Source organism: Verrucosispora sp. ts21, assembly GCF_002879555.1.
GTDB lineage: Bacteria > Actinomycetota > Actinomycetes > Mycobacteriales > Micromonosporaceae > Micromonospora > Micromonospora gifhornensis.
Genome location: NZ_PNOZ01000008.1, coordinates 57,274 through 114,944, shown reverse-complemented (window position 1 = coordinate 114,944; position 57,671 = coordinate 57,274). Strand labels below are relative to the sequence as shown.

The window sequence follows — 57,671 nt, the reverse complement described above, 5'->3', positions numbered from 1 at the left end:
GCCCGGTCGGGGGCTGGCAAGTCGTACTTCGTCAAACTCGAAGTGCTCCGCTCCCTGGCCGACAGTGTGCAGGTGGCGGTTGTCGACCCGGACAACGAATACGTCCGCCTGGCCGATGCGGTCGGCGGCGTCACCATCGCCCTCGGCGCCGGCGGGGTGCGGCTCAACCCCCTCGACATTCCGCCGGGGGACCGTCGCCCGCAGGCGCGCACCTACCGGGCGTTGTTCCTGCACACCCTGATCGCGGTGTTGTTGGGTGAACAGCCGCCGCCGTCGGAGCGGGCCGCGTTGGACAAGGCCATCAACGACGCCTACGACCGGGCCGGTATCTCCAACGACCCCGCCACGTGGCGGCGGCAGGCGCCACTGCTGCGTGACGTGGCGGCCGCCCTCACCGCGCAGAACACCGACGCCGCCGGCACCTTGGCGGCCCGGTTGACGCCGTGGACCAGCGGGTCGTTTCGGGAGTTGTTCGACGGGCCCACCACCACCGTCCCGTCAGGGCAGCTGGTGTGCTGGTCGACGCGGCACCTCGCCGACGAGCTGCGCGCCCCCGGCATGCTGCTGGCGTTGGACGCGATCTGGCGCGACGTCGACACGCCTGCGATCCGGTCCGCGCACACCCCGCGCCGTCTCGTGGTCGTGGATGAGGCGTGGACGTTGCTGCGAGACGGTGAGGGTGCCAAGTTCCTGTCCCGCCTGGCGAAAGCGGCCCGTAAGCGGCGGGCCGGGTTGACGGTCATCACCCAGGACGTCGGGGATCTGCTCGGCTCCGACCTCGGGCAGGTGGTCATCGCCAACGCCGCCACCCAGATCCTGCTGCGGCAGGCGCCGCAGGCGATCGATGTGGTCGCCGACGTGTTCGCCCTGACCGGCGGGGAGGCGCGGCTGCTGCTCGCCGCCCGCCGCGGTGAGGGCCTGCTCATGTCCGGCACCCACCGCGTCGGCTTCCACGCCGTGGCCTCCCGGCAGGAGCACCGGCTGTGTATCGGCGACCTGGAGTTACCCGACGACGAGTAGCTCCCTTCGCACCGTCTGCGGCCGCAACGGGCGCTCACCGTGTCGCGCCATCCGCAGGATCGTGGGCCGCCTAACGATCGCGGCCCACGACCCCCCTTTTTCGTACTCCGGAAGGGCTTGACCCATGAACACCAGTCCCGCCTTCGCCCCCACCGTGACGGCCGCTCCTCCTTCCCCGCCTGCGCCGTCGCCCACTCCCCCACTGTTGCCGGGACCGTCGCAGTGGCTGCTCGACACCGCCACCACGACGGTCGGCTGGTGCCGGGACCGGCCGTGGCTCGCGCTCATCGCCGCGGTGGCCGTCGCCGGCGGGTACGCCGTCCACACCGCGGTGGCTCACCGCCGGCACACCCGAATGACCCGCCACGCGTGCCTGGTCACCATCAGCCCACCGCCGCAGGTCGACCCGCACGGCGCCGCCACCGCGTGGGCCACCCTCGCCGAGATCCTGCGCACCAGCTGGCGTCGCCGCCTCCGCAGCGGCCGCCCCCACATCGCCGTCGAGTACCGGTGGCGGGGCCGGGAACTGACCATCGCGCTCTGGGTGCCGGCCACCATCGCCCGCGGCCCGATCCAGGCCGCGATCCGCGGCGCCTGGCCCGGCGCGACATGCACCGTCACCGACGCCGACCCGCCGCTGCCCCGCGACGGCCTCACCGTCGGCGGCGCACTCACCCCCACCCTGCCCGCCTGGTATGCCCTGCACACTGATCACGCCAACGATCCGATGCGGACCCTGATCGCCGCCGCCTCCGGGCTCCGCGCCGACGAGTCGGCCTGCGTGCAGGTCCTGGCCCGACCCGCCACGCACCGGCAGGTACGCCGGCTGCGTCGCGGCGTCCAGGGGCTACGCACCGGCCGGACGCCACGCGATGTGCTCGACCCGGCCACCTGGCTACGCGCCGCCCTAGACCTCGTCACGGAACTGGCCGCCACCGGCCGACGCACCCACTCGACCGCCCGGTACACGCCGCTGGCGGGTGGGGATCCGCAGCGTGAGCGTGACGGCCGCGCCGGCGTCGACAAACTCACCGGCACCGGGTGGGAGGTGGCGCTGCGTTTCGGCGTCACCCGCACCGATGCCCGCGGCAGCACCCCCGACACCCTCCGGCCCCGGCTGGGCACCCTCGCCGCAGGTGTCGCCGCCGCGTACGGCGTGTGGACCGGACGCAACCGGCTGCGCCGGCTGCCCCTGCGGCATCCCGCCCAGGTGCTGGCCGCCCGCCGGCTACGCCGCGGGTTCCTGCTGTCCACCGCCGAACTGGCCACGATCGCGGCACTGCCCCAGGACATCGCCGTGCCCGGTCTGGACCGGGCCCGCGCCACACCGATGCCCGCCCCGGTCGCCGTCGCCTCCGGCGGACGCGGCACGAAAGTCCTCGGCCGCGCCGACGTCGGCGGCCACTCCGTCGCCCTGCACCTCACCGACGCCCGCCAGCACCTGCATGTGCTCGGCTCCACCGGCTCCGGCAAGTCCACCCTGCTGATGAACATGATCCTCGACGACATCCACGCCCGCCGCGGTGTCATCGTCATCGACCCCAAGGGCGACCTGGTCCTCGACCTGCTCGACCGCATCCCGACCCGCCACGCCAACCGGCTGACGATCATCGACCCGGACCAGCCGGCCGGCACCACCCTCAACCCGCTGCAGGGCGACGACCACGACCTGGTCGTGGACAACATCGTGTCCATCTTCGGGCGGATCTTCGCCAAACACTGGGGGCCGCGCATCGACGACACCCTGCGGGTGGCGTGCCTGACGCTGCTCCGCAAGGCCAACGCCACCCTGACGCTGATCCCGCCGCTGCTCAACGACAAGAAGTTCCGCTACACCTTCACCCAGGAACTCGACGACCCCGAAGGTTTGCGCGGCTACTGGGAATGGTTCGAATCCACCCCACCGCCGCTGCGCGCGCAGGTGATCGGCCCGGTGCTGTCACGACTGCGGGCCTTCCTGCTGCGCGACTTCGTCCGCCGCACCCTCGGCGCCCCACGATCGAGTTTCGACATGCGTCGCGTTCTCGACGGCGGCATCCTGCTGGCCCGACTACCCAAGGGCCAGATCGGTGAAGAGACCGCCCGGCTGATGGGCAGCTTCGTCCTCGCCTCCGCCTGGCAGACCGCCACCGGCCGCGCCCGGCTCCCCGAACCACAACGGCGCGACTCGTTCGCCTACATCGACGAAGCCCACAACTTCCTGAACCTGCCCGGCTCGGTCGGCGACATGCTCGCCGAGGCCCGCGGCTACCACTTCGGTCTCGTCCTGGCCCACCAGAACCTGACACAGATGCCCCGGGAAACCCAGCTGGCCATCTCCGCCAACGCCCGCAACAAGGTCTTCTTCTCCTGCGCCCCCGAAGACGCCCACCAACTGGCCCGGCACACCATGCCGGAGCTCACCGAACACGACCTGTCGCACCTGGACGCCTACCGGGCGGCATGCCGCCTCGTCGTCGGAAACCGGGAAACCGCGGCGTTCACGCTACGCACCAACCCACCACGACCCGTCGTCGGCGAAACCACCGCCCTGCGCCAGGCCACCGCCACCACGACGGCCGGCACCGGCGGGAACCGGTCGGCGATCGCCCAACTCGCCGGCGTAGCCGACCGCGACGGCGACATCCCCGACCCGGGCAACCCCACAGCCACCCCACCGCACACCGCCTGACCCAACAGACGCATCCCGACAACCCTCGCCGTCATTCCCGTCTCCGCACCGCCCTCGGCGCTGCGGACACGCCCAGCGGCAGGAACCGGGCGCACCTCGGCACTCACGGAGCAACCCGTGCAGAGACACCGACCGCCAGCGGCCGATCACCAGGCCGACATGCCGCGAAGGCACCGCGACGATCCCGCCGGCCTGCACCGGTCCAGCCCAGACCCGGCCACCGCACCAGACAGTGACCCGGCCGACGCCCGGCGCCGTACTGCCGAGGCCTGGCCGACCCCCTGCACCCAACACCCCAGCTAGGAGCCGTCATGACCGCCAACTCTCAATCCCGACACTTCCCCCACGGGGAACCCTCGTCGGGGGACACGCCACTGGTCGTGCTCCGCCCGATCACCCCCCGCCACGGCACCCACACCCTCATCGCCGTCTCCCACCGCCTACGCCCCCGCGACTACACCATCGCCTCGCTCCTCGACGAACACACCACCCTCACCACCGAACACCTCACCTCCCTGCTGTTCACCAACCCCACCACCTGCCGACACCGCCTCCACCTCCTGCGCCGCCTCCACTTCATCGACCGATTCATCCGCAACCGACCCGGCGCCCCCAACCCCGTGTGCTGGCTACCCGGCCTACTCTCCGCCCGCTACACCGCCCTCGCGCGCGGCGAGAACCCACCCACCGCCCGAGCCCTGCGCGAACGACAAGACCGCATCTACTCCAGCCCCACCCTCAACCACCTCCTCGCCGTCAACACCCTGTTCGTCTCCCTGCTCACCCACGCCCGCCACCACCCGGGCACCGCACTGACCCGCTGGTGGTCCGAACGCACCACCACCGCCGCGTTCGGCCACCGCATCAAACCCGACGGCCACGGCGTCTGGACCGACGGCAACCAGGAAACCGGGTTCTTCCTCGAACTCGACCGCGGCACCGAACCCATCCGACGCCTCGTCGACAAACTGGCTTCCCACCGCAAACTGCGCGCCGAAGGCGGCCCGCACTACCCCATCCTGTTCGTCCTGCCCAGCCGGCTACGCGAACAGAACCTGCACCGCAAACTCGCCGAACGACCCGAACCCACCCTCACCATCGCCACCACCTCACCCGTATCCGGACCCCACCCGGCCGGACCGGTATGGCGACTCGCCGGCAACGGACGCCACCGACTCACCCTCGCCGACCTCCCCAGCAACCACGGCCACCCCGGCCCCCTCACCCCCGGACCACCCCACCCAGACGACCACCCCCTCCGCCTGGCCCTCGACGCCATCGGCTGACACCCTGTCCGGCGATGCATGGCCACTGGCCCGAGGTGAAAGTCGAAGAGCCGAGGCAGCTCACACGGCCCGCGGCAAGACGGTGCAGGCGACCGACAACGGAAAGAGGTTGCCGAGCGGCAGGACGCCCGATCGGCGTGACTGACGGCGGCCGCGTCGAGGCGCACCGAGGCAGACCGGGCCATCGCGGTTTTCGACACTTCGAACAGACCTCGACCCGGCCAGCCTTGCAATGTGTTCCGGCAGCGGCGAAAACACGCACGACCGCTTGAACGCCACCGACGCCATAGGGATCTTCGAGTAGGCGTGTGAGGAGTGATCCGGCCGCCCTACTGGATCGGACGGGACGGACAACTACTCCTGATCCCCGCCGTCGGCCGCTGGCCGGAGTAGCAGCAGGTATCTCACCGCGCCGCCTGCCGAAGTGAAGCCGACCGACCTGCCGCTGCCGTCTCGGTCAGACGGGATCTACGCGGCAGGTGGACGATGGTGGCACTGGAAAGAGGTGGCCGCGTTCTGGCAGCCGCCCCTCGGTCCTGCCGTCCATTCCCCGATTGCCCTCCCGCCGACCGTCGTCGTGGCGGCGAATCTACCGCCGGCCCCAACAAGACAGGCACGGACGGCGACCATCTGGTCAGGCCTCTGACCGGCTACAAATCACATGCCGTCACGCGCGTATCGCGGCAGAAGAGTGCACGTGATCTCCGTGCGGCCCGGAGTTCCTGGGCCCGTTTGACAGCGGCGCTGGCCTTGTAGGTAGTGGTGGGCATGTTCTCCAACGTCCACCCGAGCGGCAATACCAGATCGCCGGTGTTGCCGCTGGCCCGTTTTCGCTCTTGGGTGAGGTTGTGCCACCGCCGGTGCCCGTGCACCGCGTTCACCCCGGCGGCCATCCCGAGCCGGTTGAGCCGAAGCTTGATCCCGTTAGTTGACAGCGGCTTCGCACCGCGTTCGGCCAGCCACAGGGTCAACATCGGCCGCGTCGCGTCGCCTTCCTGGGTTGTTTGTCTAGCAGGCGGCCGGTTTCCAGGGACTGGAACGGCTCGGGAGCGGGTGAGAGCGGTCAGCGTGGCACTACGACTTTCGTCAGGGGTGGGTCGCGACGATCGCCAGACGATTCTTCGGTCGTCGATTCATAGGTTCGACCCATGCGGAAACCTTTTCTGGCGGCACTAGCTCTGTCCCTGGTCGTCGCCTGTGCTGGACCCGCGTGGGGCGAGGGACCGGCTACGACACCCACGCCTGCGGCCATCGACGGGTACTTGCGGGAGGCCTTCGACTCGACCGGGCTGCCGGGGATGTCCGCGGTGGTGACCCACGGCGACCGGATCGTCCACGCTACCGGGCTTGGGCGCGAAGCGTCCGGCCGGTCCGTCACCGCCGACACCCCGATGCGGGTGGCGTCGGTGAGTAAGTCGTTCACCGCGGCCGCGATCATGACCCTCGTGGACGAGGGTCGGGTGGCGCTGGACCAACCAGTCGCTACGTACCTGCCGGAGTTCCGCATGGCCGATCCGCGCGCCGGCCGGGTCACGGTGCGGCAGTTGCTGAACCAGACCTCAGGCCTGTCGGACCGGACGGTCGATATCGGCGCGACACAGCGTGCGAGGACCCTCGCCGGCTACGTGGCCGCACTGCGGCACGGCACGTTGGCCGGTGAGCCGGGAGCCCACTGGGAGTATTGCAACGTCAACTACGACGTCGCCGCCCGGCTGGTCGAGGTCGTCGATGGCCGTGACTTCACCGACGCCATGCGAGACCGGGTCTTCGGGCGGCTCGGCATGGGCGCCAGCGCCGTCGGAGACCGGGTGGTGCGGCCGTTGGATGGGTTCGTCTCCGTCTACGGCGCCTGGGTGCCCCGAACTGAGCTTCCGGGGTTCCGCGGTGGTGGTGCCGGCGGGGTCGTCACCACGGCGTCCGACATGGGTCGCTGGCTGATCAGTCAGACCGGTTACGGTCCGCAGGTGTTGACGCCAGCAAGTCTGGCGGTACTCCACGAGCCGTCGCCGGGAACCGACTATGCCATGGGTTGGGGTGAGGAGGTGCTGGAGGGCCGCAAGCTGCTGGTGCACTCGGGCAACCTGTTCACGTACACGGCCGTCCAAGCGGTGGACCCGGCCACCGGCTTCGGCTTCGCGGTCATGACCAACAGCGCCTCGCTGCACGACGACACCTACGACATCCTGCTCGGGCTGGTCGCCCTTACCGACGGCCGCCGGCCGACCGCACCGGGAGGGGGGCGGCAGATGACGGAGTTGGCCCTCGCGCTCACCGCCCTGGTCGCCTTCGGACTCGGGATCCTCGGTGTGCTCCGATCCGGTCGCTGGGCGCGTCGGCGTGCCGGGCGGGCGTGGTGGTGGACCGCGCTGCGGCTGGTCGGGGTGCTGGTGCCAGCGGCGGTGCTGGCCACGTACACGCAGTGGGTGTCGTTCCTGATGAACGGCCGGGCCGTCACCTGGGCGCAGATGACCTACTTCCCCGCGCCGCTGACGATCACGCTCGCCGTCGCGGCAGCGGCCGGGCTGGCGACCGCCACAGCGCGGCTGGCCCGGCTGCGGTCGGTAGGGTCGACCAAGTGAGAAGCGGCGTGTTGCTGGTCCTCATCGCCGGATCGGCGGTGCTCAACGGGCTCTTCCTGGACCGGATTCCGGCGTGGCGGCAGGCGCTATTCGCGGTGCTGGCGGTGGCCGCCTACTTGCACGGGCGTCACCTGCCGGTACGGCGTGAATGGGTGCTGCTGGCCGCCGTCGCGCTGTCGGCCGCCGGGTACGCAATCGCCGACTTGTGGGCGGGCGTCGGTGCGTTGCTGACGCTCGGGGTCTTCGTGGCGCTGCCGTGGCTGGCCGGCCGGTTCCGTCGCCAGCAGGCCTATCTGGTCCAAGCGGGGGTAGAGCGAGTGGCGCACCTCGAACGGGAGCGGCAGTTCGTCGCCGACCGTGCTCGGTTGCTGGAGCGCGCCCGGATCGCCGCCGACATGCACGACGCGCTCGGCCACGAACTGGCCCTGATCGCGTTGCAGGCCGGTGCACTCGAACTCGCGTCAGACAATACCGAGGGCAACCGGGAGGCCGCCGCGAAACTCCGGGCGTCGGCGGTAGTCGCGACCGACCGGCTCCGCCACACCGTGAGCCGGTTGCGCACCGCGCCGGACCCGATGTTCGACCAGTCCCTCGATACCCTCGTCGATCGGGCCCGGGACGCCGGAATGAACGTCCGCCTCCACGGGCTGGTCGACCGCGTGACAGGTTCTGCGCCCACCGACCGGGCCGTGCACCGGGTGGTACAGGAGGCACTGACCAACGCCGCCCGCCACGCACCCGGCGCCGATGTGGACATTCGAGTCGAGCGGACCGACGACACCATCACCGTGACCGTGCGCAACCCGGTCGAGCAGCCGTCCCAGCGCTCCGAACCCGGTACTGGAATCGTCGCTTTGCATGAATACATAGGAACGATCGGCGGCACGCTGTGCGCGCAGGCCAGGGAGGGTGCGTTCACGGTGACGGCACACTTGCCGGCCGCCCCGGCAGCCGGAGCCGAGCGGCGATGATCAGAGTGGTACTCGCGGACGACGAGCCGCCGATCCGTGTCGGCGTGGCGACCATCCTGACGACCGACCCGGCCATCGAGGTGGTTGCGGAGGCCGTCGACGGAAGCCAGGCAGTCGAACTCGTCCGCCGGCACCGGCCCGACATCGCGCTCCTGGACATCCGGATGCCCCGCCTCGACGGTCTGTCCGCCGCCGCCGAACTGGCCGCTGTAGCGCCGGACGTCGCGGTAATCATGCTGACCACGTTCGACGAGGACGAGTATGTGGCCCAGGCGCTCGCCGTCGGCGCGAGTGGCTTCTTACTCAAGGCCGCCGATCCGCGTGAGCTCATTCTCGGCGTACGTTCGGTTGCCGACGGAGCCGCATTCCTGTCCCCGAGGATCGCGCAGCGGGTGATCACGAAGTTGGGCGACGGCCTGGTTCGATCGAGGATAGCCCGGACCCGGCTAGAGCAGTTGACCACCCGCGAGCGCGAGGTGCTGGCGTTCGTCGGCCGGGGCATGTCCAACCGCGAGATCGCCCGATCGTTGTCCCTCGCCGACGGAACCGTAAAGGCGCACGTCAGCGCCATCCTGCTGCGGCTGGGCCTGAACAACCGCGTCCAGGCGGCGATTCTGGCCTACGAGGCCGGACTGGTCAACGACGGAACATGATCGCACCTCGCAATTGTCGCCGGGGCTACGTGCGCTGTCATCGGCAGATCCGGAAGCTCGGACTGTTTTGGTCAGCCATGTTGCCGGCAGAGGTCACCAGCAGGCAGGCACAGCGCTCGCGTCCGGTCCGGTGGCACAGTCCGATAGTCAACAGCGAATTACCGATCAGTTGGTCTGGCCCGGCGATAGGGGCCAACGGCGCCGGGCCAGACCAACACGTCTCTGGCGGCAGCACCCAGTGCAGGTGCAGGTGTACCCCAACAGTGCAGGTCAGTAAGGCGGGCTCCGGCGGATCTGCGGGACCGGTGGCCTGTTGGGTGGTCGGGCTACGGTGAGGGCTCAATTTCATTGAACCCCTTTATGCACCACCTTCCGGGCCTTGCCGCCCACGACCGCGGTCGCTTCCACCCACCCGCCTTTTGGCCGGTCGGCCTGCGTCGCCCGTAGGCGCCTCGCTCATTCAGCACCACCACATCGCGCCCTTCCGGCGCTCGCCGCAGGCATGTCCTGTGTGCCGCTGACCGCCTCGCGGTCGCCTCGCCATCTCCATCTCCACTGTGCCGCTGTCGGCATGCCCGGATCTCGCTCCGGCTTCGTGAGGAGGAACTGTGCGCAACACGTCCCTGACCATCGTGTGCCTGCCGCAGGGCACCCCTACCGACCAAGTGGCCGCCAGGGCCGCAACCCGTGTCGCGGCCACGTCGCTGACCAGTCTCGGCGGCGCCGGGCATTTCCTCGCCGCCACCCGGCTGCGGCGCGGCCGTCTGCTGCAGCCGTGGAAGGGCACCGCTGCCGGAGGTCCTGTCCGGTTCCTGGACCTTGATGCGATGCGTGTGGCCGCGCACCGTGCTTTCTGGTACCGCTGGCGGGTCTGGAACTGGGTCGTCGCTGGCACCCGGCCTGCCCAACCGTACTGGACTTTCCTGGACCGGCATCGCGCCGATCCGCTCCGGTATCCGATCGTCAAGGCGCAGCAGCACTATCTCGCGCAGCCTCGTATCGCCGCGATGCTCACCTACAACGCGCTGCCGTCCAGGTCGACGTTCCTGCCCACCGGGCATGTGGAGGCATTGCAGGCCGGCGCGACCAGTTACGCCCACTACGGGTGGCTGTGCGCGGTGCCGGGGCAGCGCCTCATCGGTCTCAACGGCACCCACCTGGTGGCTGCCGGCGACCGCTACGCCACTCACCTGGCCTATCTGTCGCAGGCCAACGAGCGCATCGCGGCGCTGCATTCCCGCGACATTCTCGTCGCGCTCTGCACCCGCTGAACCCGCCGCACTTTCCCGCGCAGGCGAACCGGTCGCCCCCGGTTCGCCTGCCGTCGTTTGCGACCCCATCCGTTCAGGAAGGAGAACTCTTCATGCGCGTCACATTGTGGGCGGCTGTCCTGCGCTGGAACTCGATCGCGGTCACGGCGCTGTTTTCGTCCGTCCTGCTGTTTCTGTTTTTCACCGATCGGGCCGCGTCGCCGGGTGTCCTCGCCACGACGGGCGTCGTGGTCTACTCGCTTCTGCTGGCCTCGTACCACCGTTGTCTTGTCCATGCCGGGTACCGCATCTGCGCCCTGGAGACCGATCTTGCGGTGGCGCACACGGATCCGGTGACGGGGCTCGCGGTCCGGCGGATCGCCGAGCAGCACCTGATCGATGCCGCTGGGCGTGAGGTGACCGTGGCGGTGATCGACGTCGACGGCATGCATGACATCAACACCGCTCACACGCATGACGGCGGTGACCGGTATCTGGCCTCACTCGCCGAGCGGCTTGTTGCCGCCGGTGAGCCCGGTGATCTTGTGGCTCGTCTCGGCGGTGACGAGTTCGTTGTCGTCACCTCTCGTGATCCTGGTTCGCTGGCGGGGTCGTTGGTGGCGGTGTTGGCCGCGCCGGTCACGATCGGCTCGACGACGCGGTCGTTGGGTGTCAGCATCGGCATCTGCCGGACCCTGGGTGGGGATCCGCGCGTCGCGTTGGGTCGCGCTGACCGGGCCATGTACACGGCGAAGCGGACCGGCAGTGGTGTCGCGCACTACGACCCTGCCCGTGATGGGGCGCCGCCGCCGTCCGGGGTGCGTCCGGCTGTTCGGCACCGTGATCGCCGCCCTGCCCGGCCTGCCGAGATGCTCGTCGAGCACGTTCGTGACGGTGACTTTGTCGATGAGGCCGGGCCGCCGGTGCGGGGCGGGACGGGCCGGTGCGCGGGCGGCACGTCGCGTGGTGAGGGTGGCGATGGCTGAGCCTGTCAGTTTCGCCGAGCGCGAGTTCCGGCAGCGGGCGGCCGACAATCGTCGGCGGATCGCCCTGAGCGCCGACCTGGTGGGTCAGGCCAGTGCGGCGGTGCAGGACCGGCTGCCGGAGGGTTGGCGTGCGGTGGCCCGTCAGCCCGTCGCTGGCGCCTTGTACAGCCTCGAGGTCGAGCCGGCTGCGGTGGGTATCGACGTGATCGCCTACCTGATTCCACCGACGACCGTGGCCTGCTCCGGCTGGCTGGTCCGCGTGCACCACCGCACACTGCGGGTGTGTTTTCCGCTGTACTGCGACGGCGGCGCGCGGGCGGCTGAGTTCGCCGCCGTCTGCGATGCGTTCGACGCCGCGGTCGGGGCGCTGCGGGTCGAGATCGCCGCCGCCCCGCGCTGACCGGCCGGCTCGCCGGCCATCCACCTTTGCCCTGTAGGCCGTTGCCCGGCCTGTTCCCGCGCATGTCTGCGCCTTCTTCGGGCACGGCCGCGTCGCCGTGCCCGGATTCCATCCCTTTCGACGATTGGAGTCTGGCATGACGGAGTTGTTCAGATCCCGCGTCACCGTCGTCGCGCCCGCCGATGTGCATCCTGGGCAGGCGGTGCACGTCAACGCGGGCTGCGTGTGGGTGGCGGCGACTGTCACGTCGGTCACGCACACCCGTGTCGGCGTCGACTACGACACCCACCTTTCGGCCGCTGGTTGGCTGGCGCGCAGCGTGTCCCGGTGGCTGGTCCGGCCCGCCGACGGGGTGCGTCTACGACCCGTTCATGCGCTGTGTGCCGGCGACGACGTGCTGGCTTTCGACGGCACACCCCTGGCGGTCGCCGGGGCATGGCAGGGCCGCGACCGGTGGTGGGTCATCGACTATCACTGCGGTGAGCGCGCCAGGGTGCCGCCGGCTGCGGTGCTGCGGCTGCTCGATCCGACGCCGACGGTCACCGTCAACGGTCACCTCCTGTGAGTCCGTCGCGCCGGCCCGAGCGGGCCGGCCTTCTTTCTCTGGCCGGTGCGTCAGCGCCGGTCCGTGCCATACGGCGCACGCTTCCTCCTCCCCTGTCCCGGTCGTCAGCCGGGCTCTTGTGATGAAAGGCAGATGCCATGACCGGCACCTTGCACCAGCCTGTGTCGTCCGCCAGCGGTTCCGGGACGCTTCGTGCGCTCACCGCCTACCCGCACCCGCAGCCCCAGCCGCTGGCGCAGCTGTCCGCGGCACCCGGCCAGGCCGTCACCGTCTTGCACCCGGACTACCGGGAGAACGCCGTCGTGTTGAGCCAGGTCGACGGGTCGGGCCTGATTCGTGTCCTGGTCAACGGGCAGGTCCGCAGCCTGCACGCCGACGTCGACGCGGTGCCGGTCACCGATACGGCGGTTGCGCTGGACCTGGCGCGGCAGGCCGTGGCCTGGGCGCTGACCGCCCAGCAGGATGCTGTCGATGAGGCCCATGCGCTGGTAGTGCAGTGCGATGAGCTGCGGCAGCGGCACATCGGTGAGTTGGCGGAAATCCGCGCGTACGCCATCGACCGGCACCGCGACGGTGACATCTGCCGCGACGGGCTCAACGCGTTCCTCACACGCTTCGGCTTGGTGCCGTATCAGCCGCGCCACCGGGTGCGGTTCACGATCAGCGGCAGCTGCGACGTGATCCCGGATGTCGGCGTCAGTGTCGGCGACACCGGGTACGACGTCCGCGCGTATCTGCGTCTGGACACCGACCAGGTCGACGGCGTCGATGAGGCCACGGTGACGTTCGACGTCACCACCCAGGTCGAATCCCACAACGAATGACGGCCAGCGGCCACCGATCCGGATCCGACGACAGCCATCGACCTTCTCTCGTGTCGTCTACAGAGGATCCGGGCACGCGGGGCGTTGTCACCATCTTCGAACAGTCGGGGGCTGCCCGGGTGTTCCGGTCGGAGTGGGCCAGCCCTGAGTATCTGATCCCGGTCGTGGCGCAGTTGCTGGCCTGGGTTGACGAGGGTGGTCACCGGCTCTGCACGCAGGCGTGGCTGGCCTACGCCGACGCGTTCCCCGGCACTCTGCCGCGCGACGAGGTCACCGCTGCCGACACTGTCGATGTCGACTACCGCTATGAGCTGTATCTGTACGAAGACTCGGCGGGTCTGCTGCTGCGGGTGTACCGGGTGGGTGATCCGGGACGCCGGGCGGGGCTGCGGTTGGTGGTCGAGTTGACGCGGGCGAACCTGTTCGCGCAGGCGGCGGCGGTGTGTGACGACATGGCCGACCGCGTGCAGCGGCAGGCCGCCCGGCACGGCGGTGACGCGGGCGCCGACCTGCAGGTGTGGCGGCGCCACGCGTCCTGGTTTCGCCGCGCGCAGACGTCCACGCCGGTGACCGCGGTCGGGGCGAACCTGGCGGCCCGGCTGGTACCGGCGACGTGCGACGTGCCGTATCCGGCGATCCGGGTCGCCGGGGTGCGGGTTGTCGTCTACGTCGACCGGCACGGCACGGTGCGGATCTGCGCTGACCTCGACCAGTCCGAGCCGTGGCTGCGGCGACGTGACCGCACGGTGCCGGTGCAGGTCACCGTCGACGGCCGCGTCGTGTTCCAGGGCTGATCGGAAGCCCTTGTCCCTGCTGCCCGGCGCCGTGCGGCCCGGGCAGCCGGGTGTTCCTGGCCGATGCCCGGCCACTCACCTCGCCGGGCATGGCCACACGGTCATGCCCGGCGACTCCAGAAAGGAGTCTGCATGACCGACGCACCGTTCGTGTTCCTCGTGGTCGTCGAGGACGGCACGAGCCATGAGCACCATGTCCGGCTGCGCCGCGGCGACGTCACCGCGGTCCTGCGCCGCGCTGTCGGCGGCCGGCCGGCACTGATCCCGACCTGCCGGCGTGACCTCGCGCTGTGGTGCGACGAGGACGCCGCGGCGACGCCGGTGCGTCCGAATCCGGTCGCCGGGCTGCTCGCCGCGGGCCTCGGCGTCGACAGGACGTTGCTGGTCGGCCCCGTCGCCGTCACCGGTCGCCGCGGCGACCGGCCCCTCAGCCTCACCGCCGCTCAGATCGACGCGGTGCTGTCCGCGCTCGCCCCGCTCCGTTGACCCCACTCGGCGGCTCGGGCCGCCGACCCCGCTATGAAGGAGGACCATCCTGTGGATACCCCTGCCACGCTTCGCCTGACCAGCGGCGATGATCTTGTCGCCGCGGTGCCGTACCTGATCGGGTTCACTCCGACCGACAGCATGGTCGTCGTGGTCCTGGACGACACGCGGGTCCGCTTCGCCGCCCGCCTGGACCTGCCGCCGCCGGCCGAGGTTGCCCACCTGGCGGCGCCGGCGGCACAGCACGCCACGATGATCGCCCGGTACGGGTCGTCGGCGATCCTCGTCGGCTACGGCCCCGCCGAGCGCGTCGAGCCGGCCGCTGCCCTGCTCACTGCGGCGCTGGAGGCCGCGGCCGTGCAGGTGCGTGAGATCCTGCGGGTCGACGACGGCCGTTACTGGTGTCTGTGCGGTGACGTCGACTGCGCCGACGGTGTGCCGTACAACCCGGACCGCAGCACGATTCCGGCGGAGGCCGCCTATCTCGGCATCGCCCCGCTGCCGGACCGGGCCGCGTTGGAACGTCTCATCACGCCGGTGACGGGGCCGCCGCGTGAGCGGATGTTCGCGGCGACCGAGACCGCGCTGCGTCGGCTGGCGGGCATGCTGGCCACCACCACCGTGAGGGCCGCCGGCGAGGGCCGGTCGGCGCCACCGGAACAGGTGATGCGGGACGGCATCGCGGCGATCGAGCAGGCATATCAGTGTGCGGCCCGCGGCGAGACGCTGTCCGACGAGGACGTGGCGTGGCTGACCGCGGTGCTCGTGGTTCCCGAGGTACGGGACCACGCGTGGAGCACCTGTGACGGCAGCGACGCCCAGCGGCAGTTGTGGATCGATGTGACCCGGCGGGCCATGCCACCCACGGTTCCCGCTCCGGCGTGCCTGCTGGCGATCACCGTCTACCTCGCCGGTGACGGCGCGTTGGCGAACATCGCCGTCGACCGGGCGCTGCGCGCCGACCCGGACTACCGGCTGGCGCATCTGCTCGGCCAGGCCCTGCAGGCCGGTGTGCCGCCGCAGCTGTGGCGGGCCGCCACCACCGGCACCACCGGCACCACCACCGACGAGTAACGCCGCTGTTCCTCCGGTGCCCGCCCCGGGCGCCGCCGGCACCGCCTGCGCATCTTTCGCGTTCGCAGATGCGCACACCGTTCGAGGTGAGGGCAGCCGGTGGCATCCGGCTGCCCTCACCTCTTCCCCGATTCTGGGATTGGAGGTGTGGGCACCAGTGTCCACTTCTGTGCAGCTCACCGTGCTCCTGGCGGCTGTGGTGATCATCGCCGCCGGCACATGGCACCTGGCCTGGTGGCGTGCCGCTGCCCGTTGGCGGGCGGCGGTCACCGCGGCCCGGCACGCTGCGGGCCGCGACCATCTGACCGGTCTGGGTAACCGGGCCGCGTTTCACGCCGCGTTGGCGGTCGCCGGACGACCGGTCGCCGTGATGGTGATCAACGTCGACGGTATGCGGGCCTTCGTGGGGCGGTTCGGCGACCGCGCGTTCGACCAACTGCTCGTGTTGACCGCCGGGCGTCTTGCGCACGAGACGGCCGGCGGGCAGGTGTTCCGGCTGCGACGTGACGAGTTCGCCGTCATCGTCGATGCGCGGGCCGACCCGGCCGGCCAGGCCGCGCGGCTGGTCGCGGCCGTCGCCGCACCCACCGACATTGACCTCGGCGCGTATCCGGTCACCGTCACGGTCACCGCCTGCGCCGGTGTCGCCGCCGTCACGCCCCACACCGAGGCCGAACGGCGGCGGGCGCTCGTGCACGCCGACCGGGCGCTGCGCGCGGCGAAGCAGGCCGGCCGCGGATCGTGCGTGGTCTTCGACCCCGCCGCGATGCGCGGTGCCGCCGACGGTGGGCAGCTGTGATGAGGGCCCGCCGACTGCTGCGCTGCCGGGCGTCGGTGCGGGGCACGGCGGCACCGGGCGGCGACGTGTATGGGCTGATCGACTGGGACGATGCGCCGATCCTGATCGTCGGCGCCACGGCGGAGGCGGTCACCCGGGAAGCGATCCGGATCTTCGCGGCCACCCTGGCCACCACGGGCAGCCTCGCCGAGGACGATCCCGGCTTCACCGACCGGCATCCGCTGCCCGACGCCGACGGGCCGCTGCCGGCAATCGGCGGGTGGCTGGCGCAGCTGCGTCCGGTGACGGCCGTTCCGTGGTTCGCCATCCTCGACGACGACATGGTGATCGCCCGGTGACCGCATCACCCCACGCCTGCTTCCGCCTGACGCCGCTGCCGCCGTTGACGGGTCAGCCGATCCGGGTGGGGGATCTGCGGTGCGGCGCGCGGCGGGTCGCCGTGTGGGCGGACCGGCCGGCCCGCGGGCTGACCAGGGTCATGTTGGTCGATTCGGCAGGTGGTGCCTGCGGCGACGCCGTGGCGCGTGGCGACACCCTGACCGTCAGTCTGCCCGGCGAGTGGACGGCCGGACACCGTCACGCCGTGACGTGCCTGATCGCCGCACTGGTCCACCAGGGCCGCCCTGACGTGGGCGTCGACGACGCTCGCGGGATCGAGTTCGTCGCCGACACCGGCGCCGACTAGTTCGACGTGTGCTGACCCCCCCACCCGGGGGTGGCGGCCTCATCTCGTGCCTACGGGCAGGTTGGGGCCGTCGAGGTCCCAACCTGTCCGCCGCCACGAGGCGGGGATAGGAGGGCCACACTCTGATGGCCACGAACAGTCCACAGGCCACCCAGGCCACCGCGGCAACACCTGCGGGTGTGAGGAAACGTCGGGCCGGTGTGCCGGCCGGGGGCGGCGACGGCGAGCGCGCCGACCTGCTGGCGAAGATCAAAGCGGACTTCGACGCCCGGCTGGCCGCGATGGCGGCCGAGCCGGCCCGGTGGGTCGAGTTCATCGACCACGTCGCGGCATTCGGCGCCCGTTACAGCCTGGGCAACCAGATCCTGCTGCTGGTGCAGGCCGAGGAACGCGGCATCGCCCCGCGCTACTTCCTGCCCTACGGGCGCAAGGACGGCTCGACCGGCTGGAGGGCCCACCGGCGGTATGTGCGCGCCGGGGAGACCGCGTTCAAGATCTGGGCGCCGGTCAGGCGGCGGCCGACCGAGGAGCAGGCCGCCGAGTGGGAGGCCGCCGGCCGTGCCGTGCGGCGCGAGCCGTCCGGGCGCCCGGCCGTGCAGGTGGTCGGTTTCCGGTTGGGTAACACCTTCGAACTGAGTCAGACCGACGGGGAACCGTTCACGCCGCCGACGGTGGTGGTGCGGCGGCGGCTGCACCAGCGCGGCGACGGCCCCCAGTTGCTCGTCGGCGACGACCCGACCGGTGTCTTCGACGACCTGGTCAGGCTGATCACCGACCAGGGGTACCGCTTCAACCTGGTCGCCCCGTACACCGGTCGGCTCGGCGACGCCAACGGCGTCACGGTCCGCGACCGGGGTGTGCAGGTGGTGCAGGTGCGCGACGACGTCGACGCGGCGCAGCGCACCAAGACCACCCTGCACGAGTTGGCGCACATCCGCTGCGGGCACCTGGACGCCACCGGGGACGCCACCACGGTGCATCGGGGGCGGGCGGAGACCGAGGCCGAGAGCGTCGCGCACATCGTGTTGCGGGCTCTCGGGATGGACACGGCGGCCTACTCCGATGCCTACGTCCTCGGCTGGGCCGACGGTGACCTGGACCTGGTCAAGGAGTGCGCGGAGACGGTGTTGCGGGTGGCCCGGCAGATCCTGACCGACCTCACCGACGAGTCCGACCCTGTGCTGCGCGGACCCGACGAACCGGCACCCGCGGCGACTGCGGTGTGCGGGCGGGAGGCGGCGTGATGGACGCCTACGCCGACGAGCGGGCCGCGCGGGCGGCGCTGACCTGGGTGTGTGAGCCCGGCGACCCTCTGGTGTGGCAGCTTGTGGCCGCGCACCACCCGGTCGAGGTGCGCGACATGCTGTCGCGCCAGGGTGTGTCGTTTACGGCCCGGGCGGAGATTCGGCATCTGCGCCCGGAGCAGATGTGGGCTACGGCGGCCACCGCCGTCGACCAGGCCCGCCAGGACGGCGGCCGGGTGCTGATCCCGACCGACCCGGACTGGCCGGCCGGGCTGGCCGATCTGGACGTCGACGAGCCGGTGTGTCTGTGGGCGCGCGGACCGGCCACGGTGGCGGCGCCGGCGGGTGCGGTGAGCATCGTCGGCTCCCGGGCCAGCAGCCCCTACGGCAACCATGTGGCAGGTGATCTCGCCGCCCAACTGGCCGGCCGCGGCGTCACGGTGGTGTCCTGCGGTGGGCTCGGTATCGGTGGTGCCGCGCTGCGCTCGGCGCTGGCCGCCGACGGCGGCGGTGTCGCGGTCGCGGTGCTGCCCTGCGGTCTCGACCAGCGGCATCCGTACCAGCATCGTGCCCTGTTCGACCGCCTCGCCGCCGATGGTCTGCTGCTCAGCGCCTGGCCGCCCGACGCCGCGCCGAGCATGCGGCGGGCGGTGGCCAACCAGCGGCTGCTGGCCGCGGTGACGGCCGGCACGGTCTGCGTCGAGGCCTCGACACGCAGCCGTGCGCTGTCGGCGGTGCGGCACGCGGTCGAGTTGGGGCGCGTCGGGATGGTGGTGCCCGGCCCGGTCACCTCCGCGACATCTGCCGGCTGTCATGAGCTGCTGCGCGCCGATGCGCGGGTGCGGGCGGTCGCCCACGTCGACCAGGTGCTGGCCGACGTCACGGCTGGGCATGGCGTGCAGGGTGGTGGTGGCCGGTGACGGCGACACCTGACATTCCGGTGCAGTTGGCCGGGCGGCCCCGCTCCGGTGGGCTGGTCGTGCCGTGGATCACCCCGGCCACGTCCGGCGGGCTGCACCTGTTCGGCACGATCACCGCCCGGGTGCAGTACCAGTGCCTGACCCGCGGCCTGTGTCAGGTCTGCGCCCAGCCGCTGGGCAGGCGGGCGGTGCTGTTCGCCCGCGAGTCCGACCTGCTGCGCCACTGCACGGCGGAACCGGCGGTGTGTGCGCCGTGCGCGGCCTACAGCCGCAGGGCCTGCCCGATGCTCGCCGGCCGCCGGTCGCGGTACCGGGCCGGCGGGCATCCCGCCCTGGCGGGGATCCCGGCCGCCGCGGATCGGCTGCTGCGGCAGGCGGCGCCGGCCGAGCCCTGGTACGCGGTGTGGATCCGCGACTACGACGTGATCGCGCACCCGGCGCAGCCGGGCACCCTCGCCGCGTCGTGGCAGCGGATCCCGCCGCTGCGCATCCGGCCCCTCACCGGGGCCGCCTGACGGCAGCATCGCCCGCCGACGTCAGCGCGCGCTCCCCTGTCCGCACCACCTTCCGGCCGATGCCCGGCCGCCTCTGTGCGAACCCGCACATCCCGGGCACGGCCACCAGGGCCGTGCCCGGGTCCCCCACTGCCCTCTCACCGGCGCCGTCGCCCACACGGCGAGGCCCGGGGGACGTACGCCGCCGACCAGATCGGCGACGCACCCCCACCAGGACCGGGTGACCGCCCGATCCCACCACCTACCCACATGCCCTTCACCACGTTGGAACGCATCGACGGTGTCGCCGACATCGACGCCAAAGCCGTGTCGATCTTCCGGACGGCACCGCGGACCGCCGCGCTGGCGGCAACCCTTCTACCCGCGTAGAAGGAGGAGCCGGAAGCCGTCGGACGGCAAGCAGCACCACGGCGTCCCACCGCGCGCTGCACCGAGAGTTCAGGGCGTCCACCTCGTGCGAGATCCGGTAGGGCGGCGCCATGCGCCGCCCTACCGGCGCACCACACCTGCGACAGGACCGCCCGGCAGCTGCCGGCGCTCGCGGAACCGTCTGCACCTGTGGCGTCTGGCCTGCGCCCGGCCATCGGCACCACGGCGGGCACGGCCAGGTGGTCGTGCCCGCACCCGCCAATCATGAGAACGGAGTCCTGCCATGGCAGCCCCACGACACTGCCGTCCGCACCACCACAGCACCGGTCCCGCCGTCACCGCCCGGCTGCCTCGCCAGGCTGAAGACGGCACCCGTGACCCGTCCAACCGCCTGCACGCTGGCGACCGTCACCTCGCCGTGCGGTCATCGCAGTGTGCCGGTACGACCGCGACGCCGCCGCCTCGGCGGGAGTCCAGGAACCGATCGCGGCCAGTGCGGCCCCTCCCGACCCGCTGGAGGGCGTGATGCTGCGTGTGCTGTACGTGTCGATCCGTGGCGACAGATCCCTGGTGGGCGGGCCGACGCTCGCCGCCGACGCCGACGTTCCGGCCGACGTCGGCACCCGATTCGGCACCGTCGAGGACATCGAACGGTACGTTGCGCGCGAACTGCGCGGCCTGAGCGTGTACTGGCAGGTGCAGGTCGTCGACGGTGCCGGTGAGGTGGTGTGCCGCGGGTTCCGCAGCGGCTACAACGGCACCGGCGAACACTGGACCTGGCGGCCCGAGTCCTGACCGGCGGCACGCGCGCGGACACCCCCCCGCCTCCGGTCCCGCCACATCCCACGCCACTGATCACCGGCGAGGGACGTCACCAGGCGCCACCATCCCCCGCCCGACATCACCGTCGACACGTATCGGCGACGCGGGGCGCCTCCACGACACCGGTCGTGGCGTTCCTGCCGTCGGCGGCGACCGCACCGCCGCCGACCGCCGCTGGCGCCTCACCACCTGAGGTCACACCGGTCGGCGGGCCTCGGCCTGGGCTGCTGGTCCCGGCCGGACGACTGCACCCTCTGCGCCCGGCGTCCCCGAACTGGGGGACGCCGGGCCTTCCCCATGAAGGAGACACCATGAACCACGATGAGCGTCACCTGCGGCAGCGGGTGGATCACCAATGAACGGCAACCGGACGCGGCAGCCACGCCGCGCGGCGGTCGAACACGCCGCCTGGGTCTTCTACGCCATCGCCGCTCTCGGCTCCACCATCGGCCAGATCTGGGTCGGTGTGCAGACCCCGCCGTGGCCCGACAACCTCGACTGGTGGTGGCGGGCCCTGTTCGTCGCACCGTTCGCGGTCGTCATCGACCTCGGTGGCGCGGTCACCGCGGCCTTCGCCGACTGGCGGCAACGCCTCGGCGAAGCCGCCTACGGGTGGCGCATCCTGTCCGCCGCCACAGTCACCATCGGCGTCGCGATCAACATCATCGGTCACGCCGACGTGGCGTACCTGGCGGTCGTCTTCGGCGGCCTCGGAGTCTTCGCCTACGCGATCTGGCTGATGCACAGCGCCGCCCGACGCCGCGACGCGCTGCGCGCGGCCGGGAAACTCGCCGACACCGCCCCGGTCTTCGGCATCGTCCAGTGGTGGCGCGAGCCCGCCGTCACCCGCCGCGCCCGTTCCCTCGCCGTCGCGCAGCAGCTCCCCCTGCACCAGGCCCTCGACCTCGCCCGCCGGCAGCTGCGTGACGAAAAACGCCGCGCCGCCCTCGCCACCCACGTGGAGACGCTGATCCGGTCCCGGCACGACGACCCCGTCCGGGCCGACATCGCCGCCACCACCCTCGACCTCGACGCGGTCGCCGCCGCGCTCACCGCCCACGCCGACGTGCCCGGCTGGGCTAGTGTCATCGGCGCCGACCTGGCACCACCGGCGGCGCCGATCCTCGAGGCCGATCCGGACGTCGCGCAGACCCCCACCGCCGGGTTGCCGGCCGGGCCGATGCCGCCGGCCGACGTGTTGCGCAGGGTGCCGCAGGACCAGGCGTCCTACGACCGGTGGCGGCAGTTGTGGGCCGAGCTGAAGGCGAACCCCGACGTCGAACTGGCCGAGTTCGCCGTCCGGCACGGCATCTCTCTGCGGCAGGTGCAGTGGATCCGCCGCACCGGCGCCAGTGGTCTTCTCGACTCGCCGCTGACGTTGATCGACCGGATCGCGCAGTTGGCTGCCCGCAACGGGCATGGCCCTCGCCCGGCCAGCTGACCATCGCAGCCGACCAGCGCCGCGGTCGGGCGGCGGCAGGCAGGAGCGCCGCCCAGCATCAACGGGTCGACAGGGCGGCGATCAGGGTCTCGGGTGCGATGGGTGGTGGACCGGTCGCTGACCTGCCCGTCGCCGAGTTCGACGACCCTCCACACACCGTCGGCGCGCAACGCCAGGTCCACGGTGACGAAGGGCAGACCGAGCCCGGCGATCTACGGCGTGATCGCGTCGGGGTCGACGTCGACCGCGCAGAACCCCAACAGCCCCGAGGTGGTTGCCACAGGCGGAGTCATGGCCGCACTGAATAGAGAGCGAACTTTCTCGGCGGTGTACGCCGGCAGCGCCATGCCCTACCCGGCGCAGCGAGCCTTCGCGCCACAAACCACTAGAGACATCCGCCGTTGGCACGACAGATCACCCGCCAACACATCCATCTCGAGAGGAAACATCATGCCCGCACTCATCAGGATCCTCGCATGACCAGCCGGATCATCGCCCTGGTCGGCTCGGTCGTCGTCGGCGTCGCGTTCCTGTGCGTCGCCGGTCTGATCGCACTCACCGGGGCGGTGTCGGCCTGTTCGGTGGCCGCCGCCCCAGGCGGCGCGATCGGCCGCTACGACGTCGAGCAAAGGCACTTCGCGCAGGTCATCGTTACTGTCGGCGTCCAGCAAGGGATCCCACTGCGAGGTCAGGTGATCGCAGTGGCCACCGCACTACAGGAATCCGGGTTGCGCAATCTCGGCCATCTCGGTGACCGCAACGACCACGATTCCCTCGGCCTGTTTCAGCAACGGCCGAGCCAGGGTTGGGGCACACCGGTGCAGATCATGGATCCCGAGTACGCGGCGGCGGCGTTCTACCGCAAGCTCGTCACCATCGCCGGTTGGGAGCTGATGCCGCTGACCGTCGCCGCGCAGGCCGTGCAGCAGTCGGCCTTTCCGGACGCCTACGCACCGTGGGAGAACGACGCGGCACTCCTCGTCGGGCTCGTCGCCGGCGGGCCGGTCGACTCGGGCGGCTCCGGTGCGCCGTGCGTCAGCGTCGGCGGCTGGACGAAGCCGGTCCAGGGAGGCTTGGGGTCCGGGTTCCGCACCGAAGGCCGGCCCGGCCACGACGGCGTCGACATCGCCGCACCCAAGGGCACCCCGATCCACGCTGCCGCCACCGGGCTGGTCATCCGCGTGGTCTGCGACGCCCACCTGCGTGACGGCAGCCCTTACTCCTGTGACGTGGACGGGCATCCGGTCAACGTCGCAGGCTGCGGCTGGTTCGTCGAGCTGGAGCACTCCGACTCGACGGTCACCCGGTACTGCCACATGCTGCGCCGCCCACCGGTCGAGGTAGGCCAGCAGGTCACCGTCGGTCAGGTCATCGGCCAGGTCGGCAGCAGCGGCCACTCCTCCGGACCCCACCTGCATCTGGAAACCCACACCGGCCAGCCCGCGATCGATGCCAACGCCGTTGACCCCGTCGACTTCTTCGCTATCCGTGGCATCGACCTGACCGCACCGACGCCAGCGACGACGGGCCCGTGAGACGCGGCAGCCCCTTTTTGCACCCAAGCAAACTACTCACAGTAAATGAATCAGCACGGAAGGAGTCATGGGGCTGTTGATGGATGGGCAGGACCTGGCCGCGTGTCACCGCATGCGGCTGCAGGACGTCGGATGCTATCTACTCGTTGCCATGGGTGGAACAGCGTTAAGCATCCTGGCTCCTCACGACACCGAGCGGATCGAGTCGATCGTGATTGAGGAGATGATCGCTGAGGGGCTGCATCGGTACGAGCCCGATCCGCGCTACTGGTACTCCAGCCAGGGTCTGCCTTACGGGTACGTCATCGGCGCACCGGGCGGCGATGTTGATACCGAGGAGCTACGGCTCGTCGAGCAAACGGCGGGGACGGCGATGGGCTGCATCGTCGAGCTGCACATCTTCGTCAGCGATCGTGCCGGACGACCCGCTCTGGCCCAGATGGCTCAACGAGTAGCGGGCCGGACCGACGGCTGGATGTTCGTCGAGTTTGACGGCGCACCCTCCCCTGACCTGCTTGAGCACCTCGATGGCGGGGGCCACTGCGTCCGTGTCGATGGTGCCGGGTATCTCGACGCAGAGGCGAGGACCGTTCGTACACCTGATCGACTGTCGTATTGACCCGCTACCCTGGCTACATGCCGTACGCCACTGACTCGCTTGGGCGGTATACCCGCGCGCAGCGACTCAGTCGCGCGGACGTTGACGTCACAACGCTCCTGGCTCAGCCCGAGGTCGCCGATCGGGTCTCTAGCAAGCTGACCAAGTACTACGACAAGATCACGGGCGCTGCGGTAGATGGCTATGTCTCACCGATACGGCCCGTTGACCTGCTGCTCCAAGCTCTGGGGCGGGCGTACCGGCACCCCGCCACCTCCACCCGTAAGTCTTTCAAGATCGACCTCTCTACCGATGGTGCTGAGGTAGACGTCCTCCCCGCACTTGTTGACTTGGATCAACGGACGTGGCTCGCCGGGACCGACGGGCTGCACCAGGACCTTTTCCGATCGCTCCCCAAGAAACTGTCACGCGCTGAGCGGGACCTGACCGAGTCCGCAACCGTGGAGCGGCTTCGTGGCAACATCGCGAGGCGCAGTCTCACATCGGGCAGTGTCGGTGCCGGCAAGACCTGGGTCCTCATTGTCGATCACGTTGCGACAGACGCTCATGCGGAATTGGCGCGACTCTGGTCTCGCCTTGACATCGGGCGCATGCTGGCGCGGCATGTCAAGATCGTCATCCGACGAATCCTCGGCCTGTCGATGCAGAGGATTACCCGGGTTGTGCACGTGTCTACCGAGGTGGTCCGCTCCATTGAAAGTCATCGCAGCCGAGCACCAGGACGTTCGCGGACTTCAGTCGATCTTGTCCGCTGGGAGCCCTTGACCATCTGATCCAAGGCGCTCCCGCCTCTTGTCAGGGAGTAGTCCGGTGTGGTCATGGATACCAACTGACCCGATCGCCATCGCGGCGGTTCTGGGTCTGCCCACTGTAGGACTTTTGGTTAGGAAGTGCGCTGATCCGGTCTTCCTGTGTGCTGTGGTAGCCGTCCTGCACCGGGATAAGGCTCGTCGTGACGATGCACGAGAGGCTATGCGTGATCTCTTGAGTGCCCCTCGCGCCCGGCGTCGTGCGTTGCTCTCAAAGCCGCCTCCGGAGGGTTCCTGAGTCCGACCTGGACTGGCCGAGGAGGCCAACCGAGTGCGTCGAGCGGTGGTGGCCACCGCCGCAGCCGCTCGGCGGCGTGGTCCAGGGCATGGAAGACCATCTCCATCCGGACAGTGAACCAGAGCGGGGCGGCGGTCCGAGTCGAAAATGCCTCCTGCGGATCACTCAGAACCGGGCGCGGTCGCCACGTTGCCGCTGTTGTTGGCGATCAACGCATGGGATGTAGGCGAGCCGGTCGACGTATTCGTGGCACGTCGGCGTGCCTGATGCATCGCCGCTCTGCCTGCCAGATGCGCCGCCGCAGGCTGCCGCTCGGCGGCCGGCACTGCGCGCTGAGCGTGTGTGCCGTCGAGCTGACCGTCAGGCCTTACTGGTGTCGGGACCGGCCTCCATGCGGCCGCCCTTGCCCCAGTTCCGTCACGAAGCAGATGGTTGCGGCCGTCGGCGTCACCAGCGCGATCAGCCCCGGGCGATCATCGCCACGTCCGACCGCGCTACCGGGCCGGCGCCGCAATGGTCTTGACCGTCGGCTTGGGCTGCCGCTTGACCGGCTCGTCGCCGATGTCCTTGGTGGGTTTGAGGACACGCAGGTCGAGCATCCGGGCGCGGAAGGCCATGCTGTTGTCCATGGTCAGCAGCCGGACGGGCATCCTGGAGTAGGCCTGCAGCGCGAGTGTCCGGTCGATGATCTCGTCGTCGTTGTCGTCGAGCCGCACGTGGTGCGCGTCGTCGAACAGTACTTCGATGGTGACCTTGTCGTGTGGCGTGCCGCCGGCGTTGGCGACCTCGTTGTAGTTGTCGGCCTCGCGGATCGTTACACGTGACCGTGGACGGAGCAGTAGTTCGTCCAGAACGCCTAGGGTGTGCCCGGCGCGCCACCGGCTCTGCTGGTTGCCTGACTCCTTGAGCCGGTCTAGCTCGTCGACCACCACGCGAGGCACGACCAGGCGCACCTCCTCGTACGCGACGCCAAGCAGCTCTGCGTACGTGATGTCACGGAACTTGTCGGGATGGTGGATGAAGACGCTGGTGTCCACCACGATGGGATATGCGTCCGAGGACCACCGGTTGATCTCGGCCTTGAGTGCCGTCCAGGCCCGCTCCCACATCTCGCCCCTTTCGGTGAGTTCGGCGTTGAGCAGGTCACGGGTGAACTGGTCGCGTCGGTCGCCCATCTCGGCCAGTCGCCAGAACCGCGGTGTGAAGATCAGCCGGTCGATGTCGGTTGGCTGGACCTGGTTACGCAGGACCCGGGCGTTCTCGTTCGCCCAGTTCAGGTAGCCGGTCAGGTCACCGTGATGGTTCGTGATCGTGGTTTTAGCTTGGAACAGCAGGTCGAGGACACGGGAGGCGTGGGCGCCGGGCGACGGGGTGACGAGCATGCTGAAGATCTTGCCAGCGCCGCACCCTGCGCCACCACCACGATGAGGCTTCCAGCCCCCAGCGGCCGCCGCCTCTCCCTCTGCGCAGGCCCGACTCACCGGGCTGCCGGGCGCGCCGGTCGCTCGGCTTAGCCGAGCTGGCGCAGCGCCCGGCGGCGTTGCTCGCGGAGCGAGTCGGCCCGCGGCGGCGGCGGTGTGGGCGGAGACGGCACGGCGGCCTCGACCCGGCGCACCTCAGCGCCGTGGGCGTCGGTTTGGCGCAGGATCCGTTCGGGCTCGTGCGGGGCCGGCCACGCTACGAGCAAATAGTCTTCAACCGGGGCGGACACGGACTCGTCGGGCACAGCGTCTCGGCCGCGCACATGTACCCGCAGTCGATAGGAGCCCGGACCGGCCACCGTCAGTGGCCCCAGGTCGGCGGGCGGATCGGCCATCAGCGCCATCGCCCGCACCGCGCCGCTCGGGGCGGACAGGCTAACCTCGACCACGTCGTTCCAGCCCGCGGTATCGTCCGGCGGCGGGTCGGCGGTCAGCGCCCGCAGCAAAAGGGTCGCGGGGCCGCCGGCTTTCCCGGTCCAGATCTTGACCACGCGGGGACCGGCCGCGCCCGCGAGGCCTCCACCGAGATCCGGCCGACTAGAGGACATTGCGACGCACGCTTCGTCGACTTCACGCGGGCCGTCTGGGACGCGACGTGCCTGGCTCGGCTCCTCCTGCCAGAATGATCCGGCTTGTCAGCCGGCGTCGACGGGGAGGCGGACGTGGAGAGGTTCGACGAGGGACTTCGGTGTCAGGATGTGCACTCTGGCCTGCGCAACTTGGATCCGAACTCCGGGAGCCTTACGCAGCTCGCCGACACACAGCTGATCGGGATGGCGGCGAGCCTCGCCGCGCTCGTCCGTGGCCAGGACGTAATCAGCGACGCTCAGGCGCTCAGGGCTCTCGCCGCGGAGCAGCTCGACGTCAATCAGTTCGCGTTCGACCAGGTCATTGCGCTGCTCGATGAAGTCGAGTTCGTGGCGGGCGTCCAGCGCGCTGGCGGGAAGATCACCAAGTTCACCGAGAACGTCCCGTACTACGACGACCTCTACACAATGCTCGGGGAGGCCTGGCGAGACAGGTCACCGACGGAGGTCGAGCAGCAGATGATCGTGCTAGTTCACCATCTCGCCGATGCCCCGGTGCCTATCGACGGCCTGGCCGATCGGCTCGGGCTCGACACCTCGGTCGTGCCCAACCTGCTGGAGGTCGGCGAGCGTGCCGAGCTGGTGAAGAAGGTCTCACTCCTCGACGGCGATGTCATTTACTCCCCATTCTTCGGGTTCGAGAATCCTGAGCTGATCTCGGATCTCGTGCGGGAGCATGGATCGGAGCAGCTCGCGTTGGCGTTTGCCGCGCTGCGTAACGAACAAGGGATGCCCGTCACCGAAGCCCAACCCGTCCTGCAGGACGCGATTGCCCGGGGTTTGCTACTGGCGCCGGCTGTGGAGCTGCGAAGCGGGTTGTCACAGCCGTTCGCCACGCTGCCGTACGTGCTTGATCCGCAGCTATTGCGGGCACGGAAGCCCGTTCTGGAGAAGGCGCTGGCCATGCTGGCCTGCTTGCGCTGTGGCCAGTACTACGGCGAGTACAACAGCCTAACGAAAGAGGCAATGGTCGCGATCATCGACAAGCTCCTGGACCCCGGACGCGGCTTCCTGGTGCCCCACCAGGCGCACCGGCGTCAGTACCGGCTTATGCATGCCGCCGGCCTGCTCGCCTTCGACGCCGACTTGCGGCCGGGCGGGAGCTGGGTAACCCCCCGGTTCATCGACACCCCGGACAACCGGGAGGCGTTGACGATCGCTCGGGACCTGATTACCCACGGAGAACCGTTGGCCGGGCGAGTCGGTGAGGACCAGGCGCGAGCCGCCCTTGTCGTCAACGGGCGCTTCACCGCGCCGATGCAGACCTTGTCGCGCCTGCGAGGCAAGGCGGCCATTCCTGATCAGAAGTGGCAGAGCGTGATTGACAAGGCGTTCGGGAAGGGGCAGCTCCGATGAGCCAGCACGATCTCGGTCTGAAGGTCGCCGCTCGCCGGCTGCTCTGGAGAATGGGGTACACGACCAGGCTCAACGTGGAACTGCGAGGTGTCTGGGCCCTCGAGCAGGAGCGGACCCAGGATCGCGGGCGGCGCACAAGCCAGCCGGAGTCCTTCACGGATCTCGACGTGCTCGGCATCGGCATCATCGGGTCCCGCGTGCATAGCGCCATCGTTGACTGCAAGACAACCAAGGACGGATCCACCGGTCGGATGTTCTGGATCCGGGGAGTCACAGAGTTCTTTGCCGCCGACGACGCCTACATGGTTCGAGACTCGAACGTCACCGACGCTGCACGGCAGTTGGCCAGTCGGCTGGGAATCACGGCGCTGACGAAGGATGACCTCTCCCGGCTGGAGGCGCTGCACCCCTCCGACCTGCCCCTCGGCAACGGACCAGTCTCCTGGCTGTTCGACAGCGATCGCGCGGTTGGCGCAAGCGCGGCCTTCGTCGGCCTCGACAAGAGGCTCAAGCCGCTGCTGGACTACCGGAACTTCAACTATTGGCTCTACGACGAGTATCGGAATCCTGTGCAGCTCGTCGAGCAGCTTCGCAGCTGCGCCGAGTTGCTAGACCCTCGTAGCCCACACCACCTTGCGCTGGTCCTGGACTTGGCCTGGCTGTACTTGATCACCGTCAGCCATGGCATCCACGCAATTCGGGCCGCGCATATGGCAAATCCCGACCGCGGGCTGGCCCAGTACCTGCATGGAGGAGCGGTGGGCCTGCGGGAGAAGCAGGATCTAGCGCAGATGCTGGTCGGTTTGCGCGACGCTGGCGCGCTGCCTGCGAAAGTCGACCTGGACCCCCTCCCGAGCTACTACCCCAAGATGCTGGAACTGGTCACGCGGATCATGCGCCGCCCGGACCGCGTGCTGCCCGCTCTGCGGCTCCTTGAGGTCGTCACGTCAGCTATGGCCCTCAAGGAGCGTGTCGAACCGAAGGACCTTGGCGGCCTTTTCGATGAACTGGCCGCGAAGCAGGCCGCCGACGTGGTTGGATTCCTCGTCACCACGACAGGGCTCGATCTCGGTTTCCGGGCCCGCGCAAGGTCACTCCTGCTTGGAGAACCGGTCGTATGAACTGGCCAACCGGGCAGTGTTCTCACCGGGCCGTAACTCAGCGGCCTGGCCGGCACCGGGACCGGCTGAGCGTCTACGGCCAATGGCAGCCGCGCATGGCCGACGCCGAGCCGGTCGCCGAGCTGCTGCGGCAGTTGGTGGCGACCGGCTGGGAGTCTTACCTCGCTGAGCGGCTCGACCGCGGATCATGACCCTCACCGCGATTGCCCACGGCGAGCGGGAACGGATCACCGACGACCTGGCCGTCGCGTAGTCCGACCTGTACGACGAGCTGCTGTGCATCCCGGCGCCCACCGGCCGGGCCGCCACCTATGCCCAGACCACCGCAGCGAAGCACGGGTGGCAGCCGCTCGCCGACGAGCCGTGGCGGTCCAGCGTCGACGTCGACCACGAGATCGTGCGCCGGGCCGCCCGGCCGGCGGACCCGGGCCGGGAGCTGGGCGTCGCCGAGCGGGCGGCCGCGATCGACCACGTGGTGTACGTCAGCCAGCGGAACCACACCGCGGCGGCCCGGGTGCTGGGGATCTCCACGCGCACCGTCATCCGCCACGTCCAGCGAGGCCCGGCGCCTGGGATAGCTAGTCCTGCTGCGGCCCGAAGTTCTCTTCGACGAACAGCTCCGAGGGAAGGTCGGACAACGCCCGGACCCGCACCTGGCGGCCGTCGACGCCGCGGCGGTACATCTTCAACTCGAACATGTGCGTCATCTGCTGGAGGAGCGCGAGCGGGTCGACGTCGTGCACAAGGAACTCGGTTACTTCGATCTCGTCACCGGGCTGGGTCTTCTCCCACACGTCACGGGGCGTGGCGACCAGCCGCAGGTCGTAGCCGCTTTCACCGCCGCCGATGCTGAACCCGACCAGCTGCCACTCGTCAGTGTCGAGCCCGACCGTTCGCCCTAGCCCCTGCCACGGAATCGTCATCCGCTCGTCCAGCTGCGCCGTGCCCTTCCAATCGGGGAAGGACACGCTCGCCTCGCCCCAGACCTCGCCGTCCACGCCTTCTCCGTCCTCGATGTGGTGCCTCAGCTGCGAGCGTAGGGGCCGCCACCGACGTGACGCCGGGACGCAGGGCCCCGCCGGCCGGGACGATCCTGGCCGTGACCATCCTGCTGCCCCCGATGGGCCCTCCGGAAAGACTGCGCCGAGGACGACCATCCTCGAGACCACCGCGGCCGGTTCATCGAGGTCGGCACCTGGGTGCGGGCGTGGACCCCGGGGTCGGGGAGACCGTCGGCGAGGTCATGGCCACGCCGGGCGGCGGGCAGCTGCTGCTTCGGGGGCGCGCCCCGCAGTGCGCCTGGTCGTAGTCGGGGCTGTCCACACACGAACCGCAGGTTCGCCGGCACCTCCTAGCCGTGCGCCTTGCGGTGCTCCGGCCGGACCTCCTCGTCCCCGACGGTCCGCCACGTCTTCGTGCCGGGGCGTTGTCCCGGGCGACGTCGGCGACCTCGTCGGTAATGGCCTGCACCTTGCGGGCGACCATCGCGGCGACGATCTGCTCAAGCCCGTTACGCGGTCGGAACCGGGTAGCCACGATCCACCTCCGGCGGGACGATCAGGCCTGCACCTCGACGTAGTCGACGTCGGGCACGCCAGGGACTTCATGCCGCCGGGGATGCCGGTCACCGTCCACGTGCGGACGTCGTCGACCACGGCCACGGTGTCGCTGGCGCGGACCGACCACACAGCCGGGTCGAATCGCCACTTCCACGGCCCGTCGGGCTGCTCGACCGCGCCGCCGGGCGTCGGGTCGGTGACCGAGGCGTTGTCCGGGCCGAGGGATCGGGGTGGCGTGGGCGTCCCGCTCGGCGGGATGCTGCCGCTTTCGCACCTGGTAGAGGCCGTCTGCCAGCAGGACTCCCATGCCGCGCCTCCCGTCCCGGGTGAACCGGGGCGGCAGGCCCCCTGATTTCCTGCCGCCCCGGTCTGCCCGCTCGCTCACCTGCCGACTGGCGGCTTACGGGCTCGACCCCCGGGTCCGCGCGAACAGTAGGCGAGCCGCTGCGGTTGTGTCTCGCCGGCCGACGGCGGCTGCCGTTCCGCGCCAGCTACGTCGGCAAGAACATCCCCACGGTCGCCGCGCCCCTGCTGGACGGGTGCACCAGCGTGGGCTCGAAGGGCTCCAGCGCGAGCGTGCCCGCCTTGATCTCGAGGACGAGGTCAAACTGCTCGCGTGGACCCAGTGCGTGGGTGCATCTCGTCGACCCGGGGTGACGTCTGGCCCACCTCTGGCTCGAGACCTGAATCACCGCCGGGGGGCCTCTACCTGCGGAAACGTCCACACGGGGTAGTGGCCGGCTACGCGTCCGCGCAGTGCTGCGCACACGGGGCGTGCGGACCAGTAGGATGCTACTTCGGTTGATGTTCCTCCCCGCTCGGGAGCAACTCGGGTCGTCCCCAGGACGTCCGGGTGCGAAGTCGAGTCCCCGGGGAAAGGAGGTCCGTCATGCCGAACCAGTCGTCCCGTCGGGGTCGCCGGCATGTATGTCAGTGTCCCCATTCCAGAGGCTCCGCCCACCGGTGGAGCTGGCGGAAGGCCCGCCGGTGGGCCGGTCCTGCGATGCAGGGCGCGGCGCTGCTGGTGAACCTCTTCCGCCTCTGGAAAGGGCTGTAGCCGCGCCTTGATGGCACGGCTACAGGACCGGTGAAGGGCGCTCCACTCGAAGGTTCGCGGCCAGAGGGTGGAGCGTTCTTCGTTTTCCAACTTCTACTGCGACACGTCGACAGCACCCGCATCTTGTCATAAAGCGCCGTTCGACAGTAGGGAACCCCAGATCCCAACTTGGCGAACGTCGTGTTACGCGATATCGTCCCGGCGGCTCTGACGTGCGGTTTCCGCCTTGTGACAGTAGCTCGCTGGGGTTTTGCAGTCCTGACATACGGTACGCGCGTACGACTAGGGCCACCACCGAACGGGCGAAACTCACACCAAGCCGCTGATCAGGGCTTTCGCGCACGTACGTTCCTGCGTTGACGCACGCGACGTGCGGTACGCCGCTCGTACGGGCCGGGGATCCTCCAGCCCGAGCGGGGGTACGCCCGGCGCCCGGCCAGCCGCCACCGGTCAATGGACGACGGCGGCGCCTCAGTCGTCGGCGCGTCGGCCGCGTCGAGCCGGATGCCGACGTGACGGACTGGCCCTCGCCGACATCGACTTCGCCAGCGAGCGAGCCCGCACCGTCCTGCTTCGGGAAGCTGCGCTGGCCGGGTGGGCCGTAGGCGGCGCGGGGGTTGGGCTCACCAGCGTGGCAGCACTGTGTGCACACGGAAATGTTCAGCGGGACGGTCTTCGGTGACAAGGGGTGCGGAGACATTTCACTCCGCAGCTGGGCGGCCCGCCAACTGAAATCCTCAGCAAGGTCCGACAGAAAGGATGGCGACGTCCCGTGGCGGCGGTATGTCTTGGTCGCGTCCACCAGGCGCACGATGGGGATGCTCACGAGTTGGGCAGGTCGCGCAGCAGTGTGGCGGCCAGTTCCTCGGTGGCCGGGTCTATGGTGATTCCGGCGTCGTCGAGTTCTCGGCGCAGGACGGCGAGACGTTCCCGTACGCCGGTGGCCTCGCCGAGGCGGGCGGCGGTGCGCATGGCGCGGCGGGCCAGTTCCTCGGAGAGCGGGTCGAGTGCGCAGGCGGCGTCGTAGAGGGCGAGCGCGGCGGCGGGGTCACGATCGGCGTGCAGTCCGGCGGCGTGGGCGTACATTTTGACCAGCCGGCGTCGGGTGTGCTCGCGGTCGGTGTCGATCCATTCGTAGTCGCTGCCGTCGGCCAGGCCACCGCTGGTGACGGCGATCGCGGTCTGTAGGAGGGCCAGGCGGCTGGCGTCGTCGGCTGCGGTGGCGAGTCGGGTGTATGCGTCCTCGACGGTCCACCAGTCGACCTGCAGCAGGGTCGGGTTGAGGTGGTACCGGCCACCGGTGTTGATCACTGGTTCGATTTTGGCAGCGGTGGCGGTGGGTGGGGTGTTGGTGTGGGCGATGGAGCGGATGACGCTGCGCAGGTTGGCCACGCAGGTGGAGAGGCGTTCGGCGGCGCGGGAGACGGTCACGTCGGGCCAGATGGCTTCCATGATGTCGTCGAGGGCGGCGCCGTCGCGGTGGACGACGAGGTAGACGAATAGTTCCAGGCTCTTGGCGCGTAGGCCGCGGACGGGATCGCCGTCGGGGCCGAGGATTGCGGGTGTGCCGAGGACTCGGGCGTGGACTCGCCGTACGGAGGTGCTCTCGGTGGGCCGGGTGGCGTCGGACGGGTCGGTGGCGGCTTCGTTGTGCGGGGCGGGAGGGTCAGGCGCGGGGTTGCGGGTTTCGGGTTCGTCGGCCGCGTGGACGTCGGTGGCAGGTGTGGCGGGCTGTGGCTGGGGACGGGCGGCGGGCGTGGACCGGTCGGTGGAGGGTGCGGCGTCGTGGTGGGCTTGCGCGAGCGTGGTCAGGATGGTGGTCGTCGCGGTCGGGTCGAGCACGGCGAGGCGTTCGCCGTCGCCGCCTTCGGTGGTGCCGTCTGCGGAGACGGTGAGGGTGGTGCCGGCGGGCCAGGCGCCGATCAGGGCGACACCGATGTCGACGTTCCTGCCGAGGCGGACGGCGGTGGCCAGGCGGGTGTGCCAGGGCTGGTCGGGTACGTCGGCGATGAGCAGTAGTTGCGGTAGCGGTTCGCTGAGGAGTTCTCCCTCGCGCAGTGCGTCGACGGTGGCGGCCTGCTGGTCGGCGACGATGCGGCTGCGGCGGATGATTTCCTCTTCGAGGAGCGTGAGCGCGACGGCGAACGTCGGGGCGACGGTGAGGCGCGACATCGGAGGGAGGTCGGCTGCGGCGGCGCCGAGCAGTGTGGTCAGGGTCGAGGCGGCGATGATGACGCGGCCTTGCCCGTCCGGTGTGTCGTCACCGGCGGTGAGGGTGGCGATCAGGAGTGCGCGGGCGGCGTCCGGGGCGGCAGGTCCGTCCAGGCCGAGGCCCACGGTGACCGGGAGGGTGCCGGCACCTGCCAGTTCCGCGCCGCTGGGTTTGCGGGGCGACGCCGAGGGTGTCGCGTCTACGGAGGTGTCGGTGCCGGCGGCCGCACGGTGCTCGGGTGGGTCATCCTGCGGTTGCGGTGCGGCGTGCCGCATACCTTGCCGGAGGCGGGTCGACGCGGCCAGGGGTAACGCCAGGCGGGTGTCTGGCGGGGGCGGGCTGGTGGCGGGCGGGCGCTGGTGTTGGTGGCCGCCGCGCTGGCGTGCTCTCGTGACGGCGTAGATGACGGCGGCGGCCAGGCCAGCTCCCATCGCGCCCCCGGTGATCCGAATCCAGCCAGTCGAGGGGGTTGAAAAGTTGTCCGGTGGCGGGGTGGTGGACGGATCGGCGGCAGCTGCCGACGACGCGGGGCTGGGCGTGTGGTGCGGAGGTGTCGTGGGCGAGGGTGATGGCGCGACGCAGGTGTCGGACGGTGGTGTGTCCGACGTGGAGGGACTGGTGGGAGTCTGCTTGTCTGGCGTCTCGGGTGGGGTGGTGTGTACGGCGGGCAGGTCGAGGGTCCAGCCAGGGCGGATCAGGTTCGGGTCTTTGAGGCTGCCGCCGATGTGGGGGTATTGGGTGCCGCGGTTGAGGACGTAGATCTCCCGCCACCGGTCGGGGTCGTCGAGGAAGCGGTCGGCGATGGCGGACAGGGTGTCGCCACGTCGCACCGTGTAGATCGGCGTCGCCGGCTCGCGTGTTCCCTGTTCTTTGACTGCTTCGTCGACGGTTGGCGGCGCCGGGTCGAGTGGGACGGCGCCTGTAGCGGAGGTGGCGTGCGCGATAGCGGGGACCGCGGCGGTGGTCACGGCGGTGGCGCCGAAGAACGCTGCCGCGAGACCCTGCAGAGGGGTGGGCAGCCGAAGCGCGATGCGCCACCGGATCCGACGGGCGAAGGTGTGATACACGCGGCGGGACACGGTGGCGGCGAGCAATGTCCAGAGCAGCCATGCGCTGATCTGCAGAAGTGCGGCCACGAAGCCGGTGGTGAGGGGTTGCTGCAGCCACGCCCGTAGCTGCTCCGGTGACGGCGCCGTGAGGGAGACGACCCCGGTCAGGAACAGCGTGACCGGCGGTGCCACCGCGATCAGGACAGTGCCGCACGTGGCGACAACGGTTGCGCAAGCAGCAGATCGTGGCATGCCCGGTCTCCTCGCCGTAAGGATCCTCTGTGGTGGGACCGACGGTAAGAGCGGCACGGGGCAGATGTGCTGGTGTCGATGCTTACAAGACCTCACACGTTCTTACGCAACCTTACAACCGCAGGTCACGGCCATGTTGGGCGCTGGTGATGGCGCCAGTGGAGCATGCTCGGGTGCAGCCACGTCTCCGGTGTCAACGCCGGCTGAACTTTCAGGCGGAGCCCGACACCCGGGTTGCAAGTCCACAAGCTTCGATGATCCGTCGATCACGCGGAGTTCCGTGAGCGTGCCCCGGGCATCCGCGTGGGCAACACCGGACGACTTCCGCCTGCTGTAACGCGCCGACCTGCCTGTCGTATTGGCCGCCCCGGTACGGGCGACGATGTGCGGCGGTGAGGCTTCCCGAATGAGCGGGGATGTCGCCGCTGGCCTCCGATGCCCGGACGGCTGGTTGCGACCACAGCAGCCGCCGCAGCGACCGGCCAACGTGGGATGATGCGGAACTTTGCAGGTCGTCTGCCTGCGGCCACGGGCAGAGGAGGAAACCGAGGCTGTGCGTCGTGAGTGGCGTGGGCGCGGAGCGTTCAGGCTGCCGTCGGCGGACGAGCCCGCTTCGCCAACGGACGTCTCCCGTTCGCCGGGCAGCCAGCGCGCAGGGGCGGGGCTCAGCTGTGCTGGATCTGTTTTGTCAGGGGGCTGTGTGGGTGTCGGTTGTGCAGGCTCGGATTGCGATGGTGACCTGGTTGCCCACGGACGGGTCTGTGGTGCAGTGCAGTCCGAGGTTCGTTATTCGGTCGTCGCGTGTGTCCCATTCGCGGGCGCCGGGGTCTCGCCCGAGGATTGGGCCGAGTGAGTCGATCGTGGCCTTCCAGAGGTTGGGCCAGGCGCGGCGGGGACCGATTACGAAGGCGAGTTGCAGGGCGATGCCGCCGTCGGGAAGTGGTGGGGCGGTGCTGATCTGGTCGTGGATCTGCCGCTTGTAGGTGGTGGTAGTTGCCGATGCGGTGGTGTGCACCTGTAGCGAGTACATCCCGCCGGGGTCGGGGGTGGGCCGGGTCTGGCACACCGCGACTGAGGATGTCGTTGCGTGCTGCTTGGTCGCCCATACCGAGGCGAACTGCCGCAGGGTGCCCTTGGTCAGCGTCGGGACGAGCGGGAACAGGTAGTTGTCGAGGTCGTTGTGCAAGAGCAGGGGCACCGTGTCCGGCAGCCCGATATCCAGGCGCAGTGCGAGTGGATCCGGTACGACAGCCATTGTCGGGGCGATGGCCGCCAAGACGTCGGCGGTGAACGCGGCGGAGCGGACCTGGCCGAGTGACCCGGCCGTGTCCCAGCTGGCCGGGGCGGGCACGACGTTGAGGGTGCTGCCCACGAGTTCCGGCCGTGCGTAGAAGACAGGCAGGGCCATGGACGAACTGTACCGCCGGGCCAGAGGCGGGACTCCCTCTGCGCAGGCGGCCTTTCTCTCCTGCGCTCGCGTTCGTGCCGGCGTTTGGCAGCGTCGCCTGGCCGGTGGCGCTCGGCTGCTGCTACACACGGCGCGTGGGGATGGATGATGATGATCAGTACGAGCGGGATGCCGACCAGCACTTGGCGGCCTACGGGTTGCGCGTCGCCCCCGACCAGGTTCCGATCGTTCGGGATGTCCTCATCCGTGAGACCCGGTACGAGACGGATACCTACGCTGGCAGGGGCACCATCTCCGGTAATACGCAGCTGATGCGGATCTGCGCCGTTCAGCTCTGGTATGCCGATGATGTCGAGGACGCGTTGCTGGTTCATCGCGCCCGCCGCACCAGCATGGACGCGACCGGTGCCATCGATGCGGAACTCATGTTGGGAGCGGGTGTGGCCAGGACGAAGGAGTACCTCGCAAGCCTGTGCACCGATGAGGCTCGACAGATCCTCGACGAGATTGCTTGGGTGGAGGATTCGTACGACGCCGATCGGTACGCGGCGTTTCTCGACATGTACTACCGGACTACATGAACCACCGTTCGCTGGCGAGCCTGGTGGCATTCGTCTACGACCCGGGCGATACGGGTTCGGCCGGGCTGTCCCGCGCGGCAGCAAGCTGCGGCCAGCGGGTACTCAGTGATATTCAGAACGTCGGGCGTGACGGTAGTTGATCGTGTGGTGCTCCGATGGTGCTCGGATGTTCGGCACCTTGTCAGCACAGTCGCGACTGTTTCAGCACGGAAGCAGTTCCGCCGCCTGCTGACTGTGGCGGCCCGCTGGGCGCAACGCCTGGACCAGCAGAAACAAAACGCCCTCTAGACGGCGGAGGCTGGGGCGAGGGAGACGCGGGAGGTGCGCCGCAGCGCGCCGCCGCTTTCGACGCTGAGTGCGCCGTGGGCCATGAGGGGCTTCAGTGCCCTGATCACGTGCTCGGGTCGGTACACCGTTTCTAGCAGGGTGAACTGACGCAGGTCTTCGACGCGGGCGGGTCCGCTGTCTCGGAGTCGTTGGGTGAGTAGTCGGGTCAGCGGTCCGAGTTGTGGCTCGTCGATGTCGAACAGCGTCTCGGCCTGCTCGTCGCGGGGATCGCGGAAGCCGACGCCTTGGGTACGGTCGACTTCCCAGAGGCTGTCCTTCATCTTCTGCACGCCGAGGCGATGGCCGGTGCCGAAGATCAGGTAGAGCGGTTGTCCCTTCCTCGGGATCAGCTCGAAGTCCAGCAGGTAGGGAAAGCCTGCCGCGCGCAGAGCTTGTCGGTAGCAGGTGAGGATGTGCCGGCTTTTCGCTGCTGGCGGCAGGTCTGCCACGGTTCGCCAAGTCGGGTCGCCGCCGAAGACTGCGTCGCCGGCTTCGCCGAGGTCGCTGACGAAGCGCACGAAGTGCTGCGGAAACAGGGTGACGATGACCTCGCTGGAGACGTTCGCGGCCAGGCGTCGCAGGAGGCGATACGGCACTGGCGCGTTACCCCAGGAGTCGAGGTTGGCGAAGATCGGTTGCCCCCAAGCGCGCATCTCGTCGAGTGTGGCCTCCAGACGCGTGGCGCAAGTGCCCTTAACGATCTTCACGGGCATGGCGGCGTCGGTGCGTGGCCGTTCAGGGAACGCCTTCGTCAGGGTCTCCCGGAGCATGTCGACGCAGCGCTGGTCGTCGTCGACGAAGGCGAAGCGGGCGATGCCCTTGGTTCTGGGCACCTTGGTGACCAGCGCGCGCATCGCGATAACTGGCGAACCATCCTCGCCGCCCTTGTAGATCCCAGGGCCCGAAAAGCCTTCGGCGTAGGTGACCGAGGGGTAAGCCTTAGAGCCGGCGAGGAGGATGGGAAACCATCGCTCGAGGTAGCGCTGGTAGATGTCGTGCTTGGCGCCCGTGTGTGGCGCGCATTCCCACGGCACCTCACCATTGACCGGCATCCCCACCCCCTGGCTACCGAGTGTCAGGGGTCAGTGTCTCATCGCAACCTCGTCGGTGGAAACCCGTCGACCGTGCCAGCTTGCGCGAAGCGAGTACGGCGGTCATGGCTTTGGCGAAACGCCAGCGAACATGCGCGCGGGCATGGCCGAGTGTTCGCGTCCGTCCAGCTCGCGGCCGCCAGCCTTCGGCGTGCGGCCTCCCCACTGTTTGAAGAAGAAGGCCGTCCCCGCGTCACCGCACCGGTCCCGCAACTGCCGGACCCACAGCGGGTCCACTGGTCGGTGGGCCGGTCCGGACTCGCCCCCAGCAATGAGCCAGTCGACACCGTCTAGGTTCAAGTCGGTCAACGGGCCGAGCAGGGGTTCTGCGGAGATGAATCGAACAGCGGCTGGAACCTGCCGCAAGTCGTCCACGCGGGAGAGTTCTGTGGTGTCCTCCACGCTGACGCCCATCCAGATGTTTGGGGCCCAGTCCAGCTGCGGGGCCACCTTCGCCAGCCTGGCGGCTCGTTTGGTGAGCAGTTGGTAGGTATGTTGCGGCGTCTCGCGCATCACCTCGAATACCCGCTGCACGAACGGCAGCGGTACTCGAGCATGGAAGAGATCGGACATCGAGTTCACGAACACGATCCGGGGATCGCGCCAGCGTCGGGGGACGTTCAGGGTGTCTTCGTGTACCGCGACCCCGAAGCCGGGGCCGGAGGTTCGCGGATCACCGTCGGTCTGGTACTTGGCTGAGCCCATGGCCTTCAGCCGCTTCGACAGGGTGAGGGCGTAGCAGTTGTCGCAGCCCCGGGAGATGCGATCGCATCCAGTGGTGGGGTTCCACGTCGCCTCTGTCCACTCGATGGGACTGTGGTCCGCCACCACATCACCTCCCGACAAGCCTATCCTGTCGAACGTCCGTACGATATGGAAGGGGATCGTTGAACATCGCCGCTTCCTCGTCGCCGTCGGTGTCGCGTCACCGCGTACAACGGGCTTGGTAGGTGGATAGACGCTGGCAGTCCCGGAAGTCACCGATACAGCTTGCCGGGGCAGCGCTCGGCGTCGTATCCGAACTCGTCGCCCGCCGTGACGATCGGTTCGCCGCCAGTCAGGGGCACCCCCACGTAGAAGGCCCAGCAGTTGGAATCGCCGACTTTACGCAGGTCACGAGACCGGTAGTCGGCATCAGTGCCGAACACCTTGCAGAAGGCTGCCGTCTGCTGGCGTAGGAAGGCATCGACGCACTCGTGCCCGAGGCGCTCCAGCGTCGTTAGGTCGTTCGTTCCCGCGACCATTTCGACGTTTGCCTGCCCGCCCTTGTTGTGCTTGTTGACCTCGTGGCTGCGCACCATCGTCTCGCTGAAGAGCAGCTCAGCAGGCAGAGCCGTGGTGCGAGGAGGCGACTGGGCAGCCGGTGCGCTGGGGGAAGGTGTCAGCACCTCACTGGACCTGGGCGTGGGCTCGGAGGAAGCGGCCGGCTCCTGCTCGGCCTGAGCGCCGCAAGCAGTCGCTGACACCAGGATCAGAAGGAAGAACGCAGCGAGCAGCAGCCGGCGGTGGCGCATGACCGTATGCTGCCACCCTCCGTCAACGGCCGGCAGCGACGGGCAGCGCAGCGGTGCGGAGCCGTTCACAGTGCGGCAACAGCCGCTTCGGCCTTCTTGGCAACCGACGGCTTCACCTTGCCTGATACGCGTACGAGCACCGTTCCGCCACCGGCGCGGTAGTGGTACTCGGTGCCGAGGATCGGCATGTTCTTGAGCGCGTCCTGGATGAACTGGGCCCGCCGGTCGGCGTCGGCTGCGGTCGGAAACACCTCGATGACCATGCCTCGATCAATGGTGTACTTGTCGCCCTCAGGGTCACCACCCGGCATGTCTGCCGAAGCTCGGGACAGGTAGCCGTTAGGGCGACCGAGCAGGTCGTTCGGGTCGGTGTCCTCGGTCTGCACCGCACCGCCGGTCAGCCCCACCTTCGCGGCGGTGAGCCGAGTCAGGACGGCCTGCGCGTCGAGTGGGGCGGCCGAAGTTGACACGGCGGCCGGCGTGGCACTGGTCGGAGCATCGGCTGCGGGGCTGCTATCGGTCTCGCTGCCGCACCCACTGGCCACAAGAGTGACAGCGGCGGCCAACGCGAGGACGCAGGATCGGATGCGCATCCGACGATGATCCAGCTTGCCGCAGCCCGACGGAAGGGACGGGCCGACGGGTGGCTGTCGCATGGCCGACAGGAGCCACCAACGCTCGCTCGCCCGACGGGTGTCCCGGCGTTGCGGGTGCTGCGCGTGAGCGTTGAGGCCAGGCGTGGACCGAACGGCAGGTGCGGCGCCGTCAAACGACGTCGGGGAGTCGGCTACCGGCCTCGCACCAGGTCGGCGTCGCCGTTGTCAACGCTAAGCCGGTGGTCAATGACCTCGCTCAGTTCCCCGCGGCGTAGCGCACGCACTCACCGTCGCCGACGGTGCCCAAACCAGCTAACCAACTCTCCATCAAACCCGGGGCTTGACAGTAGAGTATCCTCGGCCCATCGGGGAAGGATCTCCCGGAAGAAGCCAGCCAGAAATAGCTTGCAGGGTTAGTTTACTGTCGGGCGTAACCCCACCCCGCTCAGCGTCGGAGGAGCAGGAGATGGCGACGGTTTTGGTGAGCCACCGTGGTACCGACAGCGACGCCGCTCTCCGCCTCGCCGTCCAGTTGAGACGGCGCGGACACCAGGTATGGCTGGACGAGTGGGAGATTGCCGTCGGTGACTCTATTGTCGAACGAATCAACGCGGGCCTTTCCGGCGCGGCATACCTCATTTTGTGCTGCTCTGGTCACGGCGTCCAAGCGCCTTGGATGAGCCGGGAGTGGATGTCGGCGCTAGCCCGTCAGCTCGACGGCGCAGCGGTGAGGGTTCTGCCAGCACTTTTCAGTGGAGGCGTACCGCCGGACATCCTGGCCGACATCAAGTACGCGGACCTCCGTACAGACTGGGACGCCGGCGTCGCCCAGATCTGTCAGGCCCTGCGTTGAGTCTATGCGTCGCTGCGTTCATCTAGTCACCGCGCGTGGAGAGGAATACCTTGCCGCTCGCCTGACGCAGCCGCTCGAGGAGGCGGGCTTCACGGTAAGCCATGACGGGACAATCATGGTTGGCGAGTCCCTCATCGAGGAACCAGCCAAGCTGTTGGCCACCGGCGTTCCTGTGGTGCTGTGCGCCACCGTGCGGGCAGTCGGCAGCTCCTGGGCGCACCGGCTGGTCAACGCCGCGCACGCATCTACGACAAGCCGTGTGTACGTCGTCCAGATGGAGGAGCAGGCCTATGTCCAGCATCTGTCGCTGGGCACCAAGGTCGCCCGGTACGACCAGCATCCGCAGCGAGCCGTCGCAGACCTGGTCGAAGCTTTGTCCGCACATTTTCCGCCACCCAACTTGAACTCGGGGGGCGACTCCACGCGGCCGGCCACCGACCACTTCCTCGACCAGCCGACCGCCGAGACTACCTTTAATCCTGAAGCGGTCTCTCGGTTCCGCGTGCAACTACGGGACGAAGCCAAGCAATCATATCCGGATTCGCTATCCCCCCATGACTTCCTCAACAGGGCGAACCTGATCTCCGAAGCCAGTTTGACACGCGCCGGGCTGCTACTCTTCGGGCAAGCGCCAGAAAGAGTACTACCGACAGCAATTGTCCAGTGTGCCCGCTACCATGGCAGGGAACGGACCTCGCCACGTGAAATCGTCCGAGTCACTGGGCCATTATTTGACCAGATTCTCGCCGCCTGGCAGTTTGTCGCAGATAGAGTCTCTTTGGGCGAGACAACGACACAACGCGGTGTACAGTCGGTTGCAATCTACCGCTACCCGATGATGGCGGTACGGGAAATCATCGCAAACGCAGTCGTACATCGACGGTACGAAAACGTTCAAAGTTGTGTCTATGTACGACTCTTTATTGACCGATTGGAAATCACCAGTGCCGGGGAATGGGTCGGCCGGCAAATCACCGACGATACTACCAGCGACCTTGCCGAACTCGAGAGCGAATCCCGGAGCCGCAACTTCCGTCTAGCCCACATGTTAGCCGCTGTCAAAATGTTCGAAGGGGAGGGGAGCGGAATTCCAACCACCATCGCCGACTGCCGCGCCTACGGTGCCCCGGAGCCGAAGGTGATACAGCGGGCGGATTCCGTGACGGTCGTGCTCCAACCCCGGCCAGCGCAGGGTCAGGAATTGACGGAACGGTGGCAGGCAGACATGGTGACGGAGGTCGTCCCGCGGCAGCTTCCTGCTCCAGTGTCGACGTTCGTTGGTCGATCGCCTGAGCTAATGCAGCTCGACGCCATTCTCTCAGCGCGGAACGACGGGAGTCCCGCGACACTATGTGTAATCACTGGCTCACCTGGTATCGGCAAGACCGCACTCGCGTTGCAATGGGCACACCGAGAACAGGGGAGGTTCCCCGATGGCCAACTCTACCTCAATTTACGAGGGTTCGGATCGGGGACGCCATGCACACTCGCAGAGGCGCTAGGCAGTCTACTTGGTTCGCTCGGAATCCGGAAAGAGCGGATCCCCGTCGAGACAGAGGCTCAGGCTGGCCTGTTCCGTTCGGTCATCAGCGGACGCCGGATACTACTCGTGCTTGACAATGCCGCAAACGCGGCCCAGGTACAGCCGTTGTTGCCGGCCAGTTCGACCTGCACCACCTTGATCACATCTCGACGCAGCCTGGCCGGACTGATCGTGTCCTCCGGTGCATCGTCGATTACCCTCCCCCCACTACCCCACGATGACGCGCTTAGCCTTCTTGGCCGCCACGTCGGTGCACACAAGATCGAGACTGAATACGAGGCCGCGCTGACGCTAGTTGGGCTCTGCGGCGGACTGCCGTTGGCGTTGGGCATCGTCGCATCCCGGGCCGCTACACGTCCGGAGTTGCGACTGTCCGACCTCGTATCCGAGTTGACCTCCCGCACACACCTGCTTGACGGACTCGACGCAGGCGACGACACGGTGAACATCCGTGCCGTATTCTCGTGGTCCTACCAGCGATTAACATCTGCGGCTGCGTCCCTGTTCCGATGGATCAGCCTGCACCCCGGACCGGACCTGGACACCTACGCGGCGGCCAACCTGGCTGGCGAAGACCTATCCCGGACGCATGCCATCCTTGATGAGTTGACCCGTGCCCATTTCCTAGATTGGCGTCAGGCCGGACGGTTCGGGCTGCACGACCTGCTCCGGGTATACGGCCAGGAACGGGCACACATCGAGGACGACCTCGAACAGCGGAAATTGGTAGTTCACAGGATGCTCGACTACTATGTACGGACCGCAGTGCTCGCCGACCGGCACCTTGACGACTCCTGGGAAGCCATCGATCCCGACCCCGCCGCGAGCGAAATCATCCAACCCGATCTGGCTGAATACATCAAGGCGTTTGACTGGCTCTCAACCGAACGGCCCACGCTGGTGGCAGCCGTCCGGTACGCAGCTCAGCATCAGGACTTCGGTAAGTACGCCTGGCAGATCGCCTGGGCACTAACTACGTTCCTCTACAGGCACGGGTACTGGCATGAGTGGGCCGCAGTCAACGAAATCGCACTCGCAGCTCTCCGCCAGCAAGGTGACGCTCGCAGCCAGGCCCGGGCACACCGGATCCTCGGCAGCGCGTACGCCCGGCTGGAACGCTACGAGATGGCGGCAGGACACCAGGAGGAAGCGTTAAGGCTATTCCAGCAACTCGCCGACCTCGATGGACAGGCGCACAGCCATCTGATGCTCGGCCGCTGCTACGCCTGGCAGAGCCGGTACGCGGACGCATTGCTCCACGCACAGCAGGCGCTGACGACCTACCGCGAGACTGGAAACCGTGCCTGGGAGGCACGTAGCCTGACAGACGTCGGCCGCATACACGGATACCTCGGCGACCACAAACAGTGCATCCAGCTGTGTCAAGTTGCGCTCAAACTCTGCCGCGCGACCGGCGATGATGACGGGCAGGCGGCGGCCCTACACACACTCGGTCGCGCCATCATTCGCCTCGGCCGCTACCGTGACGCGGTGGCACCATTGCAGGAGGCAGTACGCCTCCGCAATCGCCTTGCCGACCAATATGAGGAGGCCGAGACCCTGGTTGACTTGGGCGACGGGCTGCACGAACTGCGGGATGCCGCCGCTGCCCGAGATGCCTGGCAGCGCGCCTTCGACATCCTGCAGGCGCTGGTGCACCCAGCAGCCGAGGATGTACAACTAAAGCTTGCGGCCGTCGCTCCGGACCGTACTGCCAGCTGAAGCACAGCTGGCATGCAGCGATGCCAGAGGGTGCCCCCAAGCTTGGGAAGGACGGAACCCGGCGGACGCCGGTCGGTTCCCACGTTCACCACATGATCTATCAGCCAGGGAGGTGCCCAGCTCTACTCCGGCAGCATCGCCACTGCTACGCCGCAGACCTTCACCATGGCCTCCCCACCGCCGGAGCTAAACGGCTTCGGAGTCCACCCCGGCGGCCGAAGCCTCGGGGTCGTGCGCTGCTCACCGGCCCATATCCACCAGATTGGAGCCGGCTTCGCTGTTACGAAGCGTCAGACACTGGTTCACTCGCGTTACACCTACTGGCCTCGCCTCGACGAACCCGCACCGTCTGGCAGTCCCGGCACGTCCCGCTTTTGGCAGGGCCGCTTGCCGTCCACCCCGCCATTGCGCAGGTCAGGCTGCCCCCAGACTTCTGCCGAGCCGCTGCGACGGCCCGGCGGGAAGGTCTCTCACCCTCCTCGATCACTCAGCGCTACGTGGCGCACAGCTCGGCCGCGAAGAAAGCCGACGCGGCCTTCAAGATCTCATTCGCCCGCCGCAACTCAGCCACTTCCCTACGCAGCCGGCGATTCTCCTCAGCCATCTCACTGCTCGGCCGACGTGGTCGTCACGGCTCGGGCTGAGGACGCCGCCGTGCGGACCGCCGACGAGCTATGCGCGGAAGGGCTGTCCGCATCCAGCCATCAACTCGACATCGCCGATCCAGCCAGCGTCGCTCGCGCCATGGCCGACGTTGGCTACCAGTACGGCCGCCTGGACATCCTCGTCAACAACGCCGGCATCGCCATCGACCGTGGCCAGGCGGCAGCCAGCGCCGACCTGGAGAAGGTACGCGCCACCCTGGACACCAACATCATGGGAACCTGGCGTTGCTGCACCGCAGCCATCCCCGAGATGAGGAAGAACAAGTACGGCAGGATCGTGAACGTCTCCAGCCACATGGGCACCTTCGGTGAACTGGGGCCGGGCAGTGTCTCCTACCGGGTATCCAAAGTCGGAGTGAATGCCCTGACCCGCATCCTTGCGGCTGAACTCAAGGACGATGGCGTCCTAGTGAACGCCGCTTCGCCCGGAAAGGTCGACACTCGCCTGGCATACGGAAAGGCGAACTCCACGCCGGAGGAAGCTGCGGACACGTTCGTGTGGCTTGCCACGCTTCCCTCAGACGGCCCCACCGGGGGACTCTTTTTCCAGCGACGGTCCCTCGACTGGTAGTTCCGGCACCGGAAGGTAGCGGCAGTTCATTGAGCAGCGCGATCCCCATGTCGGGGTACTGGTTCGGAGGCCATTCCAGGTACGCCGATGACTGCTGGTCGTTCGTGGCCAGATCCAGAACCGGCTACAGAGGTTAAAAGGTTGACGTCCGTCGGCGTGTCGGCGTGATCTGGGTCGATGGGTTCGGTGGGCCGGGGGTACGAGGTATTCGGCTGGTGGTGGCATGAACGCGGCAGCTCGGGTCCGGCGTGAGAAGGTCCGGATCCAGGCCGCGACCATGTTCGAGAGGTCCGTACCGACCGTGCAGATCGCTGCTGAGCTGCGGGTTTTGAGAAGTCGGTGCGTCTGTGGCGGCGACGGTGGACTGCTGGCGGAACGGAGGCTCTGGCGTCGGCCGGGGCGGGCGGTTCGGACTGCAAACTCTCCGTTGAGCAGCTGAAACAGCTGGCCGAGATGCTCGATGAAGGTCCGATCCCACACGGCTGGGACGATGCCCGCTGGACCCTCACGCGGGTGGTCGAGGTGATCGAGCGTCGTTTCGGCGTGTCCTACACGCTGCGCGGGGTGTCCTATCTGCTGCATCGCATCGGGTACAGCCAGCAGGTCCCCGCTCGTCGGGCGGTCGAACGCGATCCGGAAGCTGTCGCCGGCTGGCATCGCGGGCGGTGGCCGTCGGTAAGAGGTTAGCGGCGGCGCGGGGCGCCTGGATCTGCTTCCAGGACGAGGCGGGCCAGGTCATGCGACCGCCGGTGGCCAAGACGTGGTCCCGGCGCGGGCACACGCCGGTGGTCGAGGTCTGTGGCATGGGCTCCGGCCGGGTCTCGATCGCCGCTCTGGTCTGCCTCAAGCCCGGACAGCGGGGCCGGCTGATGTGGCGAACCCCGACTGCACCGTGGCCGCACAGGCAAACGCGGCAGTTTCAGCGAGGACGACTAGATCGCCTTCCTCGACCAAGCCCACCAGCGCCTGCGGGCACCGATAGTGCTGATCTGGGACAACCTCAACGTGCACGTCAGCCGCCGCATGCACACGCTGATCGCCGCCCGGCCGTGGCTGACCGTGATCCGGTTACCCGCCTACGCTCCGGACCTCAACCCCACCGAAGGCGTCTGGCGCTGGATGAAACGCGGCCTGGCCAACACTGCCGCCCGTAGTGTCGACCACCTCGCCGAACTGGTCAAACGTCGGCTACGCGCTTGTCAGCAACAGACCGATCTCCTCGCCGGCTTCTTTGCCAGCACCGGCATGACCCTCGAACCCGAACCACCGAGATAGCTCGAACCTTGGCCTTTCAACCCCTTGTAGCAAGGGTCGCACTGCAGATCCGGTACGCCTTCCCCGCTGCGCGTCGCTGCCGGCGCCCGTCGGAGAGGTCCCGATGGGCGCCGGCCTGTCCGGTCGGGCAAAGCATCGAGGCCGACGCGGTACGCTCCCTGTCCTGATCGGTGCTGCGGAGGGTGATGCTGGTGGTGATTCCACGGGTACCGTGGCGGTTCGGCCCGCAGATCGTTCCGCCCCTGAGCGGGCCCGGCGTCAGCCGTGTCGCGTGCGGGCTGGTCAACGGCCGCCGCGTCGCGCTCGTCCTCGAAGAACACCGCTTCCGCATCTGGAGCATGGACGACCATCAGCAGCTCGGCGACCCGATCACGTTCCCGGACCTGGGCACGAAGTGGGGCATCGCCTACGGGATGATGGGGGAAAGTCCGGTGGCGGTCGTCGTCGGCGGTGGCCTGTGGGCGTGGGACCTACTGGAGCGGCGGCAGCTCAGCCACGCCAGCACTCGGCTTGGTCTCTGGGATGTCGCCTGCACGCAGCTCAACGGTGAATTGGTCGCGGTAACCGGTGGTTACGCCCACGACGTACAGGTCTGGAATGTGGCAGCCGGAACGCGGCTCGGTGGCCCGATGCGCGGTCACACCTCCGTCATCCGGTCCGTAGCCTGCGGGACGATGCGCGGCCGTCCGATCGCCGTCACTGCCGGCGAGGACCGGACCGTTCGGGTCTGGGACCTCGGCCGGCGCGAGCAGATTGGCCAGCCGCTTCGCGGCCACGACGCCGAGGTCGACGCGGTGGCGTGCGGGGTCCTCGACGGCCGGCCGATCGCCGTTTCCGGCGGCAGGGATCGCACCGTCCGGATCTGGAACCTCGACAATCCCGGCCGGCCCGCGGCGACGCTTGTCGGGCACGGTGGAAGGGTCGGTGCCGTCGCCCTCGCCAAGGTGTCCGGCCAGCTCGTCGCGGTCAGCGCCGGAGAGGACGTGCGGGTGTGGGACCTGCGGCGGCAGCTACAGCTCGGACCACCGCTGTTCGACGGCCGCGACATAGGCGTCGTCTCATCGTTGGCATGCGGTACCCACGGTGGCGGCACGCTCGTGCTCGCAGTGAGTTCCGGTGAGCGGGTCCGGGTCTGGGACCTAGACGTCCACCGGGAGCTGGGCTTCGACAGACCGGACAGGTACGCCTCCGAACTCCCCACGAGCTGGACCGACCCCGCCACCGGCGATGTCTACGACCTGACCCGCGAGCTTGTTGACGCCGAGGGCGGGACCTGGGAACTCGTCGACTACGACGGCACCGAGCCGATCGTCTGCGAGCACCCGCTGGACCCGCGAGCCACGTTCGGCATCGCCGACGCGCACGCGGAATACGACTTCGGCAACGTCGTGAAACCGAAAGGCGACCTCTGCCGCCGCCCGTCCCACCGGCTCGACGACGAGGACGACTGGCTCGACGGCGACGACGACCTGTAGGCCGAGGCGGAGCCCGCCCGTCGTGCGGCTCAGCGGCACCGAGCGAGGAGCGAGAACGAGTTCGGCAGCCGGCCGTCCCAGGCGGCGGCGGTGACGCCGCCTGCCCGCCAGAACGGCTCGGCGTACTCACCGACGTGCAGGATCTCCATACCGGCGACCGCTACCGCGGTGATGATCTGACCGAGGTTCCACTGCCACTCGACCGCGCCGTTGCCGGGGAAGGTGTCGTTGACATGGCTGGCGGCGAAGTAGCTGCGATCGGGGACCACCGAGATAGCTCGGACCTTGGCCTTTCAACCTCTTAGCACTGCCAGATGGTGAAAGAGCAGAACGGCGGCGGAAACCCCACCACAGCGCTCGACGCCCGTCCGCGCACGCTCCGTGGGAGGTCAACCTCTCGACACCTGGACTTCCTGCTTCCCGTGGTCAACGCCACCTCAATCAGGCGGGTCCGACACCCGTGAGTAATTGACGGGTGACGTGAAGGTGATCCTCATGTTTGACTACGTCGATGGGGGCGGCGGACGTTCGGCTGTCGATTGACTGCGGTAGCGCCAGCACCGTGGCGGTGGTGGCGTGGGCTGACGGTCGTGCATCAGTCCTGTCGTTCGACGGTGTGCCGTTTCTGCCGAGTGCCGTGTATGTGGCTGGCGATGGGCGGGTGTGGACGGGGCAGCAGGCGTGGCAGGCCGCCGAGAATGAGCCCGGAAGGTTGGTGCCGAGTCCGCGTCGTCCCGCTGACGGTGATCTGGTGGTCGACAGGACGCGGGTGGAGGCGGTGGATCTTGCTGCGGCGCCGCTGCGTCGCGCCGCTGCTGAAGCCGAACGGGTCGCTGGTGAGCCGGTGCGGGATGTGCACCTGGTAGTGCCGGCGGGGTGGGGGCCGCGTCGGCGTACCTGGATGCGGCAGGTCGCCCATCGGGCGGGTCTGACGCAGCCGCGTCTGGTGGAGGCCCCGGTGGCGGTGGCCGAACACTTGGCGGCGACCGGTGTGCGGCTGCCGGTGGGGGCGTGCCTTGTCGTGTGTGACGTCGGCGCGGGAGCTGAGGTGACGGTGCTACGTCGGCGGCCGTCCGGCTTCGAGGTGCTTGCGACTCTGGCTGACCCTGCGGCGGGAGGCGCCAGCGTCGATTCGACGCTGACAACGGCGCTGACAAACGGCCGTGACATGGCTGCGGACGGCATGGCACCCTGGGCGACGGCGGAAAGCGTACGCGTGGCGAAAGAGGCTTTGATCTCTTACCCGGCGGTCACGGTACCGCTGGCTGGCCAGGCTCCGGTGATCGCGAACCGCGCCATGCTCGACGAGGCTGTCCGGCCCGTGGTGCGACGCGTCGCGGACCTGACGCAGCAGACCATTGCCGCCGCTGAACTGGCCGCCAGCGACCTGGCAGGGATTTACTGCGTGGGAGGCAGCGCTCGTCTACCGCACCTGGGCGAGGCGATCGCCGAGCACACCGGAGTCATGCCGACCGTTGTGGCCGAGCCTCAGCTCGCCGCGGCGCTCGGCGCTGCCGAGGTTGGCTCCACGAACCCCGGCACAGCGGGGGCGGTGGACGTGCCGGTGCCGCCGGTGCGCAGAGCGATCGGGGTCGCGGTGCCGGGGTTTGCGTCTCTGGCGCTGTTCTGGCAGTGCATCGTGACCGCCGAGCGGCACAACGTCACCCTGGGAATGCACTACTGGGTCGCCTTCAACTGGGGTGAACTGGCGATGGCGGCCGTATTCGCCCTGCTGGCATGCCTCGCTGCGGGAACCGTCCTCGGTTCCCTGATTGCTGCACGCAGTCCCACGCAAGATGTCCGAACGGAGGGCGGGAAGGTCAGCATCGGAATTCTCGCTGCCGTCTCCCTCGGGGCCGCCATCGCGGGCCTCTACGCGGTGGTCACCAGCCAGTACTTCACCCTGCCGGTAGGCGGCTTCCTACGCTGGGCGTTGTGGCCAATCGTCCCCATCGCGGTGTTGGCGATGGTGATGGCAGTGGTTGCCGCACGGCAGTGGCGTACGCCGCACGGCGGCTGGTCGGCGTTGCTGGCCGCACCGACGGGCTCTGTCGTCGCTGCCGCCCTGGGCATGGGTCTGATCCAGTATTCGCTGACCGCCGACCGGTGGCCGCACGTGATGATGTGGGTCGACCTCGCCGGCCGCGTCGGCGGGCTGTTCCTGGGCGTCGGGATCGTCATGGCAATCGTGACGCCGCTGATGTTCCGCATCATTCTGGCCGCACCGGTCGCGGTGATCAGCGCCGCGATCGTCAACACACAAGCCACCGGCATCCTCGCCGTCTGCTACGCCCTGGCCGTGGCGGTGTGGTGGGCGGCCCGACTGTGGACGCGCATCGTCCATCCCACCACCGCTGCTGCGGCATCCGTCCGCCCTCTGGCGGAAGGTGGATGAGGTGCGCTGGCCACGGCAGCTGACGTCGCTGCTGTCCGTACTCGTACTGTTGACCGGTCCGCCGCTGCTGTTACTGACCCTGATCGGCCCACCCATCAGCGGCTTGCCGAGCACGGCGCAGGTGCGGGCATGGGTGCAGCAGCCGTTGACCGAGCAGACGCTCACCGCCGCGCTGACGATCGGGGCATGGCTGGTCTGGCTGATGCTCGCCTACACCGTCGCCGTGAGAGTCGTCATCCGTCTCCGCGCAACCTCGGCATGGCTACGGCGGCTGCCACTGCCAACGCCGTTGCAGGCGACGGCCAGCGGAATGGCCGGCGCGGCCGTCTTCGGCGTCACCACCAACACCGTCCCCACCACCCCAACGCAGCCACCCCACCCGGTGGCAGCGGACGCGGTCGCGCTTCAGAACGAGGCCAGTCCTGACGACCACGACGAGGCCACACACGATGACGGGATCGACGTGTCCGGGGGCTGGCTGCCCCGGGACGTCGCCGAGCAAGTCGCTGCCGCCGCAGCATTGGTCTGGCTACGCCGCCGCCGCGACTACCAACCCCGTTCCGCCAACCGCAAGGATGCAGACCTCGCCCCGCTGCCTCCCACCGTCACCGCCGTGCAGGCCGCACTCGCCGACACCCCCACCCCACCGGCAGCACCCATGCCGCCGAACGGGATATCTGCCCTTATCGGAGTCCTACCGGACGGCGGCGTGGGCCTCACCGGACCAGGCGCGCTGCCCGTCGGCCGAGGACTGCTGGTCACCGCTCTCCTCGCCGGGCACCACCATTTCGCGACAACCCTGATCGCCACCCAGGCAGCCCTTGCCAGTCTCCTCGGACCAGCCGCAGAAACGCTCGGCCCTCGTCTACCGCTGACAATCGTTGACAACGTCGACGAAGCAGCGCAGCTTGTTCACGAAGCCGATGCACACGCCATCGATCAGCGCCAAGACGCCCCGCCACATGCACTCAGCCATCGACGGATGGTGCTCCTCGGTGAACACGAGGGCGACGGGCCCCGGGTCAAGAAGCTTGTCGAAGCGAGCGTCGCCACCGGTGCCGTGGTGGTCGTGCTGGGGCAATGGCCCGCTGGCCCGACCTGGCACGCCGACTCGACAGGCCACCTGCACGCCCCACACCACGCCGACGGAACCGGACCACGGCTGTGCGTCCTGGACCAGATGGCGGCCACCGACCTGCTCGCCATCATCGCCTCTCCCAACCCGGCCACCCCGAGCCACCCCCTGACCCAGGCACGGTCACCGGAGATGCGACTGCCGCGCCAGGCCACCCGACACGAACCCCGCCTCCCTTCCCCCACACCCCGCCAACGGCTACACCTGCGCGTCCTCGGGGATCCACAACTCCTCGTCGACGGTGAACCCCTCGCCATCCGCCGCAGCGCCGCGCTCCAGATCCTCGTCTACCTCGCCGCCCATCCCACCGGCGCCGACACTCCACAACTCACCGACGCCATCTGGCCAGGTGTACCCCGCCGATCCCTCACCGGACGGCTCTACACTGCCCTCAGCGATCTACGCGGCACCATCCGAGCCGCCTCCGGCCTGCACGTCATCGACCACGTCGACGACCGCTACCGCCTCAACGCCGCACACATCGCCGTCGACCTGTGGCACCTGAGCACCGCCATTCACCACGCCACCACGCCGCTCACCAACACCCACACCGCCTGGCAAGCCGTCCTCGACGCCTACCCCGCCGACCTCGCCAGCACACGCACCTGGCCCTGGCTCGACCCCATCCGCGAAGCAACCCGCCGGCAGATCATCAACATCTGCGTCTCCCTCGCCACGGCAGAACCTGACAACCACCGCGCTCTCCAACTGCTGCAGGCCGGAATCCGCATCGACCCCTACAACGCCGACCTGCACACGCACGCCAGCCGCATCCTCACCGCCCTCGGCGACCACAAGGCCGCCACCGAACTCCACGACCACTACCAACGAACCCTTACGCGCACGGGCCTCGACAACCCCGCCTCCCACCACCTCCCATCCACCAGCATCCGGCAATAGGCCGTCCGACGGGGCCGCCGCGAGGCTCGGCGGACCTCCTCGCCAACTTGACCGAGAAGACACCGGATCGCCGTGCAAAGCACCCAGCCCCGCCCACTATCGAATCGCGAGTCGCTACCCGCTACTACTCTGCCGATGTCTGCGCATGGACGCCCGAGCACCAAGGTAGGTACGGCTGCGGTTGCCTACCGCGCCGCTCTCTACGCACAGCGACGGGGCCCTTTGGCAGGGGCAAGTCGGTTGCAACACGTCGCGTCTCGTCCTCGTGTAACGCGGCAAGCACCTCTGCCTACTCAGCCTTTCAAGCAGGCACGTGCACCCAACTTCCCCTTGGCCCCGCTTGCGCTGCGACACCATGAGAAATTGTCGGGCACGTTTCTTCGCCCAGGCGAGCAGCAAGGCGGGGTTCTGCTGCCCGGCTTCGCATACGCCCACTAGTTCCGCGGATTGCCCTGGCCCTTTGGTAAGGCCGGCGTTGGTGAGCAGCCCTGCCGCTGCTCATGCGGGCGATCCGGGCGGTAGCCGCGGACACTGACCTGTGGACCGACTCGACCTGGGTGGTCGACTCCACCCCGGTCGAGTGCGGCCGGTCCCGGCCCACCGCGCGCCGCTCCCGGTTAGCGGGCTGGGCCAGCTACGGCTACTGCTCGTCGCACTCGCGCTGGTTCTGGGGCCTGCGACTACACCTCATCTGCACCCCGGCCGGCCTGCCCGTCACCTGGGCCCTCGCCAATCCGAAAGTCGACGAACGGCAGGTGCTGACCGCCGTACTCGAACACGACCCGGACCTGGTGGCCGAACGCCACGGCCTGCTGATCATCGCGGACAAGGGCTACGTGTCCGCCGAACTGGACCGCTGGCTGGCCGAACGCGGCATGCGGCTGCTACGACCCTCCTACAGAAACCGCACCCCACGCCCCGACGAGCACCTCCTCAAACCGATCCGGCAACTCATCGGGTCGGTCAACGACACACTCAAAGGCCAACTCGACCTCGAACTACACGGCGGCCGCAGCACCGAAGGCGTCGCCGCCCGCGTCGCCCAACGACTCCTGGCCATGACCGCCGCCATCTGGCACAACCGGACCACCGGACAACCCGTGACCAGGTCCCTCATCGCCTACGACCACTGACCAGGGTTAGGACTTACTCGTCTAGGCCTGTCGACCGTCGTGCCCGAGCGGATCAGCATCAGGTGTGACGACGGTGGCGGTATCGGATGGTTCGATGAGGACTTCGACGGGGCCCGCCAGGACAGCAACCCGTCCGGTCGGACCCTGGTCACGGATCACTCTGACCTGCTCGGCGGCGACGGTCAGGCTTACCCGTACCGTCGCCGCACCGCCAGGCACGACCAGCCCACCGCCTGCATCCCCGACTGTCCTCCTTACCCCTACCGCACTGTCCTCGGATCCAGGCGCAGGCATGCCCGAGGGCATCTCCAGTGCGGGGTCCACCTCGGGGTCTGTGGCGTGTCCGTGAATGATGAAGAAGCCGAGTTCGGCGTCGGTGCTCTTACCGAGAACCTCCCGCAACGCCGTGCGGCAATGCTCATAGGGCCACCGGTGTTCACCGCGTTCCAGCTTGCCCACATAGCGGGCGTCGACAGCGACCCGACGGCCCGTGCGCCGGTAGGCGTACGCGTTGACCGCATCCGCCAACTCCTGACGCGACATCGGCCGCCCCGAACCCGAGGGAGACCGCTGCGCCAACCGCGCCGCGCGCAGCAGATTGTTCGGCCCCGGTCGATAACCCACGACGAATCCCGTCTCCTGGTCTGTCTACTGGCATCAGCTGGCTGGCAGCGGAGCGAGGGATGTATGCGGTGGGCTCGCCGACCGAATCGGCAAGCCCACCGCCGTAGGCCAGCGACTGGGAGTAGGTCGCCGGTCACCCGCTCTCGCAGCCGTGCTGGCGGTACGTGAACGGGGAGTCATCCGTGCGGTCGACGGAGTGCCCGCCGCGCATTGCCGGTGTGTCGGGTCGCAGTCCGGCCTGCCGCCGTGAGGCACGTCCATTGGCTCTCCCTGGCGTGACATTTCCGCTGGCCCGCCGGCGCGCCGGAGGTCAGGATGGTCCTGGGCCGGTACGCCAACGTGTTCCTGACGTCCACGATCGCCGACGGCATTGGCCGGGGATAGGCCCAGCGTGGTGGGTCACGGTGGGCCTCACCGGGTCTGACCTGGGTCGATGCGAAGCGAGCAGACGGTCCGTCAGTACGGGAGCTGGTTCAGAGGATGTGCCAGCGGCGGAGGTCCGCCCCGTCGTCAACGAGGCCCGCGATCCGGTGGTGCACTTCGTCGGCCGCGTCGGTCCCAGGTCGGGACTTTCGGGCGTTGGTCGCGATCATCTGCAGCTCACGGAGCTGGCACAGTTCCTCGAACTGTGGCCAGGATGTGGCATCCCAGCCGTAGGCGGCGGTGAAGTCGGCGAAGGCTCCCGGGCCGGGCGGGTCGAAGCGGCGGCAGTGGACAGCGATGGTGGCGATGTCCCACTCCCGGGGTCCGAGAGCGGCGCCGTCCCAGTCGGAAAGGACGGGCCTGCCGTCGAAGCGCCGCAGTGCGTTGCGGATCTGCGGATCGGACTGGATCAGGCTCGCACCTCGGGGAAACCGCATCGATTCCCAGCCGGTGGCCAGCGTTTCGAGCCGGCCCATCAGCAGATCCTGTTCCTTGTCGTTCAGGATTTCCGAGCGGGCGACGGACCGCTCGATGCTGTGGATCGGTCGCAGCACGGGCAGCGGCACCGGTGGAGCCGGCAGGGCGTGCAGATCTCGGAGAAGCGTGCCGAGTTCGGAGACGGTGATGGGGTTGTCGTGTGCCGGGTCCAGACGCTGCCAGACCGTGACGACGTGCCCGCCCGCCAGGACGGGCTGGGACAGCCCTGGGTGAAGGCCCACCGTGGGGAAGTCTTGGGCCTCCAGCCAGTCGACCACGGCCACCATCGCGTGCACCTGTTCCAGGTCCTGGTCGCCGGGGGCGATCTTGACGACCACGTCACCGACTGCGTAGACGGCGTTGGTGTGGTGTCGCAGCAGGATCGCGTTCGAGTCGGGGTAGCCGAGGAGACGGCATACCTCGGCGAGCACCGGCCGGGTGCGCGCCTCGACGAACATGGGGCTCCTAGGGACCAAGTGCGGCTGTGGTCCCAAGCCTACGGGCGCGCTCGCGGCACGCCCGCACATAGTCGGTCAACATGGCGGCCGCGCCCCGCTGGCCCTTGTCAGGGATCGCGGTGACCACGTCGGTGGCCCTGTTCAGGATGATCTCCGTTCGCTGCGTCTCGGGCAGGTCCGCGACGGCGTCACGCGCGGTCACCGCCGCTTCGGTTGCCCGCCGGTCCTGCGCGAGGCACATCGACCGGTCCAGGGCGATGAGCGCCACGTCGATCG

52 protein-coding genes and 1 pseudogene (2 of these 53 only partly in view) are annotated in these 57,671 nt (G+C 68.9%); 37 read left to right on the top strand and 16 right to left on the bottom strand.

The window, feature by feature from the left end:
• From C1A38_RS05490 to C1A38_RS05480, 3 genes are all read left to right on the top strand, one after another.
• Positions 1 to 1,020: the 3' portion of a VirB4 family type IV secretion system protein gene (locus C1A38_RS05490; protein WP_146017450.1), read on the top strand. It extends 768 nt beyond the left edge of the window; the window shows 1,020 of its 1,788 coding nt (coding positions 769-1,788); its start codon lies off the left edge, out of view; it ends in the stop codon at positions 1,018 to 1,020.
• A gap of 124 nt (positions 1,021 to 1,144) precedes the next feature.
• A complete protein-coding gene (locus tag C1A38_RS05485; RefSeq protein ID WP_233196643.1) occupies positions 1,145 to 3,691 on the top strand; it encodes a type IV secretory system conjugative DNA transfer family protein in 2,547 nt (848 codons plus the stop codon).
• 311 nt (positions 3,692 to 4,002) lie between these two features.
• The gene (locus C1A38_RS05480; RefSeq protein WP_102656735.1) at positions 4,003 to 4,977 is read left to right on the top strand and encodes a replication-relaxation family protein; all 975 of its coding nucleotides are present in this window, start codon (positions 4,003 to 4,005) and stop codon (positions 4,975 to 4,977) included.
• A 650-nt stretch (positions 4,978 to 5,627) separates the two neighbouring features.
• Here C1A38_RS05480 and C1A38_RS30685 read toward each other — a convergent pair.
• Positions 5,628 to 5,951, bottom strand: coding sequence for a hypothetical protein (locus tag C1A38_RS30685; RefSeq protein ID WP_146017449.1), 324 nt, complete (start codon positions 5,949 to 5,951; stop codon positions 5,628 to 5,630).
• Positions 5,952 to 6,125: 174 nt separating this feature from the next.
• Between C1A38_RS30685 and C1A38_RS05475 the strand changes: the two genes are divergently transcribed.
• The 22 genes from C1A38_RS05475 (at position 6,126) to C1A38_RS05370 (ending at position 25,281) form a co-directional block, all read left to right on the top strand.
• Positions 6,126 to 7,556, top strand: coding sequence for a serine hydrolase domain-containing protein (locus C1A38_RS05475; protein WP_102656734.1), 1,431 nt, complete (start codon positions 6,126 to 6,128; stop codon positions 7,554 to 7,556).
• An 8-nt stretch (positions 7,557 to 7,564) separates the two neighbouring features.
• The gene (locus C1A38_RS05470) at positions 7,565 to 8,527 is read left to right on the top strand and encodes a sensor histidine kinase (protein ID WP_199180088.1); all 963 of its coding nucleotides are present in this window, start codon (positions 7,565 to 7,567) and stop codon (positions 8,525 to 8,527) included.
• On the top strand, positions 8,524 to 9,180 hold the full coding sequence (locus tag C1A38_RS05465; RefSeq protein ID WP_102656732.1) for a response regulator: 657 nt from the start codon (positions 8,524 to 8,526) through the stop codon (positions 9,178 to 9,180). The genes C1A38_RS05470 and C1A38_RS05465 overlap by 4 nt, the downstream gene beginning before the upstream one ends.
• 608 nt (positions 9,181 to 9,788) lie before the next feature.
• Complete coding sequence (locus tag C1A38_RS05460) at positions 9,789 to 10,451, top strand: hypothetical protein (RefSeq protein WP_102656731.1); 663 nt, start codon at positions 9,789 to 9,791, stop codon at positions 10,449 to 10,451.
• Positions 10,452 to 10,543: 92 nt separating this feature from the next.
• The gene (locus C1A38_RS05455; RefSeq protein ID WP_102656730.1) at positions 10,544 to 11,416 is read left to right on the top strand and encodes a diguanylate cyclase domain-containing protein; all 873 of its coding nucleotides are present in this window, start codon (positions 10,544 to 10,546) and stop codon (positions 11,414 to 11,416) included.
• Positions 11,409 to 11,816, top strand: coding sequence for a hypothetical protein (locus C1A38_RS05450; RefSeq protein ID WP_146017448.1), 408 nt, complete (start codon positions 11,409 to 11,411; stop codon positions 11,814 to 11,816). Before C1A38_RS05455 ends, C1A38_RS05450 begins: the two co-directional genes overlap by 8 nt.
• 136 nt (positions 11,817 to 11,952) lie before the next feature.
• Positions 11,953 to 12,381 carry a hypothetical protein gene (locus tag C1A38_RS05445; RefSeq protein ID WP_102656728.1) on the top strand — a complete coding sequence of 143 codons (429 nt, stop codon included), beginning with the start codon at positions 11,953 to 11,955 and terminating at the stop codon, positions 12,379 to 12,381.
• Between the two features lie 137 nt (positions 12,382 to 12,518).
• A complete protein-coding gene (locus tag C1A38_RS05440; RefSeq protein WP_102656727.1) occupies positions 12,519 to 13,205 on the top strand; it encodes a hypothetical protein in 687 nt (228 codons plus the stop codon).
• 50 nt (positions 13,206 to 13,255) lie between these two features.
• Positions 13,256 to 13,999, top strand: coding sequence for a hypothetical protein (locus C1A38_RS05435; RefSeq protein ID WP_146017447.1), 744 nt, complete (start codon positions 13,256 to 13,258; stop codon positions 13,997 to 13,999).
• 132 nt (positions 14,000 to 14,131) lie between these two features.
• The gene (locus tag C1A38_RS05430) at positions 14,132 to 14,485 is read left to right on the top strand and encodes a DUF3846 domain-containing protein (RefSeq protein ID WP_102656725.1); all 354 of its coding nucleotides are present in this window, start codon (positions 14,132 to 14,134) and stop codon (positions 14,483 to 14,485) included.
• A gap of 51 nt (positions 14,486 to 14,536) precedes the next feature.
• Complete coding sequence (locus C1A38_RS05425) at positions 14,537 to 15,559, top strand: DUF4192 domain-containing protein (RefSeq protein WP_158244852.1); 1,023 nt, start codon at positions 14,537 to 14,539, stop codon at positions 15,557 to 15,559.
• Positions 15,560 to 15,716: 157 nt separating this feature from the next.
• Complete coding sequence (locus C1A38_RS05420; RefSeq protein ID WP_158244851.1) at positions 15,717 to 16,358, top strand: diguanylate cyclase domain-containing protein; 642 nt, start codon at positions 15,717 to 15,719, stop codon at positions 16,356 to 16,358.
• Positions 16,355 to 16,696, top strand: a complete 342-nt coding sequence (locus C1A38_RS05415) for a hypothetical protein (RefSeq protein WP_146017446.1) — start codon at positions 16,355 to 16,357, stop codon at positions 16,694 to 16,696. The genes C1A38_RS05420 and C1A38_RS05415 overlap by 4 nt, the downstream gene beginning before the upstream one ends.
• Positions 16,693 to 17,043: a hypothetical protein gene (locus tag C1A38_RS05410; protein WP_102656721.1), complete on the top strand. Its 351-nt coding sequence runs from the start codon at positions 16,693 to 16,695 to the stop codon at positions 17,041 to 17,043. The genes C1A38_RS05415 and C1A38_RS05410 overlap by 4 nt, the downstream gene beginning before the upstream one ends.
• Positions 17,044 to 17,168: 125 nt before the next feature.
• Entirely contained in the window at positions 17,169 to 18,287 is a 1,119-nt protein-coding gene (locus tag C1A38_RS05405; RefSeq protein ID WP_146017445.1) for a hypothetical protein, read from the top strand.
• Positions 18,287 to 19,207, top strand: a complete 921-nt coding sequence (locus C1A38_RS05400) for a DNA-processing protein DprA (protein WP_233196648.1) — start codon at positions 18,287 to 18,289, stop codon at positions 19,205 to 19,207. Before C1A38_RS05405 ends, C1A38_RS05400 begins: the two co-directional genes overlap by 1 nt.
• Positions 19,204 to 19,722, top strand: coding sequence for a hypothetical protein (locus C1A38_RS05395; protein WP_146017443.1), 519 nt, complete (start codon positions 19,204 to 19,206; stop codon positions 19,720 to 19,722). The genes C1A38_RS05400 and C1A38_RS05395 overlap by 4 nt, the downstream gene beginning before the upstream one ends.
• Before the next feature lie 801 nt (positions 19,723 to 20,523).
• Positions 20,524 to 20,886, top strand: a complete 363-nt coding sequence (locus C1A38_RS05390) for a hypothetical protein (RefSeq protein WP_102656717.1) — start codon at positions 20,524 to 20,526, stop codon at positions 20,884 to 20,886.
• A 382-nt stretch (positions 20,887 to 21,268) separates the two neighbouring features.
• On the top strand, positions 21,269 to 22,354 hold the full coding sequence (locus C1A38_RS31655; RefSeq protein WP_102656716.1) for a hypothetical protein: 1,086 nt from the start codon (positions 21,269 to 21,271) through the stop codon (positions 22,352 to 22,354).
• Positions 22,355 to 22,830: 476 nt separating this feature from the next.
• A complete protein-coding gene (locus tag C1A38_RS05380; RefSeq protein WP_102656715.1) occupies positions 22,831 to 23,889 on the top strand; it encodes a M23 family metallopeptidase in 1,059 nt (352 codons plus the stop codon).
• Between the two features lie 79 nt (positions 23,890 to 23,968).
• Positions 23,969 to 24,508 carry a hypothetical protein gene (locus C1A38_RS05375; protein ID WP_233196642.1) on the top strand — a complete coding sequence of 180 codons (540 nt, stop codon included), beginning with the start codon at positions 23,969 to 23,971 and terminating at the stop codon, positions 24,506 to 24,508.
• Positions 24,509 to 24,525: 17 nt separating this feature from the next.
• Positions 24,526 to 25,281: a hypothetical protein gene (locus C1A38_RS05370; RefSeq protein WP_102656713.1), complete on the top strand. Its 756-nt coding sequence runs from the start codon at positions 24,526 to 24,528 to the stop codon at positions 25,279 to 25,281.
• A gap of 768 nt (positions 25,282 to 26,049) precedes the next feature.
• Here the strand turns inward: C1A38_RS05370 and C1A38_RS05365 are convergent.
• Positions 26,050 to 26,937, bottom strand: a complete 888-nt coding sequence (locus C1A38_RS05365; protein ID WP_102656712.1) for a PIN domain-containing protein — start codon at positions 26,935 to 26,937, stop codon at positions 26,050 to 26,052.
• A gap of 128 nt (positions 26,938 to 27,065) precedes the next feature.
• Positions 27,066 to 27,527 carry a hypothetical protein gene (locus C1A38_RS05360; protein WP_102656711.1) on the bottom strand — a complete coding sequence of 154 codons (462 nt, stop codon included), beginning with the start codon at positions 27,525 to 27,527 and terminating at the stop codon, positions 27,066 to 27,068.
• A gap of 171 nt (positions 27,528 to 27,698) precedes the next feature.
• Here C1A38_RS05360 and C1A38_RS05355 point away from each other — a divergent pair, with 171 nt between their 5' ends.
• Positions 27,699 to 28,979 carry a hypothetical protein gene (locus tag C1A38_RS05355; protein WP_102656757.1) on the top strand — a complete coding sequence of 427 codons (1,281 nt, stop codon included), beginning with the start codon at positions 27,699 to 27,701 and terminating at the stop codon, positions 28,977 to 28,979.
• Positions 28,976 to 30,100 carry a hypothetical protein gene (locus tag C1A38_RS05350; RefSeq protein ID WP_102656710.1) on the top strand — a complete coding sequence of 375 codons (1,125 nt, stop codon included), beginning with the start codon at positions 28,976 to 28,978 and terminating at the stop codon, positions 30,098 to 30,100. Before C1A38_RS05355 ends, C1A38_RS05350 begins: the two co-directional genes overlap by 4 nt.
• A 309-nt stretch (positions 30,101 to 30,409) precedes the next feature.
• On the opposite strand, the gene C1A38_RS05345 is transcribed toward C1A38_RS05350, so the two are convergent.
• The 5 genes from C1A38_RS05345 to C1A38_RS05320 form a co-directional block, all read right to left on the bottom strand.
• Positions 30,410 to 30,643, bottom strand: coding sequence for a hypothetical protein (locus C1A38_RS05345; protein WP_102656709.1), 234 nt, complete (start codon positions 30,641 to 30,643; stop codon positions 30,410 to 30,412).
• Positions 30,644 to 30,678: 35 nt separating this feature from the next.
• Positions 30,679 to 31,098: a hypothetical protein gene (locus C1A38_RS05340; RefSeq protein ID WP_102656708.1), complete on the bottom strand. Its 420-nt coding sequence runs from the start codon at positions 31,096 to 31,098 to the stop codon at positions 30,679 to 30,681.
• A 559-nt stretch (positions 31,099 to 31,657) separates the two neighbouring features.
• Positions 31,658 to 31,966, bottom strand: a complete 309-nt coding sequence (locus tag C1A38_RS30680) for a hypothetical protein (protein ID WP_146017442.1) — start codon at positions 31,964 to 31,966, stop codon at positions 31,658 to 31,660.
• Between the two features lie 1,572 nt (positions 31,967 to 33,538).
• Positions 33,539 to 36,169 (bottom strand): AfsR/SARP family transcriptional regulator, encoded by a 2,631-nt coding sequence (locus tag C1A38_RS05325; protein WP_158244850.1) that lies wholly within the window; start codon positions 36,167 to 36,169, stop codon positions 33,539 to 33,541.
• A 748-nt stretch (positions 36,170 to 36,917) separates the two neighbouring features.
• Positions 36,918 to 37,637 (bottom strand): hypothetical protein, encoded by a 720-nt coding sequence (locus C1A38_RS05320; protein WP_102656704.1) that lies wholly within the window; start codon positions 37,635 to 37,637, stop codon positions 36,918 to 36,920.
• Between the two features lie 74 nt (positions 37,638 to 37,711).
• Here C1A38_RS05320 and C1A38_RS05315 point away from each other — a divergent pair, with 74 nt between their 5' ends.
• On the top strand, positions 37,712 to 38,218 hold the full coding sequence (locus tag C1A38_RS05315; protein ID WP_146017441.1) for a hypothetical protein: 507 nt from the start codon (positions 37,712 to 37,714) through the stop codon (positions 38,216 to 38,218).
• 284 nt (positions 38,219 to 38,502) lie between these two features.
• Here the strand turns inward: C1A38_RS05315 and C1A38_RS05310 are convergent, their stop codons facing one another.
• The 4 genes from C1A38_RS05310 to C1A38_RS05295 all read right to left on the bottom strand — a co-directional run bounded on the left by C1A38_RS05310 (position 38,503) and on the right by C1A38_RS05295 (position 41,620).
• Positions 38,503 to 39,597 carry a three-Cys-motif partner protein TcmP gene (locus C1A38_RS05310; protein ID WP_102656702.1) on the bottom strand — a complete coding sequence of 365 codons (1,095 nt, stop codon included), beginning with the start codon at positions 39,595 to 39,597 and terminating at the stop codon, positions 38,503 to 38,505.
• Positions 39,598 to 39,699: 102 nt separating this feature from the next.
• Positions 39,700 to 40,464, bottom strand: coding sequence for a DUF5131 family protein (locus tag C1A38_RS05305; protein ID WP_102656756.1), 765 nt, complete (start codon positions 40,462 to 40,464; stop codon positions 39,700 to 39,702).
• Between the two features lie 149 nt (positions 40,465 to 40,613).
• Positions 40,614 to 41,150 (bottom strand): hypothetical protein, encoded by a 537-nt coding sequence (locus C1A38_RS05300; protein ID WP_102656701.1) that lies wholly within the window; start codon positions 41,148 to 41,150, stop codon positions 40,614 to 40,616.
• Between the two features lie 65 nt (positions 41,151 to 41,215).
• Positions 41,216 to 41,620, bottom strand: a complete 405-nt coding sequence (locus C1A38_RS05295) for a hypothetical protein (RefSeq protein WP_102656700.1) — start codon at positions 41,618 to 41,620, stop codon at positions 41,216 to 41,218.
• A gap of 592 nt (positions 41,621 to 42,212) precedes the next feature.
• Here C1A38_RS05295 and C1A38_RS05290 point away from each other — a divergent pair.
• From C1A38_RS05290 to C1A38_RS05265, 6 genes are all read left to right on the top strand, one after another.
• Complete coding sequence (locus C1A38_RS05290; protein ID WP_102656699.1) at positions 42,213 to 42,599, top strand: toll/interleukin-1 receptor domain-containing protein; 387 nt, start codon at positions 42,213 to 42,215, stop codon at positions 42,597 to 42,599.
• Positions 42,600 to 42,603: 4 nt separating this feature from the next.
• Complete coding sequence (locus C1A38_RS05285) at positions 42,604 to 45,864, top strand: tetratricopeptide repeat protein (protein WP_102656698.1); 3,261 nt, start codon at positions 42,604 to 42,606, stop codon at positions 45,862 to 45,864.
• A gap of 621 nt (positions 45,865 to 46,485) precedes the next feature.
• Positions 46,486 to 47,100: an SDR family NAD(P)-dependent oxidoreductase gene (locus C1A38_RS05280; RefSeq protein WP_102656697.1), complete on the top strand. Its 615-nt coding sequence runs from the start codon at positions 46,486 to 46,488 to the stop codon at positions 47,098 to 47,100.
• A gap of 339 nt (positions 47,101 to 47,439) precedes the next feature.
• Positions 47,440 to 47,787 (top strand): winged helix-turn-helix domain-containing protein, encoded by a 348-nt coding sequence (locus C1A38_RS05275; protein WP_199180087.1) that lies wholly within the window; start codon positions 47,440 to 47,442, stop codon positions 47,785 to 47,787.
• A gap of 249 nt (positions 47,788 to 48,036) precedes the next feature.
• Positions 48,037 to 48,375, top strand: coding sequence for a transposase (locus C1A38_RS05270; protein WP_502696919.1), 339 nt, complete (start codon positions 48,037 to 48,039; stop codon positions 48,373 to 48,375).
• A gap of 191 nt (positions 48,376 to 48,566) precedes the next feature.
• Entirely contained in the window at positions 48,567 to 49,850 is a 1,284-nt protein-coding gene (locus C1A38_RS05265) for a WD40 repeat domain-containing protein (RefSeq protein WP_199180086.1), read from the top strand.
• 29 nt (positions 49,851 to 49,879) lie between these two features.
• On the opposite strand, the gene C1A38_RS05260 is transcribed toward C1A38_RS05265, so the two are convergent.
• The gene (locus C1A38_RS05260) at positions 49,880 to 50,119 is read right to left on the bottom strand and encodes a hypothetical protein (protein ID WP_199180085.1); all 240 of its coding nucleotides are present in this window, start codon (positions 50,117 to 50,119) and stop codon (positions 49,880 to 49,882) included.
• A 293-nt stretch (positions 50,120 to 50,412) separates the two neighbouring features.
• On the opposite strand from C1A38_RS05260, the gene C1A38_RS05255 reads away from it, so the two are divergent.
• The 3 genes and pseudogenes from C1A38_RS05255 to C1A38_RS05245 all read left to right on the top strand — a co-directional run.
• Positions 50,413 to 52,245 carry an Hsp70 family protein gene (locus C1A38_RS05255; RefSeq protein WP_233196639.1) on the top strand — a complete coding sequence of 611 codons (1,833 nt, stop codon included), beginning with the start codon at positions 50,413 to 50,415 and terminating at the stop codon, positions 52,243 to 52,245.
• A 1-nt stretch (position 52,246) separates the two neighbouring features.
• The gene (locus tag C1A38_RS05250; protein WP_233196638.1) at positions 52,247 to 54,280 is read left to right on the top strand and encodes an AfsR/SARP family transcriptional regulator; all 2,034 of its coding nucleotides are present in this window, start codon (positions 52,247 to 52,249) and stop codon (positions 54,278 to 54,280) included.
• Positions 54,281 to 54,762: 482 nt separating this feature from the next.
• Positions 54,763 to 55,413: pseudogene (locus tag C1A38_RS05245) on the top strand (IS982 family transposase); the annotation flags it as partial.
• A 21-nt stretch (positions 55,414 to 55,434) separates the two neighbouring features.
• Here the strand turns inward: C1A38_RS05245 and C1A38_RS05240 are convergent.
• The 3 genes from C1A38_RS05240 to C1A38_RS05230 form a co-directional block, all read right to left on the bottom strand.
• Entirely contained in the window at positions 55,435 to 56,037 is a 603-nt protein-coding gene (locus C1A38_RS05240; protein ID WP_146017440.1) for a helix-turn-helix domain-containing protein, read from the bottom strand.
• Positions 56,038 to 56,510: 473 nt separating this feature from the next.
• Positions 56,511 to 57,395, bottom strand: a complete 885-nt coding sequence (locus tag C1A38_RS05235) for a phosphotransferase (protein WP_102656692.1) — start codon at positions 57,393 to 57,395, stop codon at positions 56,511 to 56,513.
• A 7-nt stretch (positions 57,396 to 57,402) separates the two neighbouring features.
• Positions 57,403 to 57,671: the final stretch of an NsdA family TPR-like regulatory protein gene (locus C1A38_RS05230; protein ID WP_199180084.1), read on the bottom strand. Its footprint extends 1,132 nt past the window's final position; only the last 269 of its 1,401 coding nucleotides appear in the window; its start codon lies off the right edge, out of view; the stop codon is at positions 57,403 to 57,405.

Excerpts from the sequence above, each read along its gene's own strand:
- C1A38_RS05485 (WP_233196643.1), top strand. The coding sequence starts at position 1,145 with ATGAACACCAGTCCCGCCTTCGCCCCCACCGTGACGGCCGCTCCTCCT.
- C1A38_RS05480 (WP_102656735.1), top strand. The coding sequence starts at position 4,003 with ATGACCGCCAACTCTCAATCCCGACACTTCCCCCACGGGGAACCCTCG.
- C1A38_RS30685 (WP_146017449.1), bottom strand. The coding sequence starts at position 5,951 with ATGTTGACCCTGTGGCTGGCCGAACGCGGTGCGAAGCCGCTGTCAACT.
- C1A38_RS05475 (WP_102656734.1), top strand. The coding sequence starts at position 6,126 with ATGCGGAAACCTTTTCTGGCGGCACTAGCTCTGTCCCTGGTCGTCGCC.
- C1A38_RS05465 (WP_102656732.1), top strand. The coding sequence starts at position 8,524 with ATGATCAGAGTGGTACTCGCGGACGACGAGCCGCCGATCCGTGTCGGC.
- C1A38_RS05455 (WP_102656730.1), top strand. The coding sequence starts at position 10,544 with ATGCGCGTCACATTGTGGGCGGCTGTCCTGCGCTGGAACTCGATCGCG.
- C1A38_RS05450 (WP_146017448.1), top strand. The coding sequence starts at position 11,409 with ATGGCTGAGCCTGTCAGTTTCGCCGAGCGCGAGTTCCGGCAGCGGGCG.
- C1A38_RS05445 (WP_102656728.1), top strand. The coding sequence starts at position 11,953 with ATGACGGAGTTGTTCAGATCCCGCGTCACCGTCGTCGCGCCCGCCGAT.
- C1A38_RS05440 (WP_102656727.1), top strand. The coding sequence starts at position 12,519 with ATGACCGGCACCTTGCACCAGCCTGTGTCGTCCGCCAGCGGTTCCGGG.
- C1A38_RS05430 (WP_102656725.1), top strand. The coding sequence starts at position 14,132 with ATGACCGACGCACCGTTCGTGTTCCTCGTGGTCGTCGAGGACGGCACG.
- C1A38_RS05405 (WP_146017445.1), top strand. The coding sequence starts at position 17,169 with ATGGCCACGAACAGTCCACAGGCCACCCAGGCCACCGCGGCAACACCT.
- C1A38_RS05400 (WP_233196648.1), top strand. The coding sequence starts at position 18,287 with ATGGACGCCTACGCCGACGAGCGGGCCGCGCGGGCGGCGCTGACCTGG.
- C1A38_RS31655 (WP_102656716.1), top strand. The coding sequence starts at position 21,269 with ATGAACGGCAACCGGACGCGGCAGCCACGCCGCGCGGCGGTCGAACAC.
- C1A38_RS05380 (WP_102656715.1), top strand. The coding sequence starts at position 22,831 with ATGACCAGCCGGATCATCGCCCTGGTCGGCTCGGTCGTCGTCGGCGTC.
- C1A38_RS05375 (WP_233196642.1), top strand. The coding sequence starts at position 23,969 with ATGGATGGGCAGGACCTGGCCGCGTGTCACCGCATGCGGCTGCAGGAC.
- C1A38_RS05370 (WP_102656713.1), top strand. The coding sequence starts at position 24,526 with ATGCCGTACGCCACTGACTCGCTTGGGCGGTATACCCGCGCGCAGCGA.
- C1A38_RS05365 (WP_102656712.1), bottom strand. The coding sequence starts at position 26,937 with ATGCTCGTCACCCCGTCGCCCGGCGCCCACGCCTCCCGTGTCCTCGAC.
- C1A38_RS05350 (WP_102656710.1), top strand. The coding sequence starts at position 28,976 with ATGAGCCAGCACGATCTCGGTCTGAAGGTCGCCGCTCGCCGGCTGCTC.
- C1A38_RS05345 (WP_102656709.1), bottom strand. The coding sequence starts at position 30,643 with ATGACGGTGCGCGTGGAGATCCCCAGCACCCGGGCCGCCGCGGTGTGG.
- C1A38_RS30680 (WP_146017442.1), bottom strand. The coding sequence starts at position 31,966 with ATGGGAGTCCTGCTGGCAGACGGCCTCTACCAGGTGCGAAAGCGGCAG.
- C1A38_RS05320 (WP_102656704.1), bottom strand. The coding sequence starts at position 37,637 with ATGGCCCTGCCTGTCTTCTACGCACGGCCGGAACTCGTGGGCAGCACC.
- C1A38_RS05310 (WP_102656702.1), bottom strand. The coding sequence starts at position 39,597 with ATGCCGGTCAATGGTGAGGTGCCGTGGGAATGCGCGCCACACACGGGC.
- C1A38_RS05300 (WP_102656701.1), bottom strand. The coding sequence starts at position 41,150 with ATGCGCCACCGCCGGCTGCTGCTCGCTGCGTTCTTCCTTCTGATCCTG.
- C1A38_RS05290 (WP_102656699.1), top strand. The coding sequence starts at position 42,213 with ATGGCGACGGTTTTGGTGAGCCACCGTGGTACCGACAGCGACGCCGCT.
- C1A38_RS05285 (WP_102656698.1), top strand. The coding sequence starts at position 42,604 with ATGCGTCGCTGCGTTCATCTAGTCACCGCGCGTGGAGAGGAATACCTT.
- C1A38_RS05235 (WP_102656692.1), bottom strand. The coding sequence starts at position 57,395 with ATGTTCGTCGAGGCGCGCACCCGGCCGGTGCTCGCCGAGGTATGCCGT.